The following is a 57,671-nucleotide window of genomic DNA, read 5'->3' on the forward strand; positions in this document are numbered from 1 at the left end:
TTATCGGCCATAGTATCCATAGTGAAAAATTGTCATTTAAAATTAAATCGCAATGACACTTTGCCATAATTATTAGCAATTTAGGCATTACTATTAACAATAGCACGAGGCAATTTGTCGTTTAATACGTTAAAACAATGATAAAAGTATGCGTCAATGGAGATGTTTAAGGACGCAAAATAGATCAGATTAGCTTAACAACACCTCACTAACAGACAGGCCTTGGCTTGCCTGTTAGTGAAATACTGTGTAACGGATAAAAACAATTGCGAGTATGCAATTCTTGTTGTCTGTAAATGGAGGGCTATAATGTGATAAGGGTTTAGTAAGCCAGCCGCGGTTTAATTATCCAATTTATCAACTTTAACTAAATTGCAGGTCCAGGCAAGTCCTTTTCCGCCATTTCTTCCATCAACTACGCCACTTGTCTTCATCGTTTTTCTATCGCTGCTTAACGTATAATAATTGGCATACTGCCTTCCTTTGAGATCGTATGTAGCGTTGGGTCTCGCGTCTGTAATCGTTAATACATAAATACTGTCGGATAAGACTTTAAAAGTACCGCTGTGCGTAACGATCTGCACATTATTTTCTTTTGCAATATTATAAAAGCTGCCGTCTGACCTGAATACGACTTGAGATCCCGGATTGGTTGTATCCTTCCAGATGCCTACAAACGGTTTAATTTCTTTCTGATTAGCCCTTTCTACAGTTCTACAGGAAAAAGTTGTTAATACAGTAATAAGAATTGCGATAGATTTAAGAGATTTCAGTAACATGTGATTTTGGTTTTATGTGTAAATTAGATTTATTCCTTTTAAAAAACAATGAAGGTTCAACAAAATAGGCTTATAAGTCCTTTGACCGAATATTTAGTAAAAAGGGTTAACCATATACTGTCACATTTCTGTTACAATTTTTATAAATATTTTCATAATTTTGTTTAATCCATAAAATATAATTGAATACCCATTTCTTTTTTAACAGTCTCCCGGTAAAATACCGGTCGCAATACCGTTTGCATTATACTTACCAAAACCTGGTAGCCATAAGGGGGGCCAGTATAGTATTTTTATTGCTTAATGTAATTATCCGGATCCTTTATCTTGTATTCCCCATTAGCTTAACTAAAGCTCAAAACTTTCCCGAGTTTAATTTCAGCAACTGGGTTTTCATTATTATAACTCCTGTTTTCCTGATAGCCAGTAACCTTTTTATCGTTAGTTTCAAAAGCCATAAAAAAGCTACAACAGGCATGTCATTGCTTGTATTTTTGTTTGCGCTTTATATTATTGTTTGCGGCATGTATTCCAGCTTTATAGCCACCTCTAATCCGAGTAATGCCCTCACCTTATATCTTGTTGCATTAAGCTTGATCAGCGTGATAATTGTTTTTGAATACTATGAAACCGTATTGCTGCTTATTGCTATTGAGCTTTTTTTTACTTCCCTGCTATTTTACAGTGAAACGCCGGCTACGGATATGTTGTATAACCAGTTGATTTCAGCTATCTTACTTTCCGGCTTTTATTTTATCTCAAGGTACTTTTTTTCCTACAAGGCCAACTATTATTTTCAGGTGATCGAGATCCGCGAAAAAAATTCGGAAATTGAAAAAGCAAGCGAGTTTAAAAACCAGGTGTTGGGTATGGTTGCCCATGACCTGCGTAACCCGATAGCTGCTGTTGAATCAATTGCCATGATGATGGAACTTGATGAGGTAGATGAGGAGACACAAGACAACATCAATATGATGAAGGCATCCTGCGTAAAAGCGCGGAGTATTATTGATGACTTACTGGAGGCAGCCCGAAACGAGAACATCGCGATTATTGAAACTCAAAACATCGAGCTTAACCAATGGCTTAACAACATAGTGGGCGAATGGAAATTACAGCTGGGCAATAAAGTTAATGTGCTGTTCAGCAGTTCGATAAGTGTTGCCCATGCGCTCATAAACCATGAAAAATTTCATCGGGTTATTGATAACCTGATCAGTAACGCGGTGAAATTTTCAAAAGATCAGGATAATGTGGATGTGCGCCTGCTTAAACTAAATGATACGGTAGTTATTGAAGTTCAGGATTACGGCATGGGCATCCCTGCCAATATGCTGCCGGAAATTTTTAACCAATTTTCAAAAGCAGGCCGAGCCGGTTTACGCGGCGAAAAGTCGACCGGGCTTGGGTTGAGCATTGTACGCCAGATCATTGAAAAGCATAAAGGCACTATCAGCGTTACCAGCACCGAGGGACAGGGTTCAACGTTCAGGATCACCTTGCCGGCAGTTAATTCGTTTTAGGATATTAAACAAGTCTTTGTTTATCCAGGTAATCTTCTCACATGACCACTTAAAATGGGGGTCATACTGAGCCCGTCGAAGTATGGCGGACAGGGCCTCTGCGCACGAGTCTTCGAAGGGCTCAGACTGACAGTCCCTCTTTGTCATCTAACCTTCATAGTCCATGGATTTTAATCACTACCCATGATAACTTAAAAAATGGGTGTCATACTGAGCCCGTCGAAGTATGGCGGGCTGGGCTCTGCACACGAGTCTTCGACAAGCTCAGACTGATAGTCCCTCTTTGTCATCTAACCTTCATAGTCCATGGATTTTAATCACTCAGCATGACGGCGTAGATGCGTCATTTCACCTTCAAGCATTTATAATTTGCTATATTAAACAACCTCAATGGTCACGGTACCTCCTGCCTTAAGGGCCTCAAAAATCTTTGTATTGAGTTTAGCTGTAGCCATTGTACTATGCAGAACAGCATCAACGCCTTTATCTTCACCGGGGAGAAGGCAGCCGTCGGTGTCCTTGGCAAAATTCCCAACATGAATCTCAATCCCGGCGAAACCGGGTACATTCTCTAATAATGGCAGGTTTTCGTTGTGTTTGGGGCTGAAAAATTTGACTACATTATAAGTTCCTGTAGGAATGGCTGTTTGCGTTTTAATTTTTATTGATGCAATTTGAGCAAGTGTCATTTTGCTATTCAGCCCTCTGTCAACGTCCTCCAGTATAAAACATTCGAAGGCGCCATTTATTGATAGTTCGCCAATGGTTGATTGTTTGGTTTTGATTTTTCTTTCGAGTTTTAAGTTTAGGTTCATGATACCGGTTTTTAATTGCTAATATTAGTAATTAAAAATCTAATTATCAATAGATTATATTGATAAAAGTAAATTTATCTTTGAAGGTTATTCTTCCTTTAATTTATAAAACCTGTTATCGAAATTAACCAAAAATAATTCGGTGGTAGCTCGGGTGAGCGCGGTATAAAACCATCGCAAAAAATCCATATTGATCATCTCATCGGTTACATACCCCTGATCAACAAAAACTGCATCCCATTGTCCACCCTGTGCTTTATGGCAGGTAATTGCATAGGCAAATTTTATTTGCAAGGCATTGTAATAAGGATTAAGCTTCAGCTCATTGTGCATGGCCCTTTTATTAGGTAAATGTTCATAATCCTTCATTACTTCCTGGTAAAACCGTTTCTGATCATCCTGGCTTAACGCGGGCGAATCGGCATAAAGCGTATCAAGCAAAACCTTACAATCAAGGGTTGGATCTTCGGCATAGTCAATAAATTCCAGCTGCACATCGGCAAAACGAAAACCATACATCTCTTCGGTGCGGCGTACTTTTACTATACGGGCAATATCGCCGTTGGCAATAAACGCGGTACTATTTTCATCTTTATCCTGCAGCCAAAAGTAATTATTCTTTACTATCATGATCTGATCGCCGCCGGTAAGCTCCTCCTCCCGGTATAAAATGCGGTTTCGAATTTGCCCGTTGTACAAATTGGCATTTTTGTTTGAGCGGCAAATGATAAGTGTACGATCATAGCCGTATTTGCGATAGGCATATTCCAAACCTTCAGGCAATCGCTCGCCGGTCATCCTGAAAACATCTTTAAACCCCTTGGTCACAATTTTAGGGATCTCTATGATCTCCTCACGGATCAGATCGCGGATATTGGTGGCATTATATAAGATACCCGAATTCTTTTGCTGGCGCAAAACCTCGGTAAGCTCATAACTGAATATCGACAGGCCAAATTTATCGCCCATAAGCTGCACGTCGAGCGCAGGGCTATCGTCGGCTCCTACAGGCGGTAACTGTGCGGTATCACCTACCAGTATCAGCTTGCAGTTTTTATCATTATAAACATATCTTAGTAAATCAAATAATAACGACACGTGATTGCTGCCCATGGCCTCATCCGAGATCATGGAGGCCTCATCAACAATAAAAAGCGTATCGCTGGCCAGGTTATCGGCAAGGGCAAAACCATCATCGATCGTCAAGGCCGATTTTTTACGGTAAATGCGCTTATGAATTGTAAAAGCTTTTCGCCCGGAGTAATTGGTAATGACCTTGGCGGCACGTCCGGTTGGGGCAAGCAGCACGGCTTTATAGTTATAATGCTTCAGTGCCTTTACCAGCGCGCCCACGATAGTTGTTTTCCCGGTGCCGGCATAGCCTTTCAGAATAAAGCATTCGTCGCCTTCGGTACTTTTTAAAAAGGCATGCAGCTTGCTAAAAAGTTCCGTTTGCTGGCCTGTTGGCTCATGCGGGAATGACTGGCGGATATGATCGGGACTTGACACCCTGCAAAAATGATGATAAGTAATTTAATTCAGTAAGATTAGTTTTACATTTGACCCATGGAATTTGACGAAAACAAAGAGGAAGAAAAATACAGCGAAGACGATTATGTAGATATTTACTCCAAAAGGGCGATATTTTGGTTTTCGTTTTTTAACCTGATATTTGGCGGTGTACTGCTGGTTATCAATTTATACAATGCAGGTTACAGAAAGGCGGTTCCGGCGGTGCTGGCCTTTGTATTATTTTTTTCCTATCTCTCCTACTTTGTTATCATGCATTCGGGCGTTGACCTGCAACAGGTTGTTGACGCCATGAACGTAACGGCCAAAGGCGGCCAGCCAACACCAGCGCAGGTTACAGCAATGCTTTCGGTAGCAGGCCTTAACATAGGTTTTGGGCTGATTGGTGCTTTGATTCTAAGCCAGTTTTTTTTCAGGAGATATTTTCCGGATAATGATTATTATCCTAAGCCTGTAGGGTTGCCAATTTTGATCTTTATCATCCTGATGATATTAACCCGCATTTTATAACAGCATACCAATTTGGGCTGCGGTAATTACTGTATCTGCCAAAAAATATTACTTTTGTTAAAACCGGTATGAACGAACACAATTATACTTACCACGATGATAACTTTAGTTTAGATAAAACTGAGGATTATACTTTATTAATACAGGTTGAAGACAAATCGTTTTCGTACGCCATAAGTAATAACGGCAAGCTAATAGCCTGGGCCGAAAATTACCCATTTGATGAGCTAAGCGATCCGCAGGAATTGCTTGACCTGCTGTCGGCCAAATACGGGCAAATGATTATCGGTTTACCAGCTCATAGCTTTACGCTGGTGCCGGCAGAATTGTTTAGCGGTGAGCGCCTGCCGAACCTGGCCCGTTTCCTGGATGTGAAAGCCGACAGCAAAGTTATAGCCCAGGTATTAGATAAGGAAAATATCATCGTATACAATACCAGCGAGGCCATTGTGAGTACCGCGGAAGAATTTGGCATCCGTAATACCGTTTTTACATCAAAAGGCTGGTTAACTGCCATTGCCCAAAACAATCCCGGCACCGATTGCCTTTACCTCAATATTGAAAAAGAAAAGGTGGAGATAGCTCATTTTGCATCCGGCAAACTGCGTTTCTATAACTCTTTTGAATTTAATGGCGATGATGAACTGGTTTACTTTACTGTGCTGGTTGCCAATGAACTTAACCTCGAAGCTAAATATACCAGCTTGTATGTAAGCGGTAACATTGATGCCGACAGTAAAGGACTAAGCCGCCTGGCCGAATTTTTCAAAGCGGCCGAAGTCAATAATTTACAGGTGTTACAATTACCCGCGGAGGTTGTAGCTCACAGGGTGTTATCAATAGCGGCTCTTTCATTATGCGCATTATCGGAGGCAGTTTAAAAGGCTTAAGGCTTAATCCGCCAAAAAATCTTCCTGTTCGTCCTACAACCGATTTGGCAAAAGAAGCTTTATTTAATATCCTGCTTAACCAAATAGAATTTGAAGGCATTAAAGTGCTTGACCTGTTTAGCGGCACCGGCAACATCTCGCTTGAATTTGCTTCACGCGGAGCTTCAGAAGTTATATCTGTCGACAGGAGTATTCATTGCGTTAATTATCTTAAAGATACCTCACGGCAGCATAAGCTTACGCAAATAAAAACTTACCGCGAAGATGTATTCAAATACCTGAATATTGAAACGGAACAATACGACCTGATATTTGCCGACCCGCCGTATGACCTGAACAGGATCCCCGATTTGCCAAAAGTTATTTTTGAAAAGAACCTGCTTAAACCTGATGGCCTCTTAATTGTTGAACACCAGTCCCTGCAAAATTTGAGCAATCATCCCTCTTTTGTTGAACAAAGAAAATACGGGCATTCGTCATTTTCGTTTTTCAGACCGGTTTAGATATCTGCCTTTAAAATAACTATCCCGCTTTCTTTAAAGCCCTTTAACCGCTCAGGATCTGCATTGGTAATGATCGCGTTGATGATATCTAAGCCTGCAAAATTAAGGTATGTTTCCTTGCTTATTTTGCTGATATCACACAGAATATAGGTAAATGCGCTGCTTGCAGCGAAAGCTGTTGTAATGGATGCTTCATGTTCACTATTGGCGAACAATCCTGCTTCCGAAATACCGTCAACACCCAAAAAAGCTTTGGTTGCCCTATACTTTTGAATATGCTCAATAGCTGTAGTTCCATGTACAGCCTGTCGCTCTTTATCTAGCTCCCCTCCTATTATATTAACACTCACAGCGCTATCCTGAAGCTCATATACTACAGGCAATGAATTTGTTATAACCTTTATCTTCTTGTTTTTAATGAACTGGCATAACCTGAAAACAGTACTTCCGCAATCCATAAAAATAATATCCCCGTCGCTGATTTGTGATGCGGCCCTGCGGCAAATGGCATCTTTAACAGCTGCGTTTTGAGCGCTTTTATTCACAAAGCTATGTGGCTTTTCGTGAGGATTAACTTTTGTTGCTCCTCCACGAGTACGGTAAAGCAATCCATCGGCTGCTAACTGGTTCAGGTCGCGGCGCGCTGTAATTTCCGAAATGTTCAGTTCGGCAGCCAATTGCTTTATATCAACCTCTCCGGTTTGACTGAGCTGCTCAATTATTTTTTGTTTTCTTTTTGGAAAGTTCATTTTATTAATCCTATTTTAGTTCAAAAATAATCATTATTAATCATAAACGATCAAAAAGAAATGAATCAAATCAAAATACTTAATACCGATATTTTATCAGATAACTGGTACGTCCTTAAAAAAGTAACTTACGAGGTTACGGAAAAAGACGGTAATACCACTGTGCAAAGCCGCGAAGCTTATGACCGTGGCAACGGCGCAACCATTTTGCTTTATAATAAAGCACAGTCATCTGTAATATTAACCAGGCAATTCAGGCTGCCAACCTATATCAACGGCAACCCCGACGGAATGCTGATTGAATGTTGTGCCGGCTTGCTTGATAAGGATAATCCGGAAGATTGCATCCGTAAGGAAACTGAGGAAGAAACCGGTTATAAAATAACGGATGTTAAAAAGATTTTCGAAGCTTATATGTCGCCGGGTTCTGTTACCGAAATCGTTTACTTTTTTGTTGCCGAATATGCCAAAGAAATGAAAGTTAGCGATGGCGGTGGGCTCGCCCACGAAAATGAAAATATTGAAGTTTTAGAGCTGCCATTCAGCGAAGCCCTTCAAATGGTAAAAACCGGCGAAATAAAAGATGGCAAAACAATTATGCTTTTACAGTATGCTCAATTAGCTTCGATGGTTTAGGTTGTTTTAGTGATCAAATGAATGGTTCAACTTGTCAGATATAAAGCTGCTCATTAAATAATGCCGATAAAAGGCAAAAAACAACCGTTCATTTAAGCAACCCAATCAACTATTCATTAATTTTACTGCATGAAGATAGCCCTTTTTCCAGGTTCATTTGATCCGCTTACTAAAGCTCATGTTGATATTGTGAAACGATCTGTTGAGCTTTTTGATAAGCTTTACATAGGTATCGGCGTGAACAGCAGCAAAAAGGGCTTGCTGAGTGTTGAACAGCGCGAACAAATGATCAGGGCAGTTTTCGCGCACGACGAACGGATCCATGTGATAGCCTATGAAGGCCTTACTGTCGATTTTTGCAAAAGCATAGGCGCCGCTTACATGATCAGGGGGATCCGTACCGTATCAGACTTTGAGTATGAAAAAGCGATCGCCCAGATGAACCATTCGCTGGCACCCGACATCGAAAGCATATTTATCGTAAGCAAACCAGGCTATTCATCCATCAGTTCAACCATTGTGCGCGAAATCATCCGCTATAATGGCGATGTAAGCCAGTTTATTCCGAAAGAGGCATTACCTTATTTGTAACCAGCTTTTCCTTGTGCAACACATCCATAATAGATGGAAAGGTGTTTTCAATTATCGGTTCAATATGGTGATGTTCAAACCAGCGCACATCGGTAATACCCTCTTCTTTTTGAGGTTTCAGCTTTTCTTTACCCTTACTTGTCATGGCAAACCAATGCGTTTTCTTAAGCACTACCTCGCCGCGGTTCACATATACGTGGTATGTTTTACAAATTTTCTCTCCTAGTTCGCTTACTTTTATACCGCACTCCTCCTCTACTTCGCGCACCGCCGCTTCTTTTACCTTTTCGTCTTTTTCTATTTTGCCTTTGGGCAGGTCCCATTTATCATTACGATAAATGAATAAATATTGCCCCTTAGTGTTCATAACCAGGCCCCCTGCCGCTTCAATAAGTGTAATATTCTTTTTAACGGCTTTAAGATACACCTTAGCGTTGGCTGTTTTTATGTAGAACAGTTTGTTAGGATTAGCGAGGATCCAGGTATATATAATTTTAAGGTCAAAGGTCTCTGCATCAAGCCTTTCAAAATTATCTGCATGCTTTGGTTCAGATTCTGTGAGCAGGATAACCTTTTCGTTAATATAAATTCTGTATTTTTGAGCCATGTTTACTAATAATGAGATCGAACAACAAGTAGCCGAATTCCTGCTGCAAATTAAAGCAATTAAATTACAACCCAATAATCCTTTTACATGGGCATCGGGCTGGAAATCTCCAATTTACTGCGATAACCGCGTTACACTTTCTCATCCAACTATCCGCACTTACATCAGGCAGCAATTAGTGGCAGCCATACAGGATAAATTCGGGGCGGTTGGCTGCATTGCAGGTGTGGCAACCGCAGGTATACCGCAAGGTGCATTAGTAGCCCAGGAATTAGGCCTTCCATTTATCTATGTACGTTCAAAACCTAAGGAGCATGGTACAGGCAGCATGATTGAAGGCGATGCCGCTACTACATCAGGCAAGCGGGTTGTAGTTATTGAAGATTTGCTTTCCACCGGTAAAAGCAGCCTGCAGGCCGTTGAAGCGTTGCGTGCCGCAGGTTATGACGTTGCGGGCCTGGCGGCGATATTTACTTATGGCTTTGATATTGCCGACGAAAACTTTAAACAGGCCAACTGCCCATACGTAACCCTGTCAAACTATAACGCGCTTGTTAAATACGCGGAAGAACATCAGTTTATTAACGAAAAGGATGTAAACCTGCTCAAACAGTGGCGCGAAAACCCATCAACCTGGGGCGAAATGGCTGCAAGTTAAGACCGTTGATTTTTTTGATTTCGATGATTTTTAGATTGTTCGTCAGCGTAATTTGTCTCAAATCTCAAATCTCAAATCTAATATCTCAAATCTATCCATGAATACATTCACTAGTACGATAAGTATTAACAAGCCTTTAACGGAGGTTTACGATTTCCTGGCCGATTTCAATAATCACCGTCAGCTGATGCCTGATAATATCCAGGAATGGACATCCACCCGGGATGAAGCCCGTTTCAGTATCCAGAATATGGCCAAGCTTGCTTTGAAAATTGAGGAGCGTGTGCCCGGTCAGCTGATAAGGATCATACCGGCCGAGAAACCACCATTTAACCTGGAACTAAAATGGTCGTTATCTTTCAATAACGACCATACTGATATTTTATTCACCATTGGCGCAGAGCTTAGCATGATGATGAAAATGCTGGCATCAGGTCCGCTTCAAAAATTGGCCGACCATGAAACACAAAGCTTATTTAATATTTTAAACTAAGCTTAGGGCGTTGCCCTAAATCTTATAATTAATATATTTTTAATATACTTTGCGCTTTTGTGTATTGTTGATGGCTATTACCACATTGATGATAATTAAACCTATAATTAATGCTCCCATGACCATTGTTAAATAATTTAAATAAATTTTCATACTGTATGTTAGTCAAAGGCTGTACCATTATATTATAACCGGTTAGATATAGCGATTAAACGTATTAAATATACTTTTAGTTTATACTCCATTATCATTTCTGTGTAATTGTGTACCCATGGATTTAATTTTATGGGGAAAAATTGCTGCTCAAAAAATCCCCATCCATAATATCAGCACCATATATCGTTAAAATGAAGATTTTACCGTACTTTTGCGCCAAATTAGAGGTGCAGCATGATCACGGTATCCAATCTTTCTTTACGTTATGGTAAGCGTACTTTGTTTGAAGACGTAAACCTGAAATTTACACAGGGCAACTGTTATGGTATTATTGGCGCCAATGGCGCGGGTAAGTCAACATTCCTGAAAATTCTTTCGGGCGATATTGACCCAACCAGCGGCTCGGTGAGCTTTACTCCCGGCGAACGCATGGCTGTTTTGAGCCAAAACCACTATGCTTTTGACGAATTCACAGTTATCGAAACGGTGATGATGGGCCATAAGGAAATGTACGCCGTAATGAAGGAGAAAGACGCTATTTATCTTAAAGAAGATTTTAGCGATGCCGATGGCGAACGCGCGGGTGAACTGGAAAACCTTTTTGCCGAAATGGACGGCTGGAATGCCGAAAGCAATGCCGCTACCCTGCTCAGCAACCTCGGCATTAAAGAAGAATTTCACTATCAACTGGTTAAAGACCTTGATAACACTCAAAAAGTACGTGTTTTATTAGCCCAGGCACTTTTTGGCAAACCAGATATCCTGCTGCTGGATGAGCCTACCAACGATTTGGACATCCATACCATTAGCTGGCTGGAAGATTTCCTTGCGTCATATGAGGCTATTGTACTGGTAGTATCTCACGACAGGCACTTCCTGGATACTGTATGTACCCACGTAGTAGATATTGATTTCGGTAAAATGACCATTTATACCGGTAACTATACCTTCTGGTACGAATCGAGCCAATTGGCCCTTAAACAACGTGCCGAACAAAACAAGAAAGCCGAAGATAAAGTTAAAGAGCTTCAGGAGTTTATCCGCAGGTTTAGTGCTAACGCGTCCAAATCAAAACAGGCAACCAGCCGTAAAAAAGCATTGGATAAAATCAACCTGGATGAAATTCAGCCATCAAACCGCAAATATCCGGGTATCATATTCAACAACTTAGGCCGTGAAGCCGGCGATCAGATCCTGACCGTTGAAAACCTGGGCAAAACCCTTAATGGTGAGGTACTGTTCAGCAACATCACTTTCACTGTAAACAAAGGCGATAAAATTTCCATCCTGTCGCAAAACAGTTTGGCAACTACCGCTTTCTATAATATTTTAACTGGGCGCGATAAAGATTTTACAGGCACCTTTAAATGGGGTGTAACCATTAACGCGGCTGATATCCCTAACGACAGCAGCGAGTACTTCGACGGTAAAAACGATAACCTGATTGACTGGCTGCGCGAATACTCACCAGGCGAAAAAGACGATCAGTTCATCCGCGGCTTCTTAGGCCGGATGCTGTTCTCGGGCGAAGAAGTTATGAAAAAATGCAGTGTGCTATCTGGCGGCGAAAAAATGCGTTGCATGTTTAGCCGTATGATGCTGCAGCAAGCCAACCTGCTGATGTTTGATGAACCAACCAACCACCTCGACCTGGAATCGATCACCGCGCTTAACAATGGCATGAAGGACTTCCGGGGTACAATCCTGTTTACCTCACGAGATCATGAACTGGTTGAAACTGTTGCAAACCGGATCATTGAGTTAACACCAGGTGGTTACATTGATAAACTCATGACCTATGATGAATACATCAACAGTCCTGTAGTGCAAAAACAGCAGGAAGATTTATACGCCGCTGTATAATAACCGGTAAGGAATATATGAGGCCTGGTAGTATAATACTACCGGGCCTTTATATTTTATAACTATAATAAGTTAAACCCGGTGGCCTGCGTTTCGAGCTGATTAATAGTAGATTCGTCGCTAAACAAGTAAAAATGATCTTTAGTATACGAATATTGAACATTTAAGCCGTTTTGGGCAATGAAATCTTTAACAACGCTTTCATACAGCAGCTTGTTAATTTTGAGTAATTTTCTTTTTTTCATGAGAGATAGATATTAAGTTTTACAATTTAAGCAGCTTTTGTTAAAATTCCAACAAAAAAATTAACATTTTGTTATGAAGTTGCTATAATTAACTTTTTTTTGGCCGAGCCGGGAATAAAATGAACACCAGGAAGATGAAAGCGGGTTATTACTCCAACCTTTAATTTTACAATAAGCAGATTAAAATAATTAATAACCATGAGTAATTCCGCCTGCTGAAAAAGAAAATAATTTGCATATTTGCAACCCAGCAAAAGCTGGCACATATGACTCCGTAGCTCAGCTGGTAGAGCAAATGACTCTTAATCATTGGGTCGAGAGTTCGAATCTCTCCGGGGTCACTTTTCAGGCAAGTTGTCAATTTTATTGACAACTTTTTTTATGACTTCACAACCGATAAATAGGCCGTGTTTGGCATCGACAGATGTTTCTAATTAAAATGAGCCCTGGCTTTAATCAACCACCCGTTGAATTTGTATCAATATTTTCTTAGGTTTGAGAAAACTACAAACTACCTAAACTCAATTGATGCCTTTTATATTCCATTTTACATTTTATGACATTGCGTTTTTAGGTGCCGTATTTATCAGCCTAACGCTATCATTATTTTTATGGATAGCTCCAAAGGAGAACCAGTTTGCAAACCGCTGGCTGGCAATATTAATGGTCGTTGTTGCTTTATGGATCATCCGGCTTTTGGTAGCGGATATTGACCTGGCAAAGAATAATCCATTACTCAACCTAATGCCATTGCAGTTTTCAATGGCATTAGGCCCTTTAATTTATTTTTACATACGGCAAATAACCCGGTCCGAGTATATCTTCCGTCGCAAAGACTTTCTGCACTTCGTACCTTTGCTGTATGAATTAAGTATTCAGGAATTTGCTGCAATACAGAACATGAAGGCTGGCCAAACTATCTACCATACATTTAGTTTCGTAGTGCCGTTATTCGCATTCCTGTCATTTATGATTTATTTGTACCTGTGCCGGCTGCAGATTAATCACTATTACCGGAAAAAAGAGTTTAACGGGGGCGACCGATACCGGAATGAGTTACTTTGGTTAGATCGCTCTGTTAACAAACTGGCTGTGTTATGGTTATTATGGATACCATTTACAGCTGTTGACTATTTTCATTATCATTATGAATTAAGCGTACAGCATTACTATCCCCTGTATCTTCTTTTGATATCCATGATCATTTGGATCGCAGCCAGAATCCATTTAAAAACAGAAACTGTTATGACGGTTAATGTTGCCGTAAAACAATTATTACCGGCAGATCTGAAACAAAAAGGCTCATGGTTAAAAATGGAAGTTAAAGAGAAAGGATATTACCGTGACGCAGAATTAAGTCTGAGCTCGCTTGCTGAAAAGCTCGGTTTGCATACGCATGAATTATCCCGGATTATTAATACGGTCTTCAAAAAAAGCTTCAACGATTTTATTAATGAATACCGTGTCCGCGAGGTTGCGCTTAAAATGCAGGATTCCTCATATGACCATATCACCCTGCTCGGCCTCGCCTACGAATCGGGCTTTAATTCGCAAAGCAGTTTCCATCGTGTTTTTAAGCAATTTACCGGTAAAACCCCTCTGGAATATAAAAATCACCTTCAAAAAGTTATGCCAACTTATAACTTGGGAGGTTTTGCTCGAACTATGCCGCTAATATTGAACCACGTAAGCCCTTCGGGGTGGGCGCGTGAAACATTAACCGGCAGTCATATGATAAAAAATTATTTTAAAATAGCATTCCGCGGATTTCGGAGACATAAGCTATTTACACTGATAAACATTATTGGTTTATCCATCGGTATAAGTGCTTTCCTGGCCATTTACTTTATTGTACACTACGATTTTACGTTTGATAAATTTCACAAGGACAGCGACCGGATTTACCGCGTTGTTATGAACATGTCATTCCAGGGGCATAAAAATTATTCAAGTGGCCTATTTGGCCCGCTGGCTGGGGCAATTAAAAACGAGGCCACAGGAATAGAAGAAATTACGCCGGTGTATTCACTATGGCCTCGTTTTGTTTATATCGACAAAGATAAAAAGGCACAAAAGCGGTTTAAAGATCTGGACAGGATAACACTTGCCGACCAGCAATATTTTAAAATTTTTAATTATGTATGGCTTGCCGGCTCATCGCAACACGCGCTTGATGCGCCCGGCCAGGTGGTATTAACTTCCCAACAAGCCAGGCTTTACTTCCCATCATTATCCTATCACGACATGATTGGTAAAGTAATTACCTATGATACCCTTAAAACAACCGTTAGCGGGATAGTTGAGACGTTTACCCAAAATAGCGACTTTACCTTTCATGACTTTATTTCCTTTAGTACCGCAACAACTAATAAACAATTGGCTGATGACCTGCACATAAACAATTGGAGCAGGATCTCTGGGGCGGCGGAGATTTTTATAAAGCTGGCACCTGGCGTTTCTGCTACCGGGGTTGTAAAACAGATCAATACCATTTTTAAAAAAAATAATCTGCCGCCTACCAATCAAAAAATGCCTGCGCCAACTATAAACATGGCCTTGCAACCATTAGATGATATTCACTTCAATCCCGACTATAATATTTTTAATTTCTCATCGCCAGCCAGCAAAACAACACTTTACGGATTATTGGCCAGCGCTATTTTTTTGTTATTGCTGGCCAGTATCAATTATGTGAATTTAACTACCGCCCAGGCCGCCCAAAGGGCAAAAGAAATTGGGATCCGCAAAACTTTAGGTAGCAGCCGCATGCAATTAGTAATTCAGTTTTTAGGCGAAACCTTTTTTATAACATTCTTCGCGGTTTGCATATCAGTGTTGCTTGCGCCAATTATTTTAAAAATGTTTGCCGATGTTATATCCCCGGATATTCACGCGAATATCTTGCAACCAGATGTCGTACTCTTCCTGCTGATTTTAACCATTGTAATAACTATTTTGTCGGGTTTTTATCCCGCAACGGTGTTATCAGGTTACAAGCCGGCAATGGTACTAAAAAACCAGGTGCAGGGCAATAGTAATAAAACGCGAAACGCATGGCTCCGTAAGTCGCTTACGGTCTCGCAGTTTGTTATAGCCCAATTTTTTATAATGGCTACCATTTTGGTAAGCCAACAAATTTATTACGCCTTACATAAAAACCTCGGGTTTAAAAAGGATGCTATCCTCATTATTAATACACCCTGGCAAACCAGTAAGGCCAGCACCAACCAGGTATTGCTGAACGAATTCAGGTCGATGCCGCAGGTTGCCCTTGTGGGTTTAGGTAATGATCCACCTTCGGCTGATGCATTTAACAGGACGCGAATTACTTATGACGATGGAAAAAAGCAAATTACAACAGAAGAAATAATAGTTAAATCTGGCGATGAAAACTACATCAAAATATACCAGCTAAAATTGCTTGCCGGCAGAAACATAACCGAAGCAGACACCGGGAAAGCTATTATCATTAACAATACTTACGCTACATTATTAGGATTTAATAACCCGAATGATGCTATCGGAAAGCAATTGAATTGGTTTGATGGCCGAAATATTAGTATCATTGGCGTAGTTGCCGATTTTAATCAGCGGTCACTGCATTCTGCCATTTATCCATCAATCATAACATCAGGCAGTCCAATCCCCCGCCCAATGATGACGTTACATATTAGTTTGAAACCTGAAACCGCCGGAGGTAACGAGTGGAAAACCGCCATTACAAATATGGGAAAAGCCTGGAAGAAAGCTTATCCCGATGATGATTTTGATTGCCATTTTTACGACGAAACGATAGCCCGGTTTTACGACGATGAACAACATACTTCAACACTGCTCAACTGGGCAACAGGTATCTCTATACTAATCAGTTGCCTCGGGCTGTTAGGTCTTGCTGTTTACACCACCAACCAACGAACAAAAGAAATTGGCATACGCAAAGTATTTGGTGCCAGTGTTGCGCAAATAGTAATCCTCCTATCAACCGAACTGGTATCGCTTATTTTACTCGCTTTTATCGTCGTAACGCCGATTGCATGGTACGCAGTTAATAAATGGATGGAAGGCTTTGCCGACCATGTAGCTATCAGCTGGTGGGTATTTGTTATCAGCGGTGCTGGAATGCTGCTAATAGGATTATTTACCTTAAGTTTCCGAACCATTAGGGCTGGCATGGCGCCCCCGGTGAAGAGTTTGCGAAATGAATAACAGCATATCGCTGCTTTCATTTAACAAGTTGCAAAAAAACCATACATACTATCTGGCGAAGGTGCCCGAATATTATAAGTTCATATAGCTACTTTTGGCATAGGTTATAAGTCTAAATCCGCTATTAAACTTAGATCAGATAGGCAATAGTTCGAGATTTACACAAAACAGCCACTTAATAGTCAAGTAGTTAGCCTCACTAAATTTAGTGAGGCTTTTTTATCTCACACATTCCTCACTCAATTTGATGATTATAGCATAATGTGGAAAAGTTTTTGGCATTACGATAGTAGTGATATATCTTCAAATAGATCACTTATGCTGTTTTTAAGATTCGTTGTTCCATTCCTACAAACTCTTGATATTTTTCCGTTTCTGTCAATTACTTTTTAGATGTGTGTCGCTTTCCAAATGTGGCGGGATCAATTTATACATTACGGGGGTTACTATACGCGACAGTATAGTTGAACTGATCAGCCCGCCGATCAGTACAATAGCTAACGGTGCGATCAAAGGATTGGGGTTCAAGGCAATTGGAAGCAAACCGCAGATTGCCGTAATGGAAGTAAGCACAACGGGTAGAAATCGGGTTTCGCCTGCCATCGCTATTGCTTCATCAATGCTATGGCCTTCCTCACGCAGGTGGTTGGTAAAATCGACCAGCAGCAGCGAGTTTTTAACCTGTATGCCTGACAGACCTATAAAACCGATGATAGAAACCAGTGACATCGGGTTACCCGTGAAAAGCAGGAATACCACACCGCCCAATATACCCAGGGGAATGATCGATAGTACGATAATGATCCCTTTAAATGTCTTGAACTGCAACAGCAGCACGCCAACGAAAAGAAACGTGCTCAGGATGATCACCGACAGAAAGTTGCCGCCTAAGGCATCACCTTCCGATTCCGCTTCTCCGGATAACTTGTAATAATAGCCCGGCGGCATTTTTAATTTATTCAGTTCAGGAACAACCTCTTTCAGGATATCATTGGCCAAGACGTGCTCTTTGGTTAAGGAAGTAACTTTTACAAAGCGCGATTTATTGAAATGGTTGATCGCCGTAGGCGATGTTTCAAACGAAATAGTAGCAATCTGGTTAACCAGTACGGGCGTGCCCTGGATATTATTTACGTACAGGTTCTTCAAGGCATCCAGATTCGAGAACTTATTCCTGGGCAGGGTGATCACCACATTTCGCGAATCGCCCCTGTCGTCGATATAGTCACCCACGTTTAATCCCGCCACGGCCATCCTTACCACTTTATCCACATCACTGGTTAACACGCCTAAGGTACGGGCCTTCTCTTTGTCAATTTTTATTTTGACGTCTGACTTATAGGTATTCAATTCGTTGTTGATATAAAAAGTGCCCGGATTTTTTTTCAGGACCTCCTCCACTTTAAAGGAAAGCTTCCGTAAGGTGTCCTGATCCTCACCAAAAACCCTCACCACAATATTGGCTTCAATCGGAGTACCTTGTTCAAAATCTTTAACTTCTATCCTTGCATAAGGAAAATCGTTGAATTTTTTTCGCAGTTGTTTGATCAGATCTGTTTTCGATTTTGGACTTGCCTCTTCGTCCAGTTGAACGAATACCTGGGCAAAATCAGGCTTTACATCCTGCTGGTGCACGTTGTAATAGATCTGTGGATTGCCTTTGCCCACGTTAGATGTGTAATAAACGATCTCTTTGTGTTTCTTCAGTTCACTTTCTACCAGCCTGGTCACCCGGTCACTTTCGGGAATATCAGCTTGCAGAGGCAGTTTGATATTGATCAGGAACATCGGCTTTTCAGAGGTCGGGAAAAGCTTAAACCCGGTTTGTGTAAATAAGAAAAAAGCAAGCCCGCTTAAGGCCAACGAGATCCCGATAGTAGTTTTGGGCCACTTTAAGGCAAGCGGCATTACCCGGGCATATGATCGGGTGAGGAAACGTTGCAGGTGCTTTAAAAAGAAGTTACCCTCGCCATGGGTATGTGTCTTTAACATTCTGCTGCCCAGGAAGGGAACAAGCGTTAAGGCCACGATCATAGAAGCCAGTACACTGGTCATCACGGCCATCGGCAGACTGCGGATAAACTCACCAGCCATATCGGGCAAAAAGGCAAGTGGCAGAAAGGCGATAACCAATGTAGCCGTACAGCCTATAACCGCTATCCCGATCTGTTGCGTACCTTTCAGGATAGCATCTTTCCGGGAATGCCCCTCGCGAAGCCAGCGCTCGATGTTCTCAACCACCACGATACTATCGTCTACCAGCAGCCCCAATGCCACCACAAGCCCTACGATACTAAGCTGATTTAAGGAATATCCCAATAAATTCATGGCAATGAGCCCCAGGGCCAAAGAAAGCGGGATAGAGATCATCACGATAAGCGATGCCCTAAATCCTAATGGCAGCAAGGTAATGATCACTAAAACGATGGCTAATCCAAAATCAAAACCCAGATGGCCCAAGCGCTCGGAAACCATGTTAGCCTGGTCAAAGTTTTTAACAAGCCGGACATTCCCGGGCAGGCTTTTGCCGAATTCATCCAGTACCGGTAAAAACTCTTGCTGTACGCTGGCGATATTCACATTGTCTTTCATCCCCGCTGTAACCAGCACACAACGGTGCCCGTTCAGCCGGGTGATATGATCGGCAATGCCATCCTTGTAGCTCACATCGGCCACATCTTTCAGATATATGATCTTGCCATTGGCATTATAAATAACAGTATTGGCCACATCATCAACGGTCTTGAACTTGCCGCTGGTCTTTACGTTGAATATCTTGCTGTCCAGGTTGATGCTACCGCCAGGGATATCCGCTGCCTCGCTTTGTAAACTGCCTATGACCACATTGAGCGGTATTTTTAATTGAGCCAGTTTATCCAGCTGCATGTCGATCCGGATCTCTTGCTCGGGCATTCCAAAATACTTAACATCCTTCAGGTTGGTGATCTTCTCCAGGCGCGTTTTCAGAATATCCGCTTTATCCCTCAATAATTTCCCGGAAGCATTGTCAGAAACCAATGCCACTTGCAGTACCTTTACATCAGAGGATGAGATCTTTTCTGTTTTGATCATGTAAATATCCTTTGGAAGTTCACTGTTTTTCAAGGCATTGATCTCCGTAGATATTTCCTGGTACTTATTATCTACATCTACGCCATATTTAAATTTCGGCTGGATAACCGCAACACCGTCTTCCACAGTGGTCAGGATCTTTTCGATGTTTTCCAGTCCGTAAATTTTGTTCTCAATGGGTTTTACTACCTGCTCTTCCATATCTTTCGGACTGGTGCCCGGATAGATCACCGTGATCAGGTATTGCGGCGGATGGGTGGTCGGATCTTCCGACCGCGGCATGGTAAACAACGTTAACACGCCTACTACTGCGACAAGCAAAAATATGATCAGTGTGAACTGGTAGTTCTTAACTGCGAAATTTGTAATTTTCATAACTGTAGCCTTACTTGATGATTTTAATAATGGACTGTTCGTTGAGGTAGGCGCTGTTGGAAACTACGATCTGGTCTATACCTTCCAGTTTATCCTTGAGATAGACATTGTCGTTATCGAACTTCAGGATGGTAACCGGCACTCTTTTTACACGGGTCGCGCTAACAGTGGTAAACACAAAACCTTTATTGCCGTCAGCCTCCACCAGCGATCCATAGGGGATCACCATCACACTTTCATCCTGGTGAGTGGCTATCTCCGCCTTGCCAAACATGCCAACCGCAGGTTTGAGGCCATTTAAGTTCAGCTTAAGCTCTACCTGGAACGATCCAAGGGCCTGATCTGCAGCCTGCGACTTGCGAAATACCACCGCCTCAAATTGCCTGCCTGCGTATCCATCGAGCGCGACTTTGGCTGTCTGCCCCGGCTTAATGATGGCCCACTCGCGGTCGGTTACCCCAACTTTTAGCGAATAACTGTTGTGCTGTTCGGTGGAATTGATGAGCAGCACCGGCATGCCTTCGGCGATAACCTCACCTTCATTAGCTATTTTCTTGCTTACGAAGCCATCGGATGCAGCGTATATTTTGGAATAGCGATCATTAAAGGCTACAGCTTCCCGGGCTTTTTGCACAACGTCCAGTGCGGTTTTGGTGTTTTGCAATTGCTCCAGGGTATATACGCTGTCTTTGTAAAGATTGACAGCACGACTATAATCGCGCTGTGCCTTTTCCACACCCAGGCTGGATTGCGCCAGACCGGCTGAAATTTCGGTAGAATTGAGGGTTGCCAGTAATTGTCCTTTTTTGAAGAACTGGCCTTCCTGCACCAGGATACGGTTGATTACGCCGCCTATCTTGAAGGCATATTTAGCTTCATCTTCGGTGCTCACCAGGCCGGTTGCACTAATGTGGTCGGGAACTCCTAATATGGAAACCGATGCTGTTTTAACGGGGATGATATCCGGTTCACCCATTGCGTTTTGTTCCTGATGTTTTTGTTTGCAGGCAGTCAGCAGGAATATGGCTACTATTATTATGCTGAGTAATTGAAGTTTTTTCATTGTTGTAGTGTTTTTATTATTGAATTGTGAAACTGGCATTAGCTCGTTCGATGGCCGTATAGGCTATCCAGGTGTCGTAAAGGGCGATGTTGGCGTTGAGCTGCGCATCTATCCACTGGTTTTGGGCATCCAGCAGTTCGATGTAAATGGCCATTCCTTGCTTATATAGCTTGACCATATCGTTGTAGTACGTCTGGCTGGTCTTCAACTGGGATTGTGCCGCCTTATATTGTGCAATGGCGCTTTGCATGGCGGCCTGGCGTACTTTAAGCTCGGTAAGGAGTTGCTGCTGTACATAGTCGGTCTGTGATGCCAGGGCCTCGCGGTCTGCAATCGTTTGTTTTACCCGGTAACTATTTTTCCCGGAGGAAAACAGGTTCCATTCCAGGGAAACGCCTAATAAGTAATAGCGACTTTGGCTATTGAACTTCCAGTCGAACGCCTGCGATCCCAGGTCGATAAAGGTGCCCAGCTTGGGGATGATATAAGATTTGGCCAGCCCATTCAGGTTGCCGTTAATGTCTTTTGCTATCCGGAGTTTGGCTAATTCCTCCCGGCCAGTGATGTTGTTAGCCAAGCTTTGGCCAAGGGCCGGAAGCGTGGTAATATCATCTAAAAGGATGCTATCCGTTAGCGGCCGATTGATCAGGAAATTAAAATAATAACGGGCCGATTCCGCGGTTTTCTTTGCCCCGGTGAGTGAAGCGTTGATCCGGGAAACTTCATTTTGGCTTCTGAGTACAACCGTCCGATTTACCTTGCTGTTATCATATAGCCTGGTATTGATCCTTTGGCCTTCTTGCACCAGCCTGAGCGAGGACTCATAGATCCCGGTAGCATAAACGGCTTTGAGATAATTATAATAAGCCGTTTTGATCTCTTTGACCAGTTCGCGTTTATAAAGCTGGACTTCGGTTTTTTGCAGATCCACCTGCTGCGCCTTGATGCGCTTATTATAGATCAGTTCCGCATTCAAAATTGGAAGGGTAGTGCGAAACTTGGCGTCATAAAAATTATCCGGGTTGAGCAGAATGTGCTGGTTTTGTAACTGCGGAAAAGCATTGCTGCCGGTCAGTTTATTCAGCGTGGAATAAACCCCGTTAAACAGGTCGCCCGTCGGAAAATCTATCGTCCGTCCGCCGTCGGCTTTAGTATAAGTTGTTGAAAAGGTAACCTCGGGCCCGAACATGCTTTTTGCTTCCTTCAATGCATATACATTTTTTTCGAGTACAAAGTCTTGTTGCTTAATGCTCTGATTAGAGTTGAGCCCCTCGCGGATGTATTCATCCAGCCGGCTTTGAGCTTTTGCCGGGGTAGCGGCTATCAGGGCTCCCGCCACCAGGACAAAACCATATCGGATATGTGTTTTAGATTTCATTTTCAATCACTGTTATAATTTTAAACATTGTTCAATAAAGTGTCAAAAAAAAGCGTTAACTTTTTTCAAGGAGCGCGACAAAACACTCATAGCCGCTCTGCATCAGTTCCTCGTTCGTTCTGCCTATGAAACTTGTAGTGCGGTCTTTGCAGAAGAGGGCACAAATGCCGTGCATTGCAGAAAGGATCATAAAGGTTAGATCTTCTGTATCCAGATCCTTGAATCTTCCCTTTTTCTGGCAGTCCTTAATTACAGAAGCCAGGCGGTCGATCGCTTCCTGTGCTATCTTAAAACCACCATCATTTTCGGACATTTTTGCCGGTTCTTCCACCAGGAACATCAAATTATAATAATCCTTGTTTTCTTGTGCAAATTGGATAAAGATGCGGCCCATTGCTTTCAGGCGCTCAAAAGGATCACCCACCTTGTCTAAAACTTTGAACTGGTTGAGCAGTAACCCGAACCCTTCCTTATGCAGTTCCTGGAAGATCTCACTTTTATCTTTAAAGTAAAAATAAATAGAGCCTGGGCTGTAGTTGATCTCGTTGGCGATACTACGCATGCTGGCTTGTTCATAGCCTTTTTCAAGGAATACTTTACGTGCTCCGTTTAAAATGCGTTTATGCATTTCCTGTTTCTCTTCCAATTTTCGTTCTGCTATGCCCATTTTTATTAATAATAAGATACAAATATAATAGTGCCGGCCGGGTGGCGAAATTTCGCACCACGATTCGGCGTTTAGTTTTTCATGCCGGGGCTAATTTGTCCCATAATATTTACAGCGGATTTTCGGCTCAATAATTTGAATCCAAATAGCATGAACCTATTCTTCCAACCTTGTACCACTCTCGGCTTCCGCCTGTTTTCCAGGGCCCTTACCAGTTCTTCGGCGACATCCTCAACAGATGACATTACAAATTTTGGAAAATCACTGGTATGTCCACCTGCATGTGAATGAAAGTCTGAGGCTGCAGCACCGGGATTAAAACCCATCACAAAAATTCCTTTTTTCTTGAACTCATACCACAGTGATTCCGAGAAATTGGCGACAAAACCTTTGGTAGCTGCATAAACTGAACCGCCCGGAAGGGAAGAATGCGCAAGCAGGGAACCAATATTTACCAAAGCATCACCCTGCCTGGCATTTTGCAAAAACGCATAAGATAAGGTTACCAGGGCATTCATATTGAGCTGCATGGTTGCCAGTTGCTCATCCAATGGGATCTCAATAAACTTTCCGTAAATACCAGCACCCGCATTGTTGATCAGAACATCGTATTCCCCGGCTTTCAAATGATCCGCTACTTTTTGCAAGTCGTCTTTATCCGTCAGGTCTGCAATCAAAATGGTATGGCCGGTGCCATCCAGATCTTTTAGTGCCTTATTTAATTTTTCCTCGCTGCGGGCTACCAGTGTTAACTGGTAATTTTGAGCAGCCAGGCGTCTGGCTGTTTCCAGCCCTATGCCGCCGCTTGCGCCTGTGATCAATATTTTTTCATGATTGTTTTGATTGATATTTTAAACACATCAAAATTATTGAACCGTGTTCAAAATAAAATATTAATTTTTTCATTTGACACGAAAATGATATACACATTTAAAACGTTCAAGGCCTTAAATACGGCTGGCCTTGTAATTATCTGACAGCCGCGTCGGCAGCTACTAACAGAAAACCAGTTATTTTCCAGCGATGCAATCTCCTTTTTACATTTTACGCAAGTAGTCAATTCTATTGACAACTTTTTTACGAAATTTTCATACGTCATATTGTCGTGATCAAGGCTTATTATATGGAACGATGTGCATACAGAATGATTGGATTAGATACGCACTTTTACTTACCGGAAAGAGCTGATCAGGAAAAGAATGGATGCCGGTGATTATAGTCTGAAGCAGCTCCCAACTAAATCTGACCTGACCGGATGAAAGCCACGTCAGTAAAATCCTAAGATGATTTTTTATAGACGTTAGAAAAGGAATAATTATTTTTCGATCAATAACAGCTTTTTTAGATCGAAAGATTGATCTAAAAAATTTTATTTCAACCTAACCGCTTCGTGATGCGGCTTATCTAAGCAAAATTTGAGAGTACTTTTTGAAACGTCTCTCCCCTACCTCCTTCCAAAACCGTACGCCCATCCGTCCGCTTCCATTACACATCAAACACAAAACCAAATCATAACGATCTTAATAAAAGCAAGTTGTAAATTTGGCTCGCCAATTGAGCCAAGTTAACTAATTGAAAACCTACATATTCCATATCAACCTTTACCACCTAACATTCCTGGGAACGGTTTTCCTTGGCCTGGCCGCGGCTTTGCTTTTATGGTTCGGCAAAAAACTAAATCAAACGGCAAACCGTTTTTTGGCAGTGGCGTTGATGGTTATTGTTTTATACATAGCGCGCTTGCTTGCTGTAGATGTAGGGTTGGCGAGCTACATCCCCAATTGGGGCCGCTTGCCACTGCGGTTTTCGCTGGCCTTTGGACCGTTGGTTTATTTCTATGTACTTCAGACAACCCGGGCGGAATATAAATTCCGACTGAAGCATACGCTGCATTTTGTTCCTGTATTGTTTGAGCTTAGTATTCAGTTGTTAGAAACCAGCCAGAGTATTCAAACAGGAGTGGCAGCTTATCAAGCTTCGGTTTTTCAGCAATTTAACCTTGTATTGGAATTGCTGGCGTTCATCTCAGCCCTGAGCTACCTATATGCATCCCACCAACAAATAGAAAACTATTACCGTCTCCTTGAATTCAACAACGGCGACAGGTTCTGCTACCAAATGCGCTGGTTGCACAGCTTGCTGGCCGGTTTCTTCATTTTGTGTTGCTGCTGGTTGACGGTTGCGGGTATTGATTATACTTATTTCCACCAGGGTTTAGGCAACCAGGCTTATTATCCCTTGTATTTGGCTTTGGCTATCCTGGCCATCCGGTTCGCAGTTGTAGCTTTTTTACGGCCCGAGGCTGCTTTGGCTCCCGCGAGGATGCCTGTATTTAAACCCGCGCTGCCGGCCGAATCGAAACAAAAAGGCACCTGGCTGAAGCAGGCGTTGAAAGCCAACCGCTATTACCAGGACCCGGAACTGAATTTACGCTCGCTGGCTGAAAAGCTCGACCTGCATCCTAATGATTTATCGCGCATCGTTAATACTGTACTCAAAAAAAGCTTTAACGATTTTATTAATGAGTACCGTGTTACCGAGGTTACCCGCAAAATGCAGGACCCAGCTTTTGATCACCTCACCCTGCTGGGCATCGCCTTCGAATCGGGCTTTAATTCAAAAACTACCTTCAACCGCACTTTTAAACAACTAACCGGCAAAAGTCCGGTCGAATATAAACTTGAATTGAAAAAAGAGCGACCAAATTATAATATGGAGCGCCAGCCCCGCTATGGCACGGTAATTTTAAACCAGCAAACGGCCAAAAACTGGTCGGTAAAAAAAACAAGTCCCTACGCTATGTTTAAAAATTACTTCAAAATAGCCTGGCGCAACCTGATGCGCAATAAAAGCTATGCCACTATCAATGTTACCGGGCTGGCCATAGGCATCGCGGCCTGCCTGCTCATTTTTTTGGTTGTGCAGTACCAAATCGGTTTCGATAATTATCATACCAATAAAGACCGCATTTACCGCATCCTGAATGTAAGTAGCGGCCCCGACGGTGTGCATGCCGGTTCGGGCACGCCCCTGCCGATGGTTGAAGGCCTCAAGCTCGACTTTCCGCAAATAAAGCAGGCGGCCAACATCATGAAAAACGACGGCTCGCACTATACCATCGGCGATGTGCACAATACCGGTACCTTCAAAAAATTTAAGGAAGACCTGGCCTATTACGCCGACCCCGAATTTTTTAGGATCTTCGATTTTAAATGGCTTGCCGGCGATAAAAACACCGCCCTTGCCGAGCCTAAAACCGTGATCCTATCACGCGAAGAGGCCAACAAATTTTTCGGCGACTGGCACAATGCCATGGGCAAAACAATCCGCTATGAAAACCGCCGCGACCTGAAAGTGACCGCCATTATTGAAGATACCCCGGTAAATACCGATTTTCCGATGAAGCTGGCCATCTCCTGGATCACCCTCATTGAGAAAGGCGGCGACCTGAACGGCAATGTCCAGGATTGGGTAAGCACCTTCGGCGACCGGAATAGTTTTATCATTTTGCCCTCCGATATAAGCAAAAAACAGTTTAATACACAGCTTGCGGCTTTCGCAAAAAAGCATATTCCGCCACCTTACAATAAAAACCAGAGCTATCAATTACAGGCCCTCAAGGATATGCATTTCAATACCGAGGTAGGTGTGTACAGCGGTCATCCGTTTAGTAAGCAGCTCATCAGCGTGATTAGTTTGATTGGTTTGTTCCTGCTCATCATTGCCTGCGTTAACTTTATTAACCTGGCTACCGCGCAGGCCGTGAACCGATCAAAAGAAGTGGGCATCCGCAAAGTATTGGGCAGCAATCGATACCAGCTGGTACTGCAATTTATCAGCGAAACACTCATCATCACTTTATTTGCCGTTGTACTGGCCGCGGTAATTGCATGGATAACGCTTCCCATGCTCAATCGTCTGCTCGAGATCCAGTTGAGTGGTGGTTTTCTTGCTAATGGAATTGTGATCTTATTTTTAGTGGGCATGGTGATCGGGGTTACTCTCCTGGCCGGCTTCTATCCGGCGCTGGTATTATCGGGTTATAAGCCGATAGAGGCTTTGAGAAATAAGATCAATGCGGGCCGCGCCAACGGCATCTCACTACGCCGGATACTGGTGGTGGCGCAGTTTTGCATAGCGCAGTTTTTAGTGATAGGAACGCTGGTATTGATTTACCAGATGAACTACTTCCGGAACAAAGAACTCGGGTTTAATAAGGATGCCGTGATTACGGTTCCATTCCCGGGCGATAGCATAAGCAAATCGAGAGTGGGCGCTTTGAAAAATGAGCTTTTGGGACAGCCGGGGATTAAGGATGTGAGCCTGAGTTTGTATGGGCCCTCGGATAACAGCGGCTGGTTCAGTGATTTTAAATTCAATAACGCAGCCAAACAAGTGGATTTTGCCGCCTGCCTCAAATGGGCCGATGCTGATTATTTCAGGCTTTATGATATCCGGTTTGTTGCCGGAGGTCCGTATAAAAAAACGGATACGATAGCGGGCTACGTGGTTAACGAAACCCTGATCCATAAACTCGGCATTACCGATCCGAAACAAGCCATAGGCAAATTCATTATGCTTTGGAATGATAAGAAACTGAACGCCCGCATTACCGGCGTGGTGAAGGATTATAATACAGGCTCGCTCCGCAGCGCTATCCCGCCGGTACTGATGGGAGCCTGGAAATCGCAATATGGCAAGCTCAATATCAAGATTCAGTCGCAAAATGTTAAACAGACCCTCGCCGGTATCGACAACCTTTGGAATAAAACCTTCCCGGAGGGCGTGTACGAATACCAGTTTCTCGATAAAACGATCGAAAACTTTTACCGTAATGAGGACGAGTTATCCACCCTTTATAAGTTATTCGCAGGCATAGCCATCTTTATTTCTTGTTTGGGATTGTATGGAATGGTATCCTTCATGGCCTTGCAACGCACCAAAGAGGTTGGTATCCGCAAAACTTTAGGGGCATCGGTAGGTAATATCGTTTACCTGTTTTCGAGGGAGTTTACGGTGCTTATTGTTATCGCCTTTGCCATATCGGCCCCCGTAGGTTATTACTTTATGCACAAATGGCTGCAGGACTATACTTACCGAATTACTATCGGCGCGGATATATTTATTTTGGCAATCCTGACTTCGGTGGCTATCGCCTGGATAAGTGTGGGTTATAAGGCCATAGTGGCCGCGCTGGCCAACCCGGTGAAGAGTTTGAGGAGTGAGTAGAAAGACCTAAGGCGCTTTTATTGGTACGACAACAAAAACAGATGATTGACTCAATCGGTCCTTTAACAACACTTAGGAACTATTGCTCCATTAAAGCCTATCGGGCAAAACAAGCGTTATCCTACTTAACCCTAAACTGGAAAATATCCGAAGTACTTAAATTATTTTGCTTATCGCGGGTTACAATCTTCCAGTAATATATGCCGGCAGGTTTAACTTGTATATTGCTTAATGAAGTACTCGAAATATGAGATTGCAACAACGATGGGGAAGCAGCATTGGTACCAAAGTATATATCGTAGTCCATGATATCGTTATCAGCATCTGAACCTGTCCATGATAGGCTAATGAGGCTATTCACAGCCTGTAGTTGCCCACCATCAACTGGTTGGTAAGCAGTTGCCGGGAATGGCGCGTAACTTACTACGCCTGGCCCTGAGCTATAAAATTTCCAGGTATCGCTTTGCGCCGTACCGGATGTATTTTTTAGTTTCGATATAACCTGCCACGAGTAGGGTGTATTTACCGGCAACTCTACCGAAACCTGGTTTACAGCTACAGTTTGACTAAGTGCGGTACCCGTTTGGAGGTTTTTTATAGTTATCTCGTATTCGTCGGTATTGGTGGCCGCATTCCAGCTAAAAAATATGCTGCTTTGTGATCCTGATTGCCCATTACCGCTCACACACACCGAGTTTTGGGCGGGCAATATCAAAACGGGTTTCGATGGTGACTTTGTATCTGAACCGGCATCGCCTTTTTTTCCGCAGCTACAAAAAATAAAACCGGCACATATCGTCAACAATACTAATCTCTTCATTTTTTAATTATCTTAAATACCTGTTTTGTACCATCCGTATCCAGCATTAAAGTATAGTTACCAGGAAGCTCAATTCCGCCCGTTTGTAATGTTACTGTGCTTGCAGGGTTACTTATCTGCTTACTAAGCACCAACAAGCCACTAACTGAATAAATATCAATAATTGCCTTTTTAACCTGTTTATCACCAATAAACACATTGATAGATCCGTTGAAAGGGTTTGGGTATGGTGCCGGTTGGGCAGTAATATCAATGATCTTCTCCACCACGCCCTGGCACAACTTATCCGTTGTTACGCTTAATTTATTTTTGCCCGCCGCTAATGGTAATACAATACTGCTATCCCTGGTGCTATGTAAAACCCCGTTCAACATTACGTGATACACTTCCCCCCCATTTAACGACAGACTGATGGTCTTGCTTGCCTCGTTTACGGTAGATAACAGGGCAAGGTCTGCCGGTTGCGATACTACTGCCGCATAACATTGTTGATAATTTTTATCTTCTTCTACTGTTATGCACACATTATAAGTCCCGGCTAAAAGCCCGCCAAAGTTGATGGTTTTAGTGAACGGAGCAGATTTATCCAAACCATTACCGGTTATGCGGGCGGTATATTTGTAGCTGTCATAAGTTGCATCGACTGTAATCTTTCCGTTGCCACTGCCTCTGCAGGTTAAACTTTGCGACGTTAGCAGGAAAGCATTTTGCGGCAGTATAAATTTAGATACGATAACTACAGGCAATGACACTTGGCTAAGCGAGTCGACACTTACTCGTACAGTGTATGATGCTGGCTCTTTAACTTCATAACTGGCATCTGTAGCACCGGCAATAGCCTGCCCATTTTTCATCCATTGATATTGATATCCATCTGTCGCCGCAGTGCGTAAATAAGTGCTGCCATGCTGTTGGATTACGGTAGCATCAGCATCCACTTGCGGAACAATAAATAATTGCAAGCCATCTGCGATACCGGAACCGTCTTTATTTTTAACAATAATTTGCCCCCCGGTTGTGCCTGGGGCAATAATTGCGTTGATTAACGTTGGCGATACTACTTTAAATTTAGCTGCGGCCGTGGTTCCGAACGAAACATCCGTAACATTCTTAAAATTTATACCGGTAATGGCTACTGTTGTACCTACCTGCGCCCGCGGCGGTGTGAATGAGTAAATAACCGGCGCAGTTGAGGTAACAAAAGTGTTTGATTCGGCCGTATAAGTGCCCGATGATGTAACCGCACTTATGGCATAAATATAAGTGGTGTTGGGTTTAAGATTTTTCAGTACCGCATTGTAGGTTGCCATACCCGAACCACCGCTTACCGTACTCACATTAACAGTTTTACCATCGCCAACTTTCGGTGCCTCCCAATACCTGAACAGTATCGTGGCATCATTGCCATTATCATCAGCCGAACCTGCAATTGTAGCCCCAGTAGTACTGACGTCAGCCGCATCCTTAGTTGATAGTATAGGTGTTGCAGTGTACGTTCTTACAAAACTTTGCGTACTTGCGGTATTATCGCTCCCCGCAAGCATCATGGCGCCGTTAGGGGTCATGCTTACTGAGGCACCAAGGCTCGTAGGGTTAACTTCTCTTAAATAAAGTTTATTAACCACATTCCAGGTATCGCCGGTACGTTTGTAGCACCACATCGCTCCCTCGTAATAATCTGTTAAATAGCCACCCACCATCATTGTTGCACCGTCTGCAGACAGCATCAACGCCTCTCCGAATGCAGAATTATTAGCGCCGTCTTTGGGTATTATCATATTACCCTGCTGTTTCCAGGTATTATTGCTGCGTGTAAATACCCACACTCCGCTGTTTTGTGAACCATCATACCACGATACGCTACCTATTGCCAGCACGTTACCGTCTGCGTTTAGGGAAAGCGCAACCCCTTGCGACTGCAAATGTTTGGCACCGGTGCCAATTAGTTTGGCACCCTGCTGACTCCATACGCCGTTGGCATTCCTTGTGAATACCCAGGTAGCACCGGTATAGTTGTCATCATTGTAACCGCCCAATGCTATGGTATTGCCATCGGCACTTATAGCTACTATAACACTTTGATCAATACCGCCTACGGCACCCTGGCAAACAAGTTTGGCACCCTGTGGGGTCCATACACCGCGATCACGTGTATAAACCCATGCCGCTCCGTTATTCATGTGGCTGGTAGATCCTAACACAAGGGTGTTGCCATCGGCACTCAGTGCTATATTGTACGGATAGGCGTCGTTTAAAGGATCAATTGCCTTAAAGTCGGCTTGTTTTGACCATATTTCACCATCACGTACATACACAGTTGCAACGCCGTCGTGTGTAAAAACAGCGGTGTTGCCATCTGCACTTAGTGCGGTAAAAAATAAAAGACTTCCTGTTAATAAATTATCGGTTTGCTTTTCCCATGCATCTCCATTGCGTTTGTATATCCAAACACCACTTTGCCCGTGGTCAACATATGCAGCAAAAAGGGCGGTTTTACCGTCGGCGCTGATATTTACTTTAGTATTAGAGCGTCCGTAGCTGTCTGGCTCATCAAGATACAACCTTTGCTGTTGCAGGAAATTTGGCTGCGAGGTATTGATAACTTTAAAGCTACCACTTGCATTCACGCTCCCCGCGGGTGTGTTGATAGTAAGCCCTCCTTTAGTTGTACCGGGCATAACCATAGCAATCATTTGTTTGCCGGTTGCAGATATTACCAGGGCAGGCACACCGCCTACAATAACACTTTGGGGGCTTATAAGGTTATCGCCGCTTATTGTAATCAGTGTACCAATCGCCCCTTTCGCAGGAGTAAAAGACGTAACAACAGGCAATCCCGGTATAGTTGTGAATTTTTTTGTTATGCCATTTACCGTACCTTGAGTACTTGATGCATTTATACGGTAGTAATAAGTTACGCCGGGTGCAAGGCCAGACAGTGCAACGCTGAAAGTCACCGCTCCCTGATCTGCAGCTACGCTGCTTTTGCCATCAGCCGGTATAATTTTAGCCCCGCTCATATCGGAAGATGTGCTGTATTCAAAATTAACGGCAGCTGCAATACCTTTACCATTCACGGTACCATTCAATGAGGCGCCATTAAGAACAATATTTGATGCGCTTAAAGTATTGGCTTCGGGCAATAAAATTGCCTTGTAAACAGCCACCGAACCAACTCCCCCATTATCGAAATGGTTGCCCGCCGTCGCAATGCTGCCATCAGCGCTAATTGATAAGGCATCACCATAATAAGTTGCATTACTTGCAGCTTGTGATACAGGGTTTCCCTGTTGGATATATTTATCGTCGGTACGCTTAAAAAATCTAAGCTCATCCTTGCCTGTATTTCCTGCATCAGCCGCAACAATTGTTGAAGCATCGGCGCTGGCACCTACCAGGCGGCCAAACATACGCACGTTATTAGCAGCTGCAGGCAACGCTATTCTGGTGTTTTGCGTCCAGTTAATAGTTGATGGGAACTCACGTTTAAAAGCCCATACAGCACCTTGTCCGCTGTTAAAATTTGGCGCGCCTACTATCACATATTTTCCATCAGCACTTACCGATATCGAACTGCCGAACTGCGAACCATCAGCAACGCCGTCTGGCACAAGTTCAAAGGGCGGGGATAACCATCCGCTATCGCCTAATTTAGTATAAACGCGCACCGTGCCTCTGCTGCTGCCATAAGTTGGCTGTCCAACAGCAATTACCTTCCCCTCAGCACTAATAGCCAAAGTATTACCCGGCTGAAAGCCGAACGGCAGCTGTAAATTTGTACCTGACCAAACATTGTTTGCACGGTTATACACCGTTATCATAGCATAATAATTATTCTGCGAAGATCCGCTTACTACAACGGTCGATCCATCGGCGCTTACTGCTACGAGGCTGCCCTGCGCCTGTTGCCGGGGTAATGCTGCAGTAACAATTTTTTGTCCTTGCTGTGTCCATATTTTGCTGCTTCGGGTGTATATCCAGGCTGCGCCTGTCGCATTATTATCGCCTTCGCCACCTACTACTACCATATTACCATCGGCCGTTATAGCAACCGATGCTCCTTGCTTGGCCGCTCCTATTACATCAAGACCAGACAGCCGGGCTTCCATATTCCAGCTATCTCCATTTCGAGTATAAATATAAGCCGCGCCAGTATTGTTATTATCACTATGGGCTCCCACTATTAAGGTATTACCGTCGGCACTCAAGGCGGTTGCCCATCCAAATTGTGCAAGCCCTTTCACGTCTGCCTGTGTTATCCTTGTTTGCGGAGTAAATGAACCATACGCTGGTGCCAGCTCAAAATTGCTGGACGCTGTGGCATAACCATTAGCGGTGTTAAGCGCTATTGCGCCGGTTGACGCCCCGGGCATAACCATTGCTACAATTTCGGTATTAGTGTTTGACAACACTACAGTATTTATTCCTCCTATTACCACGCCCTGCGTATTAACCAGGTTATTACCATGTATAGCAACCAAAGTACCCGCCGGGCCACTTAGTGGGTTAAACGATGAAATGGCCGGCTTACCAACATTGGCGACAGTTGCTATATTTAGAGTATAAGAACTGCTGCCGGCCGCATTAAAAGCAGTTACAACATAATCTGAAGCTGGAGTTATTTCTGTAGCAAAGCCGGTGATATTACCTGTAAGCTGATCAAATTTAAGGCCCGCAGGCAGCTGTTTATTAATAATGTAACCAGTAACTCGTATTTTCCGAACCAGGTAGTTCTGATATTCTACCAGGTAAATATTCCCTTTCGTGTCATAAGTGAGCGCATTAGGACTTCTGAACTGGGCTATGGTGCCTATTCCATCTGTGTTGCCGCCTGCCGTATAACCATCGGCGGGAGTACCGGCTACCCGGTTTATTATACCGGCAGGAGAAATAACGTTTATGATTTGATTGGCTGTATAATAAATATTGCCTGTAGCATCGGCCGCTACACTGGTTACATAATTATTTGAGGGAATACCCAACATTTCGGCGGTGGCAACAGTTGTCACAACGCCCTGCGGAGTTATTTTCCTTATCCTGTCATAATCACCCGCGATGATATTATCTTGTTTATCAACAGCTAAGCAATTGATACTGTTAAACCTGGCCGTTATTGCATTTCCATCATTTGATCCGGCATCGCCAAAGCTACCTGCAAATGTTGTAACAACACCTTGTGGTGTTACTTTACGGATGGCCTTGATATCATAGTCTGCAACATATAAATTACCCTTGCTATCCACAGCGATTGAAAGAGGATAACCAAAAGATGCATCGGCACCAATACCATTAACCGGGCCATAAGGGCCACCACCCGCTATTGTTGTCACTACAGTGTCGGGGGTTATTTTACGCACACTCCTATCTGACATAACATACAGGTTACCGGCAGCATCAACTGTAATTGCGCGGGGATCAACGAAGCCCGCAGACCGGCCAACGCCATCTTTGTAAATATCATTACCTCCAGCAAACGTAGTCATAACACCGGCCGGCGTTATTTTGCGAATAACATGATTGACTTCATCGGCCATAAATATATTACCTTTTGCATCTACGCATTGTGAACGTACAGCACCGAAGCTTGCGGTTGCAGCACTACCATCCTGGTAGCCCGGCCGGCCACTGCCACAAAGAGTGGTAACCTGTCCATAATATCCCTGAGGTATTGCGCCTCCGGTGTTTACAGGCACTAACGTTTGGATTGGAACTCCCAAAGTAAATATTTTAGCTCCGGCGGTGTAAGTGATTTTAGGGGCCTGGGCCTTAACCGCAGTTATTATGCACAACAAGCATAAAATTGCCAGTAAAAATTTCGACTTCATTAAATCAGTTACTGGCTTTAAAAAACTTTAGCGGATAATGAGTTACTGGGAGTAAAGGGGGGTATATATTTATTCATACATTACAGCGATAAGATTAGTAGCAGTAAATATAATATTTTTTAATGGGAAATTGAGTGCCGGGTTTTTGGCGACATTTTTCATAAAACACTTTGACACAAGTGTTAGTTGATTCGTTCTTACAAAACGATCCGGTACACTATTTCTAAAATTCAACCAGGATCTTATATCTTCAATCTATTAAAATTAAACTTTTGTTCCTGGCCTTCTTTGATTTCTTTAGCGTTAACTGATCGCTTTTTACTATCCGCTACCGTGTTTAATTTAATAGTCCCGTGATGAACTTTAATGGTTAATGATCTTACTTTGCTATTTGCGCCATCGTTGCACTACCCGACCGCGTAACCGTTCGACCAGAAATAAGTTCCGGTTTGGATGTTATTGCAAACTGCCATCAACTGCTGAATACTGGAATTTGCTGATGGCAGGAATAGCTGATTTCGGCAGACATCACTTCAAGCCGGTAATCTTTGTCCACTATAAACTCGTCCGGATGCACCTTCAATGCATTCTGATGACATTCAAGACAGTTTGCTATTAGATTAAATCTATGGTATAACCTTCCGACTGAAGTTTTTGGATGACTTCAAAAGCCGTGGCCATGATATTGTTGTTTTTTTTTATAAATCTCGGTATAGTTAATGCTTAGTCCCAGTTACCTGACAGCGTAACATCCATGTCTTTATTTTTGACATCCATCTCTAACGGAAAGATGATTTTATAACTATCCATATTCATTTTTTGCGAACTAATCAAACCTGTAGAGTCGGCCCACAACTGCACTATACATGTTTGTTTATATAGCGCTTGTTTGAGGCTCGAAGTTATACCCAGCGTAACTGGCAATGGCAGGCTTGACGGATACGAAGCAGATTTACCGATAACTCGCTGATTATCTGCGGCGTCAACTACCTTGACGTAAATATGCTGTAATTCGGAGTTTTTGTTTGTGTAGGCATTTATGGTAACCGTTTTTAATTTAAAGTTTTGGTTATCTTTTTGGCATGCAGTTATACTGACGATGATAATAGCCAACAGGGTTATATATTTCATTTGTTGTTTAATATTAAGTAATTAGATTATGCAGGTACAAGCCGGCGCGAACGCAGGTAAACCGCTGTACGATTTAGATAAGGGAATAAAGCAATAAGCAGTAAGGTTGCGACCAGCATCATTGACATCATTTCGTAATAATCCATAGCGAACCTGATTTGGATTTGCTGATTAATGGCGCCAACCAGCTGCTTGTTTGCGCCTTTACTGGCTTGCTTTAACGAGAGCCCCTTTGACAACAGTTCGGTCCCACGCGTGGCCAGCGCATGCAATGCAAACCGGTCAACTTTTGTTAGATGGTCCTGAAATGCATTGTAATGCCGGCTTTTTTCGTAGAGCTCGCAAAAATTGATGATTGTAGCACTAACACAGAAGCCAACATACCCCATAGTTGAACATATCGAAGTTGCTGACGGGCCAATTGTAACAGGCACTGCAGAGATGGCATACACAATGGTGGGCACCATGATCATCCCCACGCCTATCCCCTGCATAAAAAGCGGAGCGTAAAAGTTGTTTTCATTTGCCTCTGTAGCAAACAAAAAGAACATAATGACATGAAAAGCCAGCAATAATATAAAGCCCGGAAACCAGATAAACCTGATATTTTTTTTCTGCAGGATCATAGCACCGGAAATTATAATACCAATTATGAGGCCGCCCAGGTTGCAACTGTTTATATAACTTACGTGAATAGGATCAAGCTTAAGTACACCTGTAAAAAATGAATTGGTGATATTAACCGCAAACCGACATATATAAAGTATGAAGATTAGAAAGGCCGCGAACTTAAAATTGCGAAAGCGAAATATACCCAGATGCAGATATGGTCTTTTTAAACCTCTTTGGCGTACAATGTAAATCAGCGTGCTAACTATCATAGCGGCAACGCTATAGTAAATGCGGGCATCATCCAACCAATAATATTCCTGCCCATAAATACTAATATACCCCAGCAAAGTGAGCATGATGCTCCAAAACACAAAACTCTGCCAGTCGAGTTTGTATAAGTGAAAGCGGGCGTTCAACCTTACGTTATTCATACACAGCATGATAAGGCACAAGCATGGCAGGTAAGAGAACAATGCGCCCTTGTAAACCAGGTTAAAATTATAAGAGTCTATCAAATCGGCGGTAACCAAATTGGTAAAGGGCAGAATACATATCAGCATTCCGAAAAAAACCGAGAAGCTTATTTCGCGGGCCCTTTCGCTGTGCAGGCGGGTAAACATGAGGGATAAAGACAGGTTTACTGTACTGGAGAACAACATCCCCTGGAAAAAACGGATCGGGAATAATATATAAAGATCATTGGTTAAATAACATACCAGTGTTGTCAGCAACTCCAACATGGTAAAAATGATAAAATATTCTTTTGCTGCCAAGAAGTTAAAGAATCGCCGTTCAAGGCTGTAAAAGGCTATATACCCGGCATAAAACAAAGCTACTGCAAATTGTATATCTGCCGGTTCGCTGCCATAATAGCCTGCTGCCGCATTGATGTTTGCAAATGGCAGAAAAAAAAGCACCAGCGTGGGCAGGATAAGTGAAAACAGGATGATCTTAATAGCCCAGCCCGGAACCCAGCTTCTAAAAATTGGAATCCCCCTATCCATGGCGCTGCTGTTTTTTTGGAACGTAAACATTAACATTCATCCCCACTCTAAGCATGGCCAGCTGCTTTTTTTCAGCATCGACCCTGATACGTACCGGCACACGCTGAACAATTTTCACATAGTTACCGGTAGAGTTATCCGGAGGCAGCAACGAGAAGCTGGAACCGGTCGCGGGCGACAAGGAAATGATAGTGCCCTTAAACTCCTGGTCCGGAAATGCGTCGGCAACAAATTTTACGGTATCACCTATATGCATGCCGGCAATTTGGGTTTCTTTATAATTGGCTATCACCCATTTGTCAGTTTCGTTATCAACAATATAGGCCAACACTTCGCCAGCATTAATCATTTGACCGACCTCTACCGTACGACGGCCCATTCTTCCATCATATGAAGCCCTGATAACGGTATATTCAACGTCAAGCATGTTGCGGTCAAGCAAAGCTTTTAAACGTGCAATTTCTGCCCTTAATACCGTCTTTTCTGCTATAATATCTTCTATTTTTGATTCTGCGGCTCCGTAGTTTTCCTCTGCCGACTGGAAATCGCTATTGTTTACATCCAGGGTAGCCTGAACATTTTCAAGCTGTTGTTTAGTAGCTGACTCCTCTTTATAAAGGCGCAAATAACGTTCAAAGTCAAGCCGCTGTTTCCAAACTTTTGCAGCGCTTGCTTTAATTTGAGCTTTAGCAGAACCGGCAGTTTTTTGCGTGGTGTGTATGTTACTTTTTAATACCTCTAACTGTGCCTCGGCTTTTTGTATAGCTGCCCGGGTCTGCGCAACTTGTAAAGTGTATTCCCGGTTGTCTATGATTAATAAGGTATCTCCCTTTTTTACCGGCTGGTTCTCTTCAAACTTTACAGCCACTATAAAACCTCCCGCACGCGATATAACAGGGTTTACGTACTCCTGTACCTGTGCGTCATTAGTTTGCTCATACTCATGATACTCCCAAAGTGTAAATACGGCCCAAATAGCCAGGGCTATAATGGTAAGGCCGGCTATCCAACCGGTTATCTTGGTAATAATTCGATCTGTTACTATATGCTTTTTTTTCATGTTAAAGTACGCCGGTGATGTTTTGAAGTAGATAATATTTGTTTTGAGCCACAATACGTGCGGTTGCCAGCTCAAAGCGTGTTTGCAGCACCTGCACATCGGCATCAAGCAAGTCGGTAATTAATGAAGTTTGATTGAAATAGGTATTTTTAATAATGCGGGCGTTTTCCTGTGCATGGGCCACATCAACCTCGGCCACACCAATTTGCACCAGCGATTCCTTATATCGTAAGTAAGCCTCTTTAACCTGTTGCCGTACTTTGTCCTCAATGTCTTTATGAGTGGTTTCTTCTTTATCAAGCTCCAGTTTAGCCGAGTTCACTTTATGCCTGCTTTGATAAAGTTGCGATAGCGGCATAGTAACCCTGATACCGGCAACACCAAGCGAGTACCAGGCAGGATTGTAGGGAAATAGGAATATTTGCGGGTTAGCATATGAAAAATCGCTGTAAAGCCCAACCTTTGGTTGATAGTTGGCTTTTACCTGGCTAAGATGCAGTTTACTAACCTGCGTTTGCTTTTCAGAAATATGGTACGCAAAGGAATGTTCCATTGCGTCGGCGAGGTATTTTTCATAAGGCAATTCTGGCACGTCAACTGAATCGAACTCTGTGGGTATGATCACACTTTCATCCGGTTCGCCCATAATGATGTTTAGTTTCTGCGTAGCGATAAGAATATCATTCTCAATTGTTACCAAAGCCATCTTACGCCTGGAAAGATCCAGTTCAACACGCAGCACATCGCTTTTTAAGACCACCCCATTTTTTTGAAGGGCTTTTATCTCCAACAATTGTTTTTCCTGATCGGCAATATCCTTAATGATCAGTTTCCTGAAGACCAGGGCCTTTTGAAGATCAAGATACAGCGCAGCCGTTTTATACCTGATGACAGAGATCGCTTCGTTATTATGGATAACCGCAATCTGGTACAATAGCTTATTCTCCTCAATTTTAAGGTTAAGCTTATTGCCATTATAAAGGTTCAGATAAAAATCGGCCCCTGCTTTGTATAAAGTGTGTATAATTTCGTGTTCCTGCGTGTGCGAAGAAAAAAGGCCATTTTCATAAATGGGCATATTGGTTGCCTTTTCAATGCTGCCAAGCAAACTTACTTCGGGCAACCGTTCCATTATTGCGTCCTTAATCTCCTCGTCGGCAATCAAATTGGCTTTTCTGGTAATCTCAACCTGCCTGCTGTTTTGTTCGGCTTTGCGCCAGGCGTCCGGCAATGTAAGGAAGGCAGTGTTTTTAGACTGGCTATATGCGCTATTGGCGGTTAACAAACCAGCAAATGCGATCAATATTTTACTGTAGTACATATTTGTGGCAAAAATATGCCTCTCACAACTGTTCGCTTTCGCCTAAGTTGCCAATATTTTCATCATTCCGGCCAATTTTTATTAACTTTGAATTGCGATGATATTCTAATGACGAAGATTGGATTAATAGCTTCCCTCCCCGAAATTGATAATAAGCCGGATTCGGTTTTTGTGATGCATGAAAGATCAGAGAAATTAATCCCTTTTCATACCCATACCAAGGGCCAGTTAAGCTACGTTGAGGGCGGCTTGGCTTACATCACTACACAAAACAAAACCTATGTAGTGCCTGCAAGGCATTATTTCTGGATTCCGCAGGGCCTGATACATGAACTTCGGGTGGGTGTTTTCGCAACAGCTTTACGATCACTTTATTTTTATTCCACCAACGACGACGCGAATGAATTTTATGGCAAACTGGGTATTTATCCGGCTAGCGAGTTGCTGATCCAAATGATCAATTATACCGAGCGTTGGGACGAACTCCATATAGGCATTGGCGATCGTAATTTCGATTTCCTGGTAGCGCTGAAGAATATGCTGCCCGACTTAAACAAAAGGTCGTTGCCTATTATGTTGCCCAAAACTGAACATGAGCTAATGCAAAAGATCATGAATTATTTAGAAAGCCATATAAGCGAAAAATTAGTTATAGCTGATGTAAGCGAACATTTTGCCATGAGCGAGCGGTCGTTATCGCGCCTGTTTCAGTCGCAATTACGTATTTCTTTTTTACAATATATTAAGAGCCTGCGTATGATAACGGCGATAGAGATGATTGTTAAAACACAAAAACCTATTGCTGATATTGCTTTTGAGGTGGGGTATGCCAGTGTTGCGTCATTTAGTGATACATTTTATGCTTTCACCTCATCACGTCCGTCTGACTTGCGGAGGCGTTGATCTGAAAAGTCAGCCGAACGGTCAAGCTTTCCCAGTACCGCTTACCCACACACGTACGCTTTGCACATCTATAGTAGAATATCCAATCTCTGCCCTGGCTGTGGCTCTTGCCAGCTTTTAAGTCCGCCTGTGAAAAAATAGATGTCATTAAACCCTTGTCTTCATTTATTCCCATACAAAGGTCTTGGGCGCTGACCCCATCCGCTAACAGAAAGTAAGTTTAATCAATTCAATGAAGATTTGAATTGAGCAGGCGATAGCTGCGTTTTGATCTTAAAAAGGCGGCTAAACGATTGCGGATGCCCGAATCCCAATCGATAAGCGACTTGGCTAATGCTCAATGTGGATGTGGCAAGTAATTCTTTAGATCTCTCGATCAGTTGCTCCTGGATGTGCTGTTGTGCGCTAAGCCCGGTGAGCGAGCGCAACATATCACTCAGGTAATTTGGTGTGTAGTTTAATCGATCCGCCAGGTGCTGAACGGTGGGCAGCCCTTTTTTTGTTGGCATTTCTTTTTGGAAATAATTGTTTAATGCCGCTTCGAACTGCTGAAGCAGGTCGCTGGTGGCGGCCTGTCTCGTAAGGAACTGACGTTTGTAAAAGCGTTTGGCGTACGTCAAAAGCAATTCTATCTGCGCAATGACCACCTCTTGGCTGAAATCGTCGATGCGGCTGTTCAACTCTTCCTCAATGATCTTAAAAATGGATGAAATGGTCTTTCTTTCCTGTTCAGAAAGGTGAAGCGCTTCGTTTGATGAATATGAAAAAAAACCATACTGCCTGATCTTGGCAGCTAAGGGAAAACCTTGCAAAAAATCCTGATGAAAGATCAACGAATAACCTTCATTTCCTTTATATACGGATGTGCTGCCAACCACCTGGTTAGGTGCGGTGAATACCATACTGCCTTCGTCAAAATCATAATAACCCTGCCCGTATCTAAACTTGCCGCCCAGCTTTTCAATAAAGGATATCTTGTACAACGAGGTCACGTAACTGACCGGTAAGCAGCTTAAATTGATCCGTTCGTCGCGTGTATCAAACAAGGTGATCAACGGATGCTTAGGCCCTGGGAGATCCAGCATACGGTGAACCTCTTTAATCGATTCTACCTTAGCGATTTTAGGCTTTTCTGTTTTCATAGCTAAAATTACTTAATATGACCGGCAACTGCCTCAGCCGCCGGTCATTTAAGTGCCAGGTAATTGCGATTAATCGAATTACCAGGGCAGTTTTCCTTCCGGGCCGGTAAATCCACCTGTCGGGCCATCTGTTTCGAGTGCGACGCGTACTGGCTCACGCGAACCCATTTCCAGGCTATCTGTTCCCTGGAAATTATTGAGCGCAGTAGCTGTATAACCCGGGCTGGTCGCGTTTACCTTGATCCCTTCTTTCTCCAGCTCTAAGGCAAAAGCCAGGGTTACCGCATTTAAAGCAGTTTTAGATGCAGCATAGACGATGCCGAAATGCTCACGTGCCCAGCATTCCGGATCGGAAATCCATGTAAGGGAGCCAAGGCTGCTGGATACGTTAACGATGCGCGCTGCTGCCGATTTTCGCAGTAAGGGCAACGCCTTCTGGGTTACAGCGATCACACCGAAAACGTTGGTTTCCCAAACGGTGCGTACTTCATCCAGCGATACGTTAACGGCGCGACCGGTGGCCATTAACTCCTCCGGGGTTTTGGGAGCCGTTCCTGCGTGAGAGACACCCGCGTTATTCACCAGTAGGTCCAGGCGTCCATATTCACCGGTTATTTTAGCTACCGCCGCATTGATACTTTCCTGCTGTGTGACATCCAGCTGTACTGCTTTTGCATTATCGCCAATCTCGGCAGCTGCCTTTTTGCCGTTCTCCAGGTTACGGGAACCCAAATAAACAATATAGCCGTTAGCGGCTAGTGCTTTAGCAATTTCATTCCCTACACCCTGATTAGCACCGGTTACCAGCGCGATCAGTTGATTATGATCTTGACTTTCCATTTGCTTAATTTTTTTAGTAGCACAAAGGTCTGTATCACAAGTTGTACCGTTTTAACCAAATCAAGGATATTCCTAACCAAATTATTCTATTATTTAAAAGGGCTACCCAGCCTACGATATTGCCTGGACGCCATTAGTTGGCAGCCGGGCTCGTGAGTACAGTAGCATTCAAATATTTGGTCGATTCGGCAGGACGATGTCCTGCCAGCTTTGGGCGACGGTGATTTGTTTGAGAAGCGGTAAACAAAACAAGGTCGTGATTTTTTTCATGGCCTATTATAGTTAGACGTTTGTGAGGCTCTAAATATTATTAGAAATTTTTAGAGCTGATCTATAAAGCCATGTTTGCTCCACGGTAGGCCTGTTGTCATTAACATTCAGAATTAACGTTAATACTGTCCATCCCATGTGGATCAATCATTGCGAACTAAACAGAGCCCCGGTTGAAAACAAACAGATTAAGTGATTATCCCACGAGGCAGGGTGGGCTATCCGCAATTAATAAAAGCATAAAAAAAGTTGTCAATGAATTGACAACTTGCCTAAAGTAGTACTCAAACCCGTCTGCTATACAAACGTTTTTTTCAGATGACCTAACACGGTTTGCCGCTTTATTTTAATAAATAAGATAAATTTGAAATATCTAAACCGTCATTAATCGAACCGCAGCTATATGTCAATATTCGTTAACTATTGAACCTACGGGAGTAATTTTATGAGATCCTTCCTCTCCTGCTCACCAACCTGCTTAAGCAACCTAATTTCTTCTGGGATAAGTTTATAATAGCGCTCAAAATTCTCTAAATAGTTTGCGAAATTCATTGGATGATAACTCAGTAAGCGATTAGTTTCCTCCGCAAAACCAAGATTTTTCGGAATATAAATACCATCATTACCATTGTCGCCATTTTTTAATACAGATGTTATCATCGACAAGCGTTTGAACTTCTCTACAAGCCCTGCAGTTATCAAGGTTCCTGGTGCCTCGTTATAGGTTATGCGTAATTGCCTTGCAACCTTGCAGCTTTGATCAGGAAGCAATATATTTAAACATAGATTGTCGCCATCATAATTCCAGCAGCCATCCCGGCTATCAGGATTAAATTGCAGAGGTTTGCCGTTCACCGATACCTTTAACGGCGGCTGGGTACCAAATACCTTTATTTTAATTTTTTTCCGTTCGGCCATGTCTTGATAATTGCCCACAGTAGGCGCTATATTCACAATCAGCTCTTTGTCGTCGAGCTGTGATGCTATGTTAGTTTTGGCAAATTGGTTTTTATAATTTTTATTGTTTCCGTTATCCTCGTAAACCTGGAAATTACCGCTACCTCCCGGAAATATTCCCAGCGTTAGGTTATTCGGATTTTTGTCCAGATTTTGAATTTGATTATTGTACATGGGTATTACCGAGCCGGCTTTTACATATACCGGGTATTCGTTAATCGAAAATGAACGTTCAAGTATTTGCCCTCCCTTTAGCAAAGTTCCTGTAGACCACTCATACCAATCATTTCCTTTCGGCAACCAAACTTTAACTGTGGCGAAGCCATCCTTAGATGGTGTTGTAATTGGCCTGATAAGCATATTATCGCCAAACATGTACTCTTCTTTATAGCTGTAAGCTTCCGGCTGTTTCGCATAATCATAATACATTGGCCGGCAAAGCCCGATGCCGGTTTCAAACGTTTTCCTTGACATTGTATAAATGTAGGGCACGAGCGCGTAACGCAGCCTGATGGCATCATGTTGTGCTGTAGCATACTCCGGAGCAAAATTCCATATCTCTTTTTTGATAGCTGCGTTTTTAGTAGAATGTGTTCGCATAATGGGGCTAAAGCAACCATATTGCAACCAACGTGTATAAAGTTCAGGCTCTACCCCTTTTTCGTTTCCCTTGAGGATGTGCCCGCCAATATCATGGCTCCAATAACAATATAAAACGTTCGATGCAGTGCTTGTAAAATAGGGTTCATAAGCCAGTGATTCCCACGACATGAAAGTATCTCCCGAAAATCCAATCTGGTAACGGTGGTTGCCCAATCCTCCCCATCGATGGTACAACAGCGGCCTGTTTTGGCTATGCATTGCCTTATCGGTAAAGAATGTATAATTAAGCCACCATGTATTACTTAGTTGGGGGATCTTATTATCGTTTGGCCATTGTTGCCAGTCCAGCCACCAAAAATTAACGCCGGCTTTTTCTATTGGTCTTAATACGATATCAAATAAGCCACGCATAAACACTTTGTTTGATACTTCAAACGGGATAGCTTTCCTTTGGGAGGAATCGGTCTTTATATAGGCAGCAAAATCATTATAACGTTGTTCTGTTGGTTGGATACCATCTGCCGGATGGAGATTCAATGTGGTTTTTAAATGGTTGTCCTTTGCCCATTTCAAAAAGTTGCCTGGATCGGGGAAAAGGTTTTTGTTCCAGGTGTAACCTGTCCAGCCCCTGGTATGCCAATCCATATCTATCACCAAAACATCAGTAGGTACATCAAATCGTTTCAGGTTTTGCACCAGTTCCCGAAGCTCGTTATCCGAGTAACTCCAATACCTCGACCACCAGTAACCAAATACATAGCGTGGTAACATAGGCACGTGACCTGCAATTTTGCTAAAATCCAACAACGCGGATTTATAGTCATCACCATAGCCCAGAAAGTACCAATCCAATTTTGGGGCACCAGGAGTGGTTATCCAGGGCCAGTCAGAGTCATCTAATCTTAAGGATTGAGAATCGTCAAGAAAAAACCAGCCATCCCGCGAAAGGATACCATCTTCCAATTGGAGTTTTTGATTACTGTACAGGTTCATTTCACCGTCTTGCCCATCTAAGGTGCGGGAAGTTCCTTTTAAATTGAATTTTTGTTTTTGCCCCGGCTTCCACGATACCGTATCAGCATTCAAAAAACGGATCTTTAGGTTGGTGCTATCAAATACTCCTGAATTAATTTTGTAAGCAAGCTCAATCTTCTTGGTTTTTAGGTAAAACCATTCGTTTTCCGTCCGCGTGCTGAATTCAGGAACAGGCAGTTTTCGGTTAACCACAACCAGCGAGGCCCTGTTATCATAACTTGCGGGCTGCCCCCATTGTAATCTTATTAGTTGATCTGTAAGAACGGTAAACCGCACGTTCCCGGATTGCACAACAGCTTTTGGGTCGGGCGTTAATTGATTATCATTTTGACCATATGAGTTACTTGCAAAAAAGATTAGGAAGCAGGCTAATAGTTTAAAAAATGTTATTGTTTTATGTTTGTAGGACATTAGCATATAAGTGAACTTTAAAACTGTGATCAGGAATAATCATAAGAGCTGAACGGGGGCGTATCCGACCAGATAATGTATTTATTTAGCTGACGAGCAGTTGTGAACGGGCATACAATAGCTTTCCGGTTTAAAGAATCCGGTTTTGTTTGATATTAAAAAACAAGGGTGACTTAAAATTGATAACAGGTATCCTGCCGTTTACTTTTCGCTTATCAACGGCCAGGCTAAAGCGATTGTCTTATTCAAAACAACCGCTTTAGTTAGCCGTCCTGGCTTTATCTTTACACAGCGTTATTTGAAAACCGAAGGTAAGAGCAAGTCAGCCGATATAAGGGTTTAGGTTACCATCCATAATTTTGTACCAGTGCCGGGTCGATATTAATCTCGGTCTGAGGTATTGGCATCAGGTAATGCCTGTCGGCAAAAACACGGGTTTGATCTACCACCGTTTTATAAAACACCGCAACACCTGCAGCTTCACTATTAGGATCTAAGCCGGTAGAGTTCAGCTCGCCAGGTGTAGGTCTCGCGTTCATGCCGTGCATATTGCCGTTGTCTACAGTTTTAGCTATCAACCAACGGCGAACATCCCAAAAACGCTGATTTTCAAAGGCAAACTCCACACGTCTTTCATTTTGGATCCTTTTCCGCATACCTTCTTTTGTATTATCAGAAGCGATGATGGGTAAGCCCGGCATAGATACCCGGCTGCGTACGGCGTTTACAGCGTTATATACATCGCTATTTGGCGCACCTAAATATTCATTCATAGCCTCAGCATAAATCAAATATATCTCGGCCAAACGGATAATCGGAAAGTTACGGTTTGCATCGCCGCCGCCTTTTAAATTAACATTAGGATCGGCCCATTTACGCCAGTTGTAACCTGTTTCGCAGTTGGTACCAGGTTTAGGCCAGCCGTCGCAACCACCGCCGTTATTGCCAAACCAGGCAAATTTTAAAGGCCTCGCATTGTTGGTGTAATTCCAAACGTCGTACTGAAAAAATATAGTAGCGTAAAAACGGGGATCCCTGTTTTTATACATATTTGATATATTGGATACAGGCGTATTCCTTACACCGTCCCATAACTGGCCATTCCAAAAGCCCGTAGCTTGATAACCCGATTGAGGGTCTGTTATTGGCCTGCCATTATTCATTTCGTACGAATCAACTAATTCCTGGAATACACTCATTTTTCCGTTTCCGTTAACGGCATTGGCATCGCGGCCGTTAGGTAAATAATTACCTTCGAAATTTCTGTTGTTCCCCATAATATATGGCAATATGATCTCATCATAATTTCTGGTAAAAAACAACTGCGCATAGTTATCAACAGGGTTTGTTGGGTTGGGATTGGATAGTGAATAAGTATTCAGGTTTAGCACGGCTTTGGCTGCGTTGGCAGCCAGTAGCCATTTATTGTTGTCATAGGCCTGAGGAAATAACTGCGTTCCATCGGCATTTTTAATACCGGCATACATCGTGTTTCCGTTATATAACGGGCTGGCTGCATACAGTAGAGTACGGGCCTTTAATGCTAACGCGGCGCCCTTGGTTATCCGCCCATAATCTGCTGAGCCACTGGCATAATTTACCGGTAAAATTTCCGCAATGGCGTCACATTCTGAGGTGATAAATTTAACCACATCCTCAACGGTGTTTCTTGTTGTGGTGGTGGCAGCCGGATCTGTTGTGGCTAAAACTGTATTGATTAAAGGGACGGCACCGTACCTTCTGAATAATTCAAAATATTGATTAGCGCGCAGAAACCTCGCTTCCGCCTTGTAAAGCGGAATTCGCGGGGTGTAGTAATCACTCCTCGAAGCCGGGACGGGGGTTTTATCAATACTTGCCAGGAAAATATTTGCAGAACGGATATATTGGTAAGCCCTGCCCCAGATATCGAGTGAGTTATTGGTAGCGTTCCAGGCACCTGAATTAAACGGCAATTCGGGCACATTTTCCCAATGATTTTTACATTCATCAGTACAGGCCCCTAAAACTGTTCCCCCTCCGTAAATGAACTGTATATCATTATTGTTTAGCGATGCGTATAAATGGTTCCAGGCACCTTCGGCATTTTGGATATTATTAAAAACAGCATCCTGCGTAACCAGCTCTGTTGGTACCACGTTAAGATATTTTTTGCAGGAAACCACAGAAATGCAGGCAATTAAAAACAGGTATATGAGTTTGTTGCTTTTCATGTTTAATATTTTAAAATGTAAATCTTAAACCCGCGTTGATCACTTTTTGCTGCGGATAAGTTCCAGTACCATTGTTACCAATTTCCGGATCGAAATTGAAATCTTTTAGCTTGCTCCATGTTAACAGGTTAATGCCATTAACAAAAACGCGGGCGTTCTCTATTCCTATCCTTTTCATCCATGTTGTGGGTAAGGTATAGCCCAGTTCAACGGTTTTTAAGCGCAGGTAATTTGATGAATAGATCCAAAAGGTGGAGGCTTGCTGATTGTTCACGTTATCGGCCGATGAAATACGCGGGAACATATAATTGGCATCGGGATTTGAGGCTACCCAGTGGTTATCAACCACCTGTACCAGCGAACTGGCAAAGCGCGAAAAGGCATAAACCCCTGATCCCGACAGTAAAGTAGAGCCGCCTAAACCACCTTGAAACAGGACACTTATATCAAAATTGGCATAATGATAGCCCAGCGCGACACCAAACTGCGATTTGGGATTGGCTACCTTTCCGGGAAGAAAACCGGCATCTAAACTGTTGATCACATTGTCGCCATTTAGGTCTTTATACTTAATATCACCCGGTTTGGTAACACCAAGGCTGGCTTGCGAAGGGCTGTTATCAATATCCTGCTGGCTCTTAAACAATCCGAGGGCGGTGTAACCGTAAATTTGGTTGATACTCGTACCTTTTAAAGCCTGCCATTCGCGACCGGGATAATCGGGTTGGGCATAAAAAAGGATCTTGTTGGTGGCATAGGCATAATTAACTGTAATACTATATCCCTGTTTTTTGCCAAACTCGTGCCTGTGGCTTAGCGAAATCTCGTACCCCCGGTTATCTGTTATGCCCGCATTAACCGCCGGTATTTGCGGCAAGCCTATAAAAGAGGGGATCAACTGCGAGGTAGCCAGGATATTATTGCGGCGTTCTTTAAAAACATCTGCCGAAAGTGAGAACATCCCTTTCCATAAACTCAGGTCAAGGCCCAGGTTTATTTTCTTTGAGCGTTCCCAGGTTAATAAGGTATTGCCGGCCTGACCTTCCAGGTAACCGGTGTAGCTATTTCCATTGCTGTTAAACCCAAATCTATATGAGTCACCGGTTACCCATGAACTTAAGTAGAGGAACCGGCTTGACCCTATCTTATCATTACCTACAATACCGTATGATCCGCGCAATTTAATTTGATCGATAAAGCTAAGCGAGGGGTTATCTTTAATAAAGTGCTCGTTTGATGCTATCCAACCTGCAGAAACAGCAGGGAAAAAACCAAACCTGTGCCCTTCGGCAAAGTTTTCGGATCCGTTATAGCCAAAATTAAATTCAACCAGGTAACGGTCATCATAAGCGTAGGCAGCGCGGCCTAAAACACCCTGGTATTTGTAGGGTAACCCTGCTCTCGCGTTTCCTACACCACCACCCACAGCATCAAAAAAGCTCGACTGGTTGTAAATAGCCATCGCTTTTACCGAATGCTTGCCAAAGTCGCGGTCGTAGTTCATATAAGCTTCCAATACAGTGCGTCGTGATCCGTTGGCGTTCACCTGGTAATCAAGGGTACCGGTACCATTATTTACAATCACATAATGGCCATTAGCTGCCAGGTCGGTCTCAGTATCGGCAACTCCCTGGTTCAATAAATATTGGTAAGTGATATTGGATAACGGTCTGTTTACATTTCGGAAGTTATCATTATCAAATGATAACCGAACACGTGTACTCAAACCTTTTGTCAGCCAGCCTAAATCCCATTTAAAACCAGCGGTAGATTGCAGGGCGGTTTCAAAGTTTCGTTGATAACCTGACTGTGTCAGATCAACATACGGTGATTGATTAGTATTGGGCGCGGCACCCGGCGAACCATCCGGATTGGTTATTGGATAATACCATGCGGGTGTTTGTTTGATATCATTAAATATTTGTGAGGCATTTGCCCCGGGATAATTTCTATCATAAACAATAGCACCAAGATTCAGTTCCATCGACAGGTTTTTGGTAAGGTTCAGGTCAATATTCGACCGGAAGTTGTATTTATGGGTTATGGCCTGGATATCGTACTGGCTTACCGCGTCTTCGTAGTTATACAAACCGTTTTGCTGCAAATACGATAACGAGATAAAATATCTTGTTTTTTCGGTACCACCCGTAACGTTCAAATTGCCTTGCGAGAGGTATGAAAACGGCTTTAGCATTGTTTTTGTCCAGTTAACATTAGGGTACAGATATTGGTAGGCCGGATAGGTACGATCGCGGTATTTATTCAATAAAACATCGGTGTAAGCGTTGGTATCGGCAAACAGGCCATCGTTTATCAGGCCTTCTTTATAAAGCTTGCGACCAGTGTATGAATCAACATACTGAGGCAGGGAAGTTGGTGACTGCCAGCCATTTTGAGCGGTCGCCGAGATACGCGATGTGCCGATCTTTCCGCGTTTGGTAGTAACCAGTACAACGCCGTTAGCGCCTTGTATGCCATATATAGCGGTTGAAGCCGCATCTTTAAGGATGCTTACATTTTCTACCTCATTGGCGTCTATACCACTAAAGTCCCTTTGGATACCATCAACCAACACCAGGGGAGCCGAATTGTTAGTCGTACCGAAGCCCCTGATGTTCAGAGACGAACCATCGGCACCCGGCTCACCGCTGTTTTGGATGGTTAGCAAGCCTGGCAAGCGGCCGGCCAACGCATTACTTAAATTAGCAACAGGGCTTTGCTGCAGTTCTTTTGTACCTACAGATACTATTGAACCCGTTACGCGTTCTTTGCGCTGAGTTCCGTAACCTACCACAACAATTTCCTGCAAGCCTGTACCAGGAACAAGCGCAATAATCCCCAGGTCTTTCGCTGCTTTAACTTCTTTTGTGGTGTAACCGATGAAAGAGATGACCAGCGTACTGTTGTCAGGAATGTTTTTAAAGGCAAATTCGCCTTTCTCATTGGTGGTCATCCCCTGCCCTGTGCCCTTAATTTTTACCGAAGCACCAGGTAAAGGTCTGCCGGCCTCATCTACCACGGTTCCTTTAACCTCAATATTAGCTATGACCGCTTTATTTTCATTGAGATCCGGTTCAATGGTTTCACCATTGCCCTTAATGACAATGGTTTTTTCGGCAAAACTGTATGAAAGCGCCTGACCTTTTAATAAAATATCAAGTACCTCTTTAATATCGGCATCTTTAACATTGATAGATACTGATGGAGAATTTTGCAGCAACTTATTTTTATAAAAGAAAGTATAGCCGCTTTGCTTATTGATATCTTTTAATACTTTTTCGAGCGATACCCCGTTTTCGGACAGGGTGATTTTTTGGGCGAACACATCCGCTTTAACCTGTAAAGCAAAAGCGATGGTTAACAAAATAATTAGCTTCATCACTAAAAATGTTCTTCGACTTAAAAACAGAAATTCGCAGTTTTTCAAACTACGTAGATTAATTTTCATAGTTTCGTTAGGTTTTTGGTTTGATTAAAATTGAACTGTGCTGGTTTTCTATTAATCTCTGATCCAGAAACTACCGCGCAAGCGGAACCTGCCGGCAGTGTTGGAAGCACTTCCGGCATTTTTTATGGATGAGAATTTTTAAAGGGAGCTTTTAAGTATCTGTTTTCTTCATCTTAAATTGGGTTTTGAGGTTAATAATTGGTATTGGTTTTTATAGGATGATGCAGGGGCTATTGAGAAACGATAAGCTTTCGCCCGTTTTGTTTTACATTAATATCATCAAGTTTCAGGATTTTCAGCACCTCAGAAAAAGCCGCGTTCCGGGGGATCTCACCGTTGTAGGTATCATTACCCAACTGGCCCTGATATTCCACCTCAACATTATACCACCTGGAAATTTTGCGCATTACATCATGAATGTCTGCATTTTTAAATAAGATCACGCCCTTTTTCCAGGCCACAAACTCTTCTGCATCAACAGTTATTTTTGATAACCGGTCGTTTTTGAAAACAGCTTGTTCATTGGGTTTTATAATGATTTCAGGAAGAACCCCCGGAGTTTGATTTTTTCCATAAACTTTAACGCTCCCCTGCAGCAGGGTGGTTTTAACTGCGTTTTCGTCCTGGTAAGCGTTGATATTAAAATGAGTACCCAACACCTGCACCACCTGGCCGGCACCCGACACCTTAAATGGCCTGTTTCTATCATGGGCCACCTCAAAATACGCTTCGCCAGATAACTCAACCACTCTTTCCCTACTCGTGAAATTTATCGGAAACTTAATGGTACTACCGGCATTTAGCCAGACCTTCGTACCATCGGCCAGTGTAAGCTGGTATTTTCCACCTAAGGGCGTTGATAATATATTGTACGACTGTGACGAACGGGAGATTCCGGCAGTGGTTTTCTGATAGGTCAGGCTGCTATCGATATCGTTATTAACGGCAACATCATTAAGCGTAAACAAGTATCCTTTGCGCAAACCATCAAGGATAATTTGCTTTCCGTCCGCAAGCGTTAATATGGCCTTATTACTGCCCGGTTTAACAATATTTCCATCGGATGCAATTTCGTGAGGTTTAGTAGTTCTGTCGAAATGCTTATTGACAACAAATAATCCACCAAGAGCAAAAATAACAGCCGCTGCCGCCCACCATCGGATCCTGATAAGAGGTTTTATCTGGTTTTTAGATAGCCTGTTATGGAGATCTGTTTTCAGGCGTTTCTCAATTTCAGCTCTGTCACCAAAATCCGGGATCCAGGGCATATCCGATAAATCGAAGCTATCGCGATATTCTTCAAATAATTTTTGCTCTTCGGGCGTACAGTTACCTGACGTGCAACGCTCATATAATTCTTTAAATTCCTGGTACAACATGGCTATAACGGTTATTAGTAAAGACAACTTCCGCGGCAATAACTCACACACCTTTTTTATTTTTTTTAGATTTTTTGCAAACCATCCAAAATGACACCCAGCTATCCCTCAACAATAAAACTTTGTTATTACCTTGCATAGTTCAAGCTTAGCCCGGATTCTTTTAAATGAACTACACTCAACAATCAGATGAAGATTTATTTGCCGCGGTGAAACGTAATGATAAAAAGGCGTTTACCCTGCTTTATGATCGTTACTGGGAGTTGGTTTATAAAAAAGCTTTTTCTTATTTGCATGATACCGACACCTGTATGGGCATTGTAAACGACATATTTGTTAATATTTGGGAAAAGCGGGATGCGCTCAAAATCATTACGTTTAAAAACTACCTGACCTCATCCGCACGATACCGTGTATATAACGCTATAAAAGCAAGCAATACCTCGCCGGTAAAATATGTCGCAGATTACGAAAAGCTCGATGACTTAAGTGTTGTGTACAATCGCGCCGAAACCAGTTTTGAAGTTAACGAACTAAGCACCGACCTGGATAAATTGCTCGATAAACTACCTCCGCGATGTAAAGAAATATTCCTTTTAAGCAGGGTAAATCAATTAAGTAACACCGAGATTGCCGAACGACTATCTATTTCAAAAAGAGCGGTTGAAAATCAGATCTCGCTGGCTGTTAAACACCTTAAACCTCATTTTAAACACTATCCAACGGTTATACTTGTTGCAAAATTGATTCTTTTACATAACCAACTTGGGTTATAGGTAAAAATGGCAGCCTCCCGTTTACAATTGAACCGAAAAAAAGTAATCCGGAAAACTCCAGAGTATTTCCGTCTTTTTACTCTACTGAAATTATTTCATATGACTCATCTGCAAGTTCGAGTTCCGCTTGATTTGCCGGTCTTTGGATTTCAAACTGGCATGTATGTGATATTGTGGTCAAATCTTACGATATGCTCCCCAATAGAGCAATCAAATTGTAAACCATCTACAAGGAGATTAACAGCACGTTAGAAAAAAAACAAGTAAAAACGAATATCCGTGACCATCGTGGCAAGGCAGGAAAGGGTTTAAGGATTTACACCGCGCATCAATTTGTCTTGAACTCCGCCACATCCGAAGTCGAGGTATTATTATTACTATCGCGGGTAACGATTTTCCAGTAATAGGTAGTGCTGGGATTTACACTTACATTGCTTATAGTGGGCGACTTGATGTGGCTTTTATAAAGCGGGGTTGATGCCGTTGTTCCAAAATATAAATCATAATCAACTATGTCATTATCGACAGAGCCACCCTGCCAACTCAATGTAATTCCGGCGGATGATGGCACAGTAATTATCCGCCCCATTGCAGGACTTAAATTATCGGCTGGAAAAGGTGCATAAGTTGTTATTCCATCTCCGGAATTATAAAATTTCCAGGTTTCGCTTTTGGCGGTACTACTGCTTTGGTTAGATTTGGAAACAACATACCATGAATAAGGCGTATTTCGGCTCACTGTCACATCTGCACTGTTACCCGCCGCAGCTGTAGCCAGCGTATCGCCTGTAAGCAAATTTTTAACAACAACTGTATAACTATCGGAATTACCACCATCGTTCCAGTGAAATTGAATCGTGCTGTTCAATTGCGAAACTACCGCACCTGATACACAAACCGCGTTCTGAGCCGGAAACACTAATATAGCACTCTTTGGTGCCGGTGGTGTGGGTGATACATTGTCTGTATGTTTTCCGGTGCAACCGGCTATTAATAAACTTAATACTATAAGTAAAAATGAATATCTCATTGTTTTAATACTTTAAATATAACTGAGGTAGAGCCAAGAGTAACCCTTAGCACATAGGTACCGATCATAAAATTTGGCACGTACACTTGCAATTTACCATTATTGTTTGCGGCTTGTTTATTATAAACTATTTTGCCAAATGAATCGCTAATAGTTATCCCTGCAGTTGATACCTTGCTCCCACCCAGGTCAATATTCAATACATCGATAAATGGTACAGGGTAAACGGTAATCACATCCATATTAATTACCTTTTGTATAACGCCCTGACAGGCCTTATCAGTCTGAATCTGCAGCTGATTGGCACCGTTATTCAAAGGTAGATTTACTTGGCTGGCATTTGTTTGATAAGTTTTTCCGTTAAGATTAATGTAATAGGTATTAGCCCCTGCCAAATCTATAGTTACTGTCCGTGAAGTTTGATTAACAACCGAATAAGCCGAAAGTAACTTTGGCTCGGTTACGTTTACCGAGTAACACCGTTGGAAAGTACTATTTCCGGATATACCAATACATATATTATACACGCCTGTATCAAGGCTATTAATAGTTAGGTTATCAGTAAAGGAAAGATTCTTTGTAAAGCCGCCTGGGCCGGTGACTGTAACTGTGTAGTTTAATACATCCTGGGCTTTGATGCCAATAGAGCCATTCGCGCTGCCCCGACATGATGCACTGGTAACAGAAACCATAAAATTACTGTCTGGTAAGGCTACTTTCCCTTGCTGTATAACAACATTCAAAACGGAGGATTTTTGCATATTCAACGCTTTGCTGGTTTCTACAACTGTAACCAGGCCATTACCTGGCTTGCCCCAGTTAACAGTAGCCTGGTTAGATGATGACTTAATACTAACATTGTTGGTTGCCGTCCAGCTAAAAGAGTTTGTACTCACAGGAGTGGAATAAATTATATTAGCGGCATAATTTGCCACTGTATCCGGACCGGTTATCTCCGGAGCCGGCATATCTTCTACATCAACGGCTATTGTTCTGCTTTGTCCGTTGCTGCAGTTGTTATAAGGTGTAACTTGTAACGTATATTTGCCACCGTTTTTCCAGGATACGATGACTTGGTTATTATGATATTCTACAAACTGAGCACCTGAAATATTCCATTTGTAATAGGTGTTTGGTACTGCTGCAACCGTATAAGCTGTTTTTATCCCCGAAACAACAACTGTATCTCCGGCAATGTAACCTGCATTTACGGGCGGCAGGCTTATATTGTTCAATTTCATCAGCCAGCCGCTATATCCAGCAATGAACAGCTGTCCGTCATTTATCTGGAAGCTCGGGAAGCCATATCCATTTCCAGGTTGAAGTATCTGAGACCAGTTTAGGCCTCCGTCTACGGTTTCGTATATCTGCGTTCCCCCTTGTCCTTCATCGTATGCGGTATATGCATAACCATGCATATTGTCAACAAACTGCATATTCATAATATCCAGCTGCATTGACGTAGTTAGTTGTGTCCAGGTTTGGCCGCCATCGGTAGTTCGCAGCAAAAGGCCCTTAACTCCTCCTGCAAGCCCTGTTAATGCATCAAAAAAATGCAAAGAGAGTATAATCTGATCGTCTTGAAAATTTGTCGATTTCCAGGTACTTCCTCCATCTGTAGATTTATAAAGAGGCATCTCAATACCTGTGGTATAAACTGTAAGCCGATCGGCAATGCTGATGTTTCGAAGGCCCAAACCAAGCGGCTTTAATACAGGAGACCATGTATCTCCGCCGTCATTTGTCCGGTATAGTGTTTGCCCATTTGCGTAGAAGCCTAAATTTGAATTATAAAAAGTAACAGGTACTGCAACAGGTGTGGTTGTATCTTTGTTTTTTAACACCCAGGTATTGCCTCCGTCTGTTGATTTATAAAGGTTATAATCATCTGCATAAAAACCGGTATCGGCATTTAAAAAAACACCGGTTGTTAAATAATCACCATATGGTATACTGATATTCATCGGCTTCCAGGTTGTGCCACCGTCCGTGGTCTTTAAACTTGTACTACCAAAAACATACCCGGTACCATTAGCAAACAGATTGCCCGCAACATAAGTGCTATTGCCAATATAAGATTGTTGTACCCATGTGCCTTTGCCGCTACCAGTGTAAATAACGCTTCCTTGCTGCGCAGTTGCTCCCAATCCGTCAGCATGCCCCACCAGGCAAAGATTCGTACCTTTGTTATCAAAAGCCAGTGCAGTAAATACACCTGCCTGGCCAACAGTTTGCATTGTCCAGGTATGCCCACCATCGGCAGTTACATATAAGTAAGCACTATTAAATCCTGCCAGCGCATAACCGTTGTTTGAATCGCGAAAGTAGATACGGTCTACTATTCCATCTGATT

Annotated in this window: 38 protein-coding genes and 1 tRNA gene (1 of these 39 cut by a window edge); 14 read left to right on the top strand and 25 right to left on the bottom strand. The window is 42.8% G+C overall.

From position 1 onward, the window contains the following. Positions 1-341 precede the first annotated feature (341 nt). Positions 342-779 carry a DUF4488 domain-containing protein gene (locus IEX80_RS05875; protein ID WP_129570213.1) on the bottom strand — a complete coding sequence of 146 codons (438 nt, stop codon included), beginning with the start codon at positions 777-779 and terminating at the stop codon, positions 342-344. A 182-nt stretch (positions 780-961) separates the two neighbouring features. Here IEX80_RS05875 and IEX80_RS05880 point away from each other — a divergent pair, with 182 nt between their 5' ends. Further along, positions 962-2,302 (top strand): sensor histidine kinase, encoded by a 1,341-nt coding sequence (locus IEX80_RS05880; protein ID WP_129570214.1) that lies wholly within the window; start codon positions 962-964, stop codon positions 2,300-2,302. Positions 2,303-2,679: 377 nt separating this feature from the next. On the opposite strand, the gene IEX80_RS05885 is transcribed toward IEX80_RS05880, so the two are convergent. Next, positions 2,680-3,117, bottom strand: coding sequence for a DUF5675 family protein (locus IEX80_RS05885; RefSeq protein WP_090525933.1), 438 nt, complete (start codon positions 3,115-3,117; stop codon positions 2,680-2,682). Between the two features lie 87 nt (positions 3,118-3,204). Beyond that, positions 3,205-4,626: an ATP-dependent DNA helicase gene (locus tag IEX80_RS05890; RefSeq protein WP_129570215.1), complete on the bottom strand. Its 1,422-nt coding sequence runs from the start codon at positions 4,624-4,626 to the stop codon at positions 3,205-3,207. A gap of 57 nt (positions 4,627-4,683) precedes the next feature. On the opposite strand from IEX80_RS05890, the gene IEX80_RS05895 reads away from it, so the two are divergent. The 3 genes from IEX80_RS05895 (at position 4,684) to rsmD (ending at position 6,550) form a co-directional block, all read left to right on the top strand. Next, positions 4,684-5,157, top strand: a complete 474-nt coding sequence (locus IEX80_RS05895; protein WP_129570216.1) for a hypothetical protein — start codon at positions 4,684-4,686, stop codon at positions 5,155-5,157. A 68-nt stretch (positions 5,158-5,225) separates the two neighbouring features. Next, the gene (locus tag IEX80_RS05900; RefSeq protein ID WP_129570217.1) at positions 5,226-6,038 is read left to right on the top strand and encodes a DUF3822 family protein; all 813 of its coding nucleotides are present in this window, start codon (positions 5,226-5,228) and stop codon (positions 6,036-6,038) included. Continuing rightward, a complete protein-coding gene (rsmD, locus tag IEX80_RS05905; protein WP_129570218.1) occupies positions 6,014-6,550 on the top strand; it encodes a 16S rRNA (guanine(966)-N(2))-methyltransferase RsmD in 537 nt (178 codons plus the stop codon). The genes IEX80_RS05900 and rsmD overlap by 25 nt, the downstream gene beginning before the upstream one ends. Here rsmD and IEX80_RS05910 read toward each other — a convergent pair. Then, positions 6,547-7,299 (bottom strand): DeoR/GlpR family DNA-binding transcription regulator, encoded by a 753-nt coding sequence (locus IEX80_RS05910; RefSeq protein ID WP_188832304.1) that lies wholly within the window; start codon positions 7,297-7,299, stop codon positions 6,547-6,549. The two genes, rsmD and IEX80_RS05910, sit on opposite strands and share 4 nt — an antisense overlap. Positions 7,300-7,359: 60 nt before the next feature. Between IEX80_RS05910 and nudK the strand changes: the two genes are divergently transcribed. Both nudK and coaD read left to right on the top strand, forming a co-directional pair. Then, entirely contained in the window at positions 7,360-7,935 is a 576-nt protein-coding gene (gene nudK / locus IEX80_RS05915; protein WP_176626868.1) for a GDP-mannose pyrophosphatase NudK, read from the top strand. Between the two features lie 129 nt (positions 7,936-8,064). Further along, complete coding sequence (gene coaD / locus IEX80_RS05920) at positions 8,065-8,526, top strand: pantetheine-phosphate adenylyltransferase (protein WP_176626870.1); 462 nt, start codon at positions 8,065-8,067, stop codon at positions 8,524-8,526. Here coaD and IEX80_RS05925 read toward each other — a convergent pair. After that, positions 8,495-9,133, bottom strand: a complete 639-nt coding sequence (locus tag IEX80_RS05925) for an NUDIX hydrolase (RefSeq protein ID WP_090525941.1) — start codon at positions 9,131-9,133, stop codon at positions 8,495-8,497. The two genes, coaD and IEX80_RS05925, sit on opposite strands and share 32 nt — an antisense overlap. Between IEX80_RS05925 and pyrE the strand changes: the two genes are divergently transcribed. The 3 genes from pyrE to IEX80_RS05940 all read left to right on the top strand — a co-directional run bounded on the left by pyrE (position 9,132) and on the right by IEX80_RS05940 (position 12,303). Further along, complete coding sequence (pyrE, locus tag IEX80_RS05930) at positions 9,132-9,791, top strand: orotate phosphoribosyltransferase (RefSeq protein WP_176626878.1); 660 nt, start codon at positions 9,132-9,134, stop codon at positions 9,789-9,791. The genes IEX80_RS05925 and pyrE overlap by 2 nt on opposite strands. Before the next feature lie 97 nt (positions 9,792-9,888). Beyond that, positions 9,889-10,284: an SRPBCC family protein gene (locus IEX80_RS05935; protein WP_188832305.1), complete on the top strand. Its 396-nt coding sequence runs from the start codon at positions 9,889-9,891 to the stop codon at positions 10,282-10,284. Positions 10,285-10,674: 390 nt separating this feature from the next. Further along, complete coding sequence (locus IEX80_RS05940) at positions 10,675-12,303, top strand: ABC-F family ATP-binding cassette domain-containing protein (protein ID WP_188832306.1); 1,629 nt, start codon at positions 10,675-10,677, stop codon at positions 12,301-12,303. Between the two features lie 62 nt (positions 12,304-12,365). On the opposite strand, the gene IEX80_RS05945 is transcribed toward IEX80_RS05940, so the two are convergent. Beyond that, a complete protein-coding gene (locus IEX80_RS05945; protein WP_090525945.1) occupies positions 12,366-12,548 on the bottom strand; it encodes a hypothetical protein in 183 nt (60 codons plus the stop codon). A gap of 268 nt (positions 12,549-12,816) precedes the next feature. Here IEX80_RS05945 and IEX80_RS05950 point away from each other — a divergent pair. Together IEX80_RS05950 and IEX80_RS05955 are read left to right on the top strand one after the other, a co-directional pair. Continuing rightward, a tRNA-Lys gene (locus tag IEX80_RS05950) sits at positions 12,817-12,889 on the top strand. Between the two features lie 187 nt (positions 12,890-13,076). Beyond that, entirely contained in the window at positions 13,077-16,754 is a 3,678-nt protein-coding gene (locus tag IEX80_RS05955; protein WP_176626961.1) for an ABC transporter permease, read from the top strand. Positions 16,755-17,132: 378 nt separating this feature from the next. On the opposite strand, the gene IEX80_RS05960 is transcribed toward IEX80_RS05955, so the two are convergent. The 5 genes from IEX80_RS05960 to IEX80_RS05980 form a co-directional block, all read right to left on the bottom strand. Continuing rightward, positions 17,133-20,201 carry an efflux RND transporter permease subunit gene (locus IEX80_RS05960; protein ID WP_188832307.1) on the bottom strand — a complete coding sequence of 1,023 codons (3,069 nt, stop codon included), beginning with the start codon at positions 20,199-20,201 and terminating at the stop codon, positions 17,133-17,135. Positions 20,202-20,211: 10 nt separating this feature from the next. Then, positions 20,212-21,264 (bottom strand): efflux RND transporter periplasmic adaptor subunit, encoded by a 1,053-nt coding sequence (locus IEX80_RS05965; protein WP_188832308.1) that lies wholly within the window; start codon positions 21,262-21,264, stop codon positions 20,212-20,214. A 16-nt stretch (positions 21,265-21,280) separates the two neighbouring features. Continuing rightward, positions 21,281-22,642, bottom strand: a complete 1,362-nt coding sequence (locus IEX80_RS05970; protein ID WP_188832309.1) for a TolC family protein — start codon at positions 22,640-22,642, stop codon at positions 21,281-21,283. A gap of 55 nt (positions 22,643-22,697) precedes the next feature. Next, the gene (locus IEX80_RS05975; protein ID WP_112652400.1) at positions 22,698-23,309 is read right to left on the bottom strand and encodes a TetR/AcrR family transcriptional regulator; all 612 of its coding nucleotides are present in this window, start codon (positions 23,307-23,309) and stop codon (positions 22,698-22,700) included. A gap of 71 nt (positions 23,310-23,380) precedes the next feature. Continuing rightward, the gene (locus IEX80_RS05980; RefSeq protein WP_188832310.1) at positions 23,381-24,130 is read right to left on the bottom strand and encodes an SDR family NAD(P)-dependent oxidoreductase; all 750 of its coding nucleotides are present in this window, start codon (positions 24,128-24,130) and stop codon (positions 23,381-23,383) included. A 751-nt stretch (positions 24,131-24,881) separates the two neighbouring features. Between IEX80_RS05980 and IEX80_RS05985 the strand changes: the two genes are divergently transcribed. After that, entirely contained in the window at positions 24,882-28,538 is a 3,657-nt protein-coding gene (locus tag IEX80_RS05985; RefSeq protein WP_188832311.1) for an ABC transporter permease, read from the top strand. Between the two features lie 121 nt (positions 28,539-28,659). On the opposite strand, the gene IEX80_RS05990 is transcribed toward IEX80_RS05985, so the two are convergent. The 6 genes from IEX80_RS05990 to IEX80_RS06015 all read right to left on the bottom strand — a co-directional run bounded on the left by IEX80_RS05990 (position 28,660) and on the right by IEX80_RS06015 (position 40,311). Continuing rightward, positions 28,660-29,358 (bottom strand): fibronectin type III domain-containing protein, encoded by a 699-nt coding sequence (locus IEX80_RS05990; protein WP_188832312.1) that lies wholly within the window; start codon positions 29,356-29,358, stop codon positions 28,660-28,662. Beyond that, positions 29,355-35,075 (bottom strand): IPT/TIG domain-containing protein, encoded by a 5,721-nt coding sequence (locus tag IEX80_RS05995; RefSeq protein ID WP_188832313.1) that lies wholly within the window; start codon positions 35,073-35,075, stop codon positions 29,355-29,357. The genes IEX80_RS05990 and IEX80_RS05995 overlap by 4 nt, the downstream gene beginning before the upstream one ends. Positions 35,076-35,906: 831 nt before the next feature. Next, complete coding sequence (locus IEX80_RS06000; RefSeq protein ID WP_176626980.1) at positions 35,907-36,314, bottom strand: hypothetical protein; 408 nt, start codon at positions 36,312-36,314, stop codon at positions 35,907-35,909. A 26-nt stretch (positions 36,315-36,340) separates the two neighbouring features. After that, positions 36,341-37,960, bottom strand: a complete 1,620-nt coding sequence (locus tag IEX80_RS06005; RefSeq protein WP_229701532.1) for an MFS transporter — start codon at positions 37,958-37,960, stop codon at positions 36,341-36,343. After that, positions 37,923-38,990: an HlyD family secretion protein gene (locus tag IEX80_RS06010; protein ID WP_090525957.1), complete on the bottom strand. Its 1,068-nt coding sequence runs from the start codon at positions 38,988-38,990 to the stop codon at positions 37,923-37,925. The genes IEX80_RS06005 and IEX80_RS06010 overlap by 38 nt, the downstream gene beginning before the upstream one ends. Position 38,991: 1 nt before the next feature. After that, entirely contained in the window at positions 38,992-40,311 is a 1,320-nt protein-coding gene (locus tag IEX80_RS06015) for a TolC family protein (protein ID WP_188832315.1), read from the bottom strand. 108 nt (positions 40,312-40,419) lie between these two features. On the opposite strand from IEX80_RS06015, the gene IEX80_RS06020 reads away from it, so the two are divergent. Next, positions 40,420-41,214: an AraC family transcriptional regulator gene (locus IEX80_RS06020; protein ID WP_217633115.1), complete on the top strand. Its 795-nt coding sequence runs from the start codon at positions 40,420-40,422 to the stop codon at positions 41,212-41,214. Positions 41,215-41,438: 224 nt separating this feature from the next. Here IEX80_RS06020 and IEX80_RS06025 read toward each other — a convergent pair whose 3' ends face one another. From IEX80_RS06025 to IEX80_RS06050, 6 genes are all read right to left on the bottom strand, one after another. Further along, the gene (locus IEX80_RS06025; RefSeq protein WP_188832316.1) at positions 41,439-42,356 is read right to left on the bottom strand and encodes a helix-turn-helix domain-containing protein; all 918 of its coding nucleotides are present in this window, start codon (positions 42,354-42,356) and stop codon (positions 41,439-41,441) included. A gap of 78 nt (positions 42,357-42,434) precedes the next feature. Then, a complete protein-coding gene (locus IEX80_RS06030) occupies positions 42,435-43,196 on the bottom strand; it encodes an SDR family NAD(P)-dependent oxidoreductase (protein WP_188832317.1) in 762 nt (253 codons plus the stop codon). A gap of 699 nt (positions 43,197-43,895) precedes the next feature. Continuing rightward, positions 43,896-46,472 (bottom strand): glycoside hydrolase family 31 protein, encoded by a 2,577-nt coding sequence (locus IEX80_RS06035; protein WP_188832318.1) that lies wholly within the window; start codon positions 46,470-46,472, stop codon positions 43,896-43,898. A 344-nt stretch (positions 46,473-46,816) separates the two neighbouring features. After that, positions 46,817-48,685 carry a RagB/SusD family nutrient uptake outer membrane protein gene (locus IEX80_RS06040; RefSeq protein WP_188832319.1) on the bottom strand — a complete coding sequence of 623 codons (1,869 nt, stop codon included), beginning with the start codon at positions 48,683-48,685 and terminating at the stop codon, positions 46,817-46,819. Between the two features lie 10 nt (positions 48,686-48,695). Continuing rightward, complete coding sequence (locus IEX80_RS06045; RefSeq protein WP_188832320.1) at positions 48,696-52,133, bottom strand: TonB-dependent receptor; 3,438 nt, start codon at positions 52,131-52,133, stop codon at positions 48,696-48,698. 230 nt (positions 52,134-52,363) lie between these two features. Next, the gene (locus IEX80_RS06050; protein ID WP_176626993.1) at positions 52,364-53,512 is read right to left on the bottom strand and encodes a FecR family protein; all 1,149 of its coding nucleotides are present in this window, start codon (positions 53,510-53,512) and stop codon (positions 52,364-52,366) included. A 167-nt stretch (positions 53,513-53,679) separates the two neighbouring features. On the opposite strand from IEX80_RS06050, the gene IEX80_RS06055 reads away from it, so the two are divergent. Continuing rightward, positions 53,680-54,288 (top strand): RNA polymerase sigma factor, encoded by a 609-nt coding sequence (locus IEX80_RS06055; protein ID WP_188832321.1) that lies wholly within the window; start codon positions 53,680-53,682, stop codon positions 54,286-54,288. Positions 54,289-54,616: 328 nt separating this feature from the next. Here IEX80_RS06055 and IEX80_RS06060 read toward each other — a convergent pair whose 3' ends face one another. Together IEX80_RS06060 and IEX80_RS06065 are read right to left on the bottom strand one after the other, a co-directional pair. Then, a complete protein-coding gene (locus tag IEX80_RS06060) occupies positions 54,617-55,318 on the bottom strand; it encodes a hypothetical protein (RefSeq protein ID WP_188832322.1) in 702 nt (233 codons plus the stop codon). Further along, positions 55,315-57,671 carry the final stretch of a YCF48-related protein gene (locus IEX80_RS06065; RefSeq protein ID WP_188832323.1) on the bottom strand. It continues 2,635 nt past the right edge of the window, so the window shows 2,357 of its 4,992 coding nt (coding positions 2,636-4,992); its start codon lies off the right edge, out of view; the stop codon is at positions 55,315-55,317. The genes IEX80_RS06060 and IEX80_RS06065 overlap by 4 nt, the downstream gene beginning before the upstream one ends.

The organism is Mucilaginibacter rubeus, from assembly GCF_014643835.1.
Lineage (GTDB): Bacteria > Bacteroidota > Bacteroidia > Sphingobacteriales > Sphingobacteriaceae > Mucilaginibacter > Mucilaginibacter rubeus.

Bases quoted from the DNA above. Each gene is read 5' to 3' on its own strand.
- IEX80_RS05940 (WP_188832306.1), top strand. From the start codon at position 10,675: ATGATCACGGTATCCAATCTTTCTTTACGTTATGGTAAGCGTACTTTG.
- IEX80_RS06015 (WP_188832315.1), bottom strand. From the start codon at position 40,311: ATGTACTACAGTAAAATATTGATCGCATTTGCTGGTTTGTTAACCGCC.
- IEX80_RS06000 (WP_176626980.1), bottom strand. From the start codon at position 36,314: ATGAAATATATAACCCTGTTGGCTATTATCATCGTCAGTATAACTGCA.
- IEX80_RS05895 (WP_129570216.1), top strand. From the start codon at position 4,684: ATGGAATTTGACGAAAACAAAGAGGAAGAAAAATACAGCGAAGACGAT.
- IEX80_RS06010 (WP_090525957.1), bottom strand. From the start codon at position 38,990: ATGAAAAAAAAGCATATAGTAACAGATCGAATTATTACCAAGATAACC.
- IEX80_RS06055 (WP_188832321.1), top strand. From the start codon at position 53,680: ATGAACTACACTCAACAATCAGATGAAGATTTATTTGCCGCGGTGAAA.
- IEX80_RS05910 (WP_188832304.1), bottom strand. From the start codon at position 7,299: ATGAACTTTCCAAAAAGAAAACAAAAAATAATTGAGCAGCTCAGTCAA.
- IEX80_RS05990 (WP_188832312.1), bottom strand. From the start codon at position 29,358: ATGAAGAGATTAGTATTGTTGACGATATGTGCCGGTTTTATTTTTTGT.
- IEX80_RS05875 (WP_129570213.1), bottom strand. From the start codon at position 779: ATGTTACTGAAATCTCTTAAATCTATCGCAATTCTTATTACTGTATTA.
- IEX80_RS05955 (WP_176626961.1), top strand. From the start codon at position 13,077: ATGCCTTTTATATTCCATTTTACATTTTATGACATTGCGTTTTTAGGT.
- IEX80_RS06060 (WP_188832322.1), bottom strand. From the start codon at position 55,318: ATGAGATATTCATTTTTACTTATAGTATTAAGTTTATTAATAGCCGGT.
- IEX80_RS05975 (WP_112652400.1), bottom strand. From the start codon at position 23,309: ATGGGCATAGCAGAACGAAAATTGGAAGAGAAACAGGAAATGCATAAA.
- IEX80_RS06035 (WP_188832318.1), bottom strand. From the start codon at position 46,472: ATGTCCTACAAACATAAAACAATAACATTTTTTAAACTATTAGCCTGC.
- IEX80_RS06020 (WP_217633115.1), top strand. From the start codon at position 40,420: ATGACGAAGATTGGATTAATAGCTTCCCTCCCCGAAATTGATAATAAG.
- coaD (WP_176626870.1), top strand. From the start codon at position 8,065: ATGAAGATAGCCCTTTTTCCAGGTTCATTTGATCCGCTTACTAAAGCT.
- IEX80_RS05935 (WP_188832305.1), top strand. From the start codon at position 9,889: ATGAATACATTCACTAGTACGATAAGTATTAACAAGCCTTTAACGGAG.
- IEX80_RS05965 (WP_188832308.1), bottom strand. From the start codon at position 21,264: ATGAAAAAACTTCAATTACTCAGCATAATAATAGTAGCCATATTCCTG.
- IEX80_RS06040 (WP_188832319.1), bottom strand. From the start codon at position 48,685: ATGAAAAGCAACAAACTCATATACCTGTTTTTAATTGCCTGCATTTCT.
- IEX80_RS06050 (WP_176626993.1), bottom strand. From the start codon at position 53,512: ATGTTGTACCAGGAATTTAAAGAATTATATGAGCGTTGCACGTCAGGT.
- IEX80_RS05885 (WP_090525933.1), bottom strand. From the start codon at position 3,117: ATGAACCTAAACTTAAAACTCGAAAGAAAAATCAAAACCAAACAATCA.
- IEX80_RS05960 (WP_188832307.1), bottom strand. From the start codon at position 20,201: ATGAAAATTACAAATTTCGCAGTTAAGAACTACCAGTTCACACTGATC.
- IEX80_RS06005 (WP_229701532.1), bottom strand. From the start codon at position 37,960: ATGTTTACGTTCCAAAAAAACAGCAGCGCCATGGATAGGGGGATTCCA.
- pyrE (WP_176626878.1), top strand. From the start codon at position 9,132: ATGTTTACTAATAATGAGATCGAACAACAAGTAGCCGAATTCCTGCTG.
- IEX80_RS05925 (WP_090525941.1), bottom strand. From the start codon at position 9,133: ATGGCTCAAAAATACAGAATTTATATTAACGAAAAGGTTATCCTGCTC.
- IEX80_RS05900 (WP_129570217.1), top strand. From the start codon at position 5,226: ATGAACGAACACAATTATACTTACCACGATGATAACTTTAGTTTAGAT.
- IEX80_RS06025 (WP_188832316.1), bottom strand. From the start codon at position 42,356: ATGAAAACAGAAAAGCCTAAAATCGCTAAGGTAGAATCGATTAAAGAG.
- nudK (WP_176626868.1), top strand. From the start codon at position 7,360: ATGAATCAAATCAAAATACTTAATACCGATATTTTATCAGATAACTGG.
- IEX80_RS06030 (WP_188832317.1), bottom strand. From the start codon at position 43,196: ATGGAAAGTCAAGATCATAATCAACTGATCGCGCTGGTAACCGGTGCT.
- IEX80_RS05970 (WP_188832309.1), bottom strand. From the start codon at position 22,642: ATGAAATCTAAAACACATATCCGATATGGTTTTGTCCTGGTGGCGGGA.
- IEX80_RS05945 (WP_090525945.1), bottom strand. From the start codon at position 12,548: ATGAAAAAAAGAAAATTACTCAAAATTAACAAGCTGCTGTATGAAAGC.
- rsmD (WP_129570218.1), top strand. From the start codon at position 6,014: ATGCGCATTATCGGAGGCAGTTTAAAAGGCTTAAGGCTTAATCCGCCA.
- IEX80_RS06045 (WP_188832320.1), bottom strand. From the start codon at position 52,133: ATGAAAATTAATCTACGTAGTTTGAAAAACTGCGAATTTCTGTTTTTA.